We start from the raw sequence: 57,671 nt of genomic DNA, 5'->3' as shown, positions 1-57,671 counted from the left end.
ATTGATCAACGCCCCGCTCAGCTAACTGGTTACGTCCATCACGTAAAATATCTACTACTACATCTAAATCTGCCATTGTTGCTTTCCGGATTTTCATTGTAATCCCTCCTTAAAATCGTTGCTTACAGCTAAACCATAACAAATTAAGCAATTAATAGTATCACACCTCAATATTAAGATGCAATCACTTTCGATTTTTAATTTTTAGGAAACCGATAAACTAATCTTAAATAAGCTATTGACATCGCTTACATACGACAGTATATTATTAGGTGTAACGATAAACTAAAGCGTTTTCAAATTAATAAAGGGAGAATTAGTACAATGAATTATTTTATCGGTGTCGATGTTGGAACTACTTCTACAAAAGCAGTTCTATATGACCAAAATGCAACTGTGTTAGACCAATTTAGCCAAGGTTATTCCCTTTACCGCGATGCTAGTGGAATGGCTGAACAAAACCCAACTGCAATTGTCGAAGCAGTCGAAAAAGTTATTCATGATGCGGCACAAAAAGCAGATTTAACAAACGAAAAATTGTTAGCGGTATCATTTTCCAGTGCTAACCAAAGCGTGATCATGCTCGACAAGAATTTCAATCCTCTTTCACGGGTGATCACTTGGGCTGATACACGTGCGCGCGATGTCGCAAACGAATTAAAGAATAGTCCAGCCGGTCAGCAAATTTATGCTAAAACAGGTACACCTATTCATCCAATGTCCCCATTGACCAAGATTATGTGGCTCAACAAGACACAAGCAGATAAGGTTGCCCAAACTGCATATTTTGGCGACATCAAGTCCTACCTCTTCCACCAGTTTTTCAATACGTTTAAGGTTGATGTTTCCATCGCTTCATGTACCGGAATGATGAATGTCAATACGTGTGACTGGGATGATCAGGCATTGGAACTCGCTAATGTCGATCGTTCCCAATTACCAGAAATCGTGAACGGAACAACCCAAGCGATTGGCTTAACAGCAGCAGCGCAAGCAAAAATGGGCATCCCCGCTGACACGCCATTTGTCTATGGTGCTTTTGACGGTGCTTTATCTAATTTAGGTGTGGAGGCAATTAAGCAAAATACTGTTGCCATTACGATTGGGACTTCAGCTGGTGTGCGGGTTGTAACTGACCATCCAGTAATCGATCCTCAGCAACGACTTTTCTGTTACGCCGTGGATAAAGGTTTATGGGTTATCGGCGGTCCGCTTAATAATGGTGGCGATGTCTATCAGTGGGCTGTTGAGCACTTAGTTGACGCTAGTGCAGTTAAAAACGAAAACATTGATCCTTACACTCTTGCTAACCAGGTTATTGAAGGTGTTCCTGCTGGAGCTCACGGTTTGCTTTTCCACCCATTCCTTGGCGGTGAACGGGCACCATTATGGGATGCAAATGCGCGTGGTAGTTTCTTCGGGCTTTCTCACATTCATACCCGTGCCGATATGTTGCGCTCAGTAATGGAAGGAATTTGTATGAATATTGCAACTGTTTTTCAAGCGGTTCGTGACCTTGTTGGTAATCCCGCAAGCGTAACTGCAACTGGCGGTTTTGCTCGGGCTGAAGTTTGGCGGCAGATGTTAGCAGATGTCTTAAACTGTCCAGTCAATATCCCTAACTCATTTGAATCCGGTTGTCTCGGTGCAATCACCATGGCAATGAAGAGTCTAGGAATGATTGAAAACTATGAAATCATCAAAACACTAATTGGTGATATCAGTTCTTATCAACCAAATCAAGAGGCGGTTAATGTTTATCAAAATTACTTACCACTCTTTCAACAGGTTGAGGGATTATTAACACCAGCCTATTCGACCATCGCTAAATTACAACAACAATCTATTCATTAAGGGGGGGGGGTTATTATTATGCCTTTACTTATTGTTTTAATCGGAGTTATTATCTTAATTTTCATGATTGTTAAACTAAAGATGAACACTTTCGTTGGTTTAGTAATCACATCATTCATCGTTGGTTTGTTACTCGGCTTACCGCTTACAAAGATTCCCCAAACCATTGAAACAGGGATCGGAGGCCAGCTTGGACACTTAGCTATCATCTTCGGTTTCGGTTCAATGCTTGGTAAATTAGTTTCTGATGCTGGTGGTGGCTATCGAATTGCAACAACCCTGATTAATAAGTTTGGTCGGCGCTGGATTCAAGTTGCTGTTATCCTTGCCTCCTTTATCATTGGGTTAGCATTATTCTTTGAAGTTGGGCTTGTCGTTGTTTTACCAATTATCTTTATCATTGCCCGCGAACTCGATATGCCATTGATGTACCTCGGTATTCCAATGGCGGCTACCTTAAACGTTACCCACGCTTTCTTACCACCACACCCCGCTCCAACCGCTATTACAGACATTCTTGGGGCTAACCTTGGACACGTATTGCTGCTCGGTATTTTAGCCGCAATCCCAACAATCATTATTGCTGGTCCAGTTTATAACTGGGTATTACAAAAAGTATATCCGCGTGTCTACCGCAAAAATATTGATATTTCAGTTCTTGGCGAATATAAAGAATTCAAGCTTGAAGAAACGCCTAAATTCGGTATCTCCGTTCTAACTGCAATGATGCCAGTTATTTTAATCGCCGTTGCTACTATTTGTTCATTTATTTTCCCTAAGAACAATCCCGTTAATGAATTCATCCAATTTATTGGTGCTCCTGACCTTGCAATGCTTCTTTCATTAATTTTTGCAATCTTTACGATGGGACTACAACGAAACCAAAAAATGGAAGATATCTCGACCTCCCTTGCCGACTCAATCAAGCAAATCTCAGTTATGCTTTTGATCATCGGTGGTGGTGGTGCCTTCAAGCAAGTTCTAGTTGATGGTGGAATTTCTAAGTACATTTCTGGACTATTTGCTCAAACTAGCATTTCACCAATTCTAGCTGCTTGGTTAATTACTGCTTTATTACGGATGTCACTCGGATCTTCAACGGTTGCTGCGATGACTGCTGCCGGACTTGTGGTTCCAATGGCTCACCAATTTGGTAGTAACTCAATTATGGCAACATTAATGGTTCTTTCCATCGGTGCCGGTTCTGTCTTTTGTGGACACGTTAATGATGCCGGTTTCTGGATGATTAAGGAATACTTTGGCCTTTCATTAAAGGAAACTTTGCTTTCGTGGACAACTCTTACTTCCGTCTTAGCCATTGCTGGTTTAGGAGCCGTCTACGCCATTTCATTATTTGTCTAAGTCAATTTAAGCGTCCTAGCGAATTAGCTAGTGACGCTTTTTGTATGGTTTGGTATTCTTAATAGTAGAACTAATAAGGATGATGAATAAACAAATGACGCAACATACTACTATCGCTGACGTTGCTAAAGCAGCTGGTGTTTCAGCGACTACCGTTTCACGTATTATCAATGGTCGTTATGATAAAATGCGCCCAGCAACGCGGAAACGGGTGGAAAAAGCAATTAAAGACCTTCACTTTGTTCCAACCGCTTCCGCACGTCAACTTCGACAAACTCATAGTCACGTTGTCGGAATCCTCGTTGGAGATATTTCTAACCCCTTTTCATCCTTACTTGCTAAAGGGATCGATGATGTTTTGCAACAGGCAGGCTATGATATCCTCCTCATGAATACGAACAACTCACGGGAAAATGAAAGTCGTGCTCTTCAGCGACTATACCAACAACGAGTTGACGGAATTATTGTCCAGCCTAATTCCCGCCACTTTAGTCAATTCGCCCCTGCTATCCATAACGATATTCCTCTCGTGATTGTCGACCGTGAAGTTGATGACCAGCCTTCTACAGTTGGCAAGGTCACTTCTGCTAATCGCGATGCTTGTTATAACCTCGGTAAAATTTTGTATCAAAATGGTTATCAGAATATTTTAACTGTCAGTGCGCACTTTGCGGAAGCATCTGGTCAAATTCCCCGAATCGCCGGTTTGAAGGTTGCTGCTGCTGATAACGGGCTAAGCTATCACAATATTGAAACCCGAGGACATGATCGGCAGTGGCTTGCTAAAACGTTTCTGCAACAGTTAAATGAGCTTAAAGGCAAAACTGCTGTCGTTTCATTAATGGGACCTATTTTATTTGACCTTTTAGCAATTTTTAAGGAACTAAACCTTTCCTTCCCTGACGATCTTGGCTTAGTTAGCTTTGATGATTGGGAATGGTCGCAATATGTCGCCAATGGCATTTTTCTGTTGAAGCAAGATATGGAGCTAATGGGTAGCTTAGCAGCTAATAAACTTTTAACGCAAATTAACCAACAAAGTACGATCAGTTCCACTACCCTTTTACCAGTTGAAATCATTGCACACCAGTCACTTTAGCATATAATATTACAAAGAGAATTAAATTGAGTTTTAAAGGAGAAACAATAAATGAACTACTTAATTGGTGTTGACGTTGGAACCTCTAGCACAAAGGCCGTTTTATATGATCAAAATGCGCAGGTGATCACACAAGCTAATTATGGCTACGAGTTGCACCGCAATGCCGCGGGAATGGCAGAACAAGAGCCAGAAGAAGTAATCAATGCTGCTGAACAAGCCATCCATGATGTAGCTAGGGCAGCTGACCTTAGTATGGGGAAACTACTAGCAGTTTCAATCTCAAGCGCAAACCAAAGCCTCCTCTTATTAGATAAAGATAAGAAGCCCCTTTCACGGTTAATCACCTGGGCAGATAGTCGTGCACAGCGCGCAGCAGACAACCTTAAGATGATGACTGAAGGACAACAACTATATATGAAGACGGGGGTTCCTGTTCACCCTATGTCAACCTTGACAAAGCTCCTTTGGTTAAAGGAAGACGAACCAGATTTATTTAGCCGCACAGCATATTTTGCTGATATTAAGGCTTACCTTTTCTACCGGTTATTTAATGAATTTAAGGTTGATATGTCAATCGCTTCCTCAACTGGCTTGATGAACCTTAAAACTTGTGATTGGGATGACCAGGCTCTTCGGGTTGCAGGAATAACCAAAGATCAACTGCCTGAAATTGTCGATGGAACAACTCAAGCAATTGGCTTAGTACCCGAAGCCCAAGAAAAACTAGGAGTACCCGCTGATACGCCATTTGTCTATGGTGCTTACGATGGTGCCCTTTCAAATATTGGTGTTGGTGCAATTAAGCAAAATACAGTAGCAATTACAATCGGTACTTCCGCAGCTGTACGAGTCGTAACTGATCATCCTGTTATTGATCCAGAACGCCGCCTCTTCTGCTATGCTATTAATAAAGGATTGTGGGTCGTTGGTGGTCCGCTTAATAACGGTGGCGATGTCTATGAATGGGCAGTAAAACACCTTGTCGATAGTAGCGCAGTTAAAAACGAACAGGTTGATCCTTATACTTTAGCAAATCACGTTATTGAAGGAGTACCAGCAGGCGCGCATGGACTCCTCTTTCATCCTTTCCTGGGCGGTGAACGGGCACCATTGTGGAATGCTAAAGCGCGCGGTAGTTTCTTTGGGCTTTCTCATATCCATACACGGGCTGATATGCTACGAGCAGTTATGGAAGGAATTAGCATGAACATTGCAACAGTCTTCCAAGCAGTACGAGCGTTAGTCGGTGAACCAGCGAGCGTTACTGCAACAGGTGGCTTTGCTCGCTCAAAAGTATGGCGCCAAATGCTTGCTGATATCTTAAACTGTCCAGTTAACGTTCCTGACTCATTTGAATCTGGCTGCCTCGGGTCAGTAGTTATGGCTATGCAAAGTTTGGGAATGATTGATAGTCTTGATACACCACAGAAGTTCATTGGTAAGGTTAGTTCTTACCAACCAGATCCAGCCGCAGTAAAAGTATATCAACGCTATACTCCGCTCTTCCAACAAATTGAAGATATGCTTGCTCCGGCTTATTCTGAAATCGCTAAACTACAAGAACGACAAAACAATTAAAGAATCAAAAAATCGATCTTACAATCATTTTCTGATGTGAGATCGATTTTTTTAATTATGACTATTCTGTTAACAGGTTCTTAATATTACCTTTAGCATTTTCAAAAGCAATGTAAAACGCTTCCAAGCATGTTACTATTAGCTTGTACTAAAAATTATTTATAGAAAGGAAGTGGTACTAATGACCGCATGGAAAAAATGGTGGATTTCATTTGTGATGATGCTTCAGGTAATTATTGGAATCGTTGTCGTATCATTATGGTTTTATCGTGACCAAACTTGGACGATTCCAGTTAACGATTGGCTTCACAGCCCCATCGGTCAAAGTTTCTCAGCCGGAGTCGCAGTATTTTTAATTATCGTTGCTTTAACCGTAATAGCAATTGCCGTTTTTCGCCCAACAACGACTAAACAAATGACAATCGCTAAGGATGGTGCTAATAAAGTTCAAATTGATCAACATGCAGTTGAACATAGCTTAACTACTTCAATTGCTAAATTTGACCTTTACAATCCCGTAATTAAACTCAAGATGCACCGTAACAATCACAACGCAGACGTCACCGTTCATGGAATGCTCTCTAAGAGGACCAATCCAAAACTAATTCATACAGTACTACTCCAGACAATTAAAGAAAACCTTAAACGGGACTTCGACATTGATCTTAATAAATTACACATTAAGCTAAGTCCCTACTCAAACAAAGAATCAGTCAACATTGTCTAAAAAGGAGGTACTATATGAAACTTGCTACAATTGGCGTTATCTTAGGACTGCTTATCAGCATTAGTTGGATTATGTGGGGCTTTTTCCCAATGATTGGCATTCTGTTAGCTGTCACTATCTTAGGCGGAATTGGCTATGTTCTTGATGCAAAAGGCTATTCATTAAATAAACTCGCGATAAAAATGTTAGATAAATTTGCCAACTAATTCAAGGAGGAATTAATATGACAACCACTACAAATAATAAAACAATTAATGAACAATTAACATTTGATGATCAGGTAATTGAAAAAATTGCTGGAATTACCGCTAGCAAAGTCCCTGGGATCCTTTCCCTCGACGGAAATATGTTTAGTGAATTAGCAGATAAAGTAACTTCCGGAAGCAATCCAACAAAGGGAATCGATGCTGATGTTGGTGAAAAGCAAGTCGCATTAAAAATGGAAGCTACCATCGAATATGGTAAAAGTGCTCCAGAAATTTTTAAGGCTGTTTGTTCTGAGGTGCAGCGTGCAATCGATAAGATGACTGGTTTAAATTTAGTTAAGTTTGAGCTACATATCAATGATGTTAAAACAAAAGAAGAAGTAAAAAAAGATACAAAATAAGGGAACGAGCAAAGCATCACGGGCACCTTCGTTTTCAATACGAAGCTCTCATATGCACCATAGGCCTCCAGCATTCGGCTTTACCGGGCGTTGGAGGCCTATTCTGCTTGCTTCTTATTCTTATGGACGTGGCTTTACTTATGTCATATTTACACAATAATCATTTAAAATGACGTCCTAAAATAACTAAATCACGTTTAATCCCATCAAGCTCTGCTACTTGTGGTAAAAGCCCCCATTGCGTAAAACCAAACGATTTAAATAACTTTAGGCTTGGAATATTATGACCAAAGATATAAGCCACGATTGTATCAACTGTTAATTTAGGCAATTGACCGATAATAAATTCCATGGTTTTTGTACCAACCCCTTGTTTCCGGAACCGTTGATCAAGGTAAATGGCAATTTCACTAGTATGATCATAGGCTGGACGACCATAAAAATGCTCAAGGGCAACCCACCCGAGAACCTCATTTTGATATTCAATTACCCAGATGGGATGATTTTCGTCAAACGCTTCAAACCACCCTTTCCGTTCGTCAACCGTGATCGGAGTAAGATCCGCAGTAGCTAACCGTGATGGAATAATTTGATTATAAATTTCAACAATTTTTGGTAAATCTTCAAGTGTCGCTTTTCGGTATCCTAACTCCACTATACTTCCCTCTAAAAAATTTCCTAACTAATTTTTTTGAACCATTCGAACTAACCCAATCATCATACTTAATAAAATTCCGATTGATGCTAATAAGGTGTATCGACGCAATTGTTGATTTTCTTTAGTTAATAATTTTATTTCTCGTCGCATAGCTTTTTTCTTCACTGCAAGCACCGCCTTTATTAATTCTAACAAGACCATCATATCATATTATTTGCAATTGCTTCTTAATATTTTATCTTTATCCCGTTAATGACTATAATGAAAACTATAAGGAAGTGTGTAGAGGGTATGATTTTAAACGATATTATTAGTATTTTATTATTTTGCGTGTTTGCTTATCTTTTTAATTTTCCTAAATTTCAAGAATAAGTTAGCCACTGGACTCAAATAAATAATACTGACCAATTGATTATTGGTTGATGGAGCTGTGATATCTCTTGGTAGAAGGCCTTACGATAGATATCCATTGACGAATGTCCATTAAACATAGCTCGTGGATAGTGATTCATCCAATCATTAGTCGCTATGATCTGAGCACTACTATAGTTATTTATAGCTTCACCTTTGGTAATCTCCTTGCGGAGAAACCGGTTATTGATCTCATTGGATCCACGTTCCCAAGGGGAATACGGATCAGCATAGAAAACATGATCGTGAACTTGTGTTAACTCACTAAATTCTGAACCGTTGTCAGAGGTTATTGTCTTAAAGATGCGATAGTAAGCATCTGTGCCCATTTTCTGGCGTAAATTTATAAAGAACTGATTTACTGCATGCGCAGTTTTACCAGCAATTTTACTCGTGATATTAACTCGTGAAAGGCGATCAGTCATTACTAGTACAACACTGTCATTACCGTTTTTCTGTCCCTGAACTGTATCTAGTTCCCAATGGCCAATTTCGGACCGTTGGTCCGCAGTTTGAGGTCGTTGAGCAATATTAGGCCCTAAGCACCTTTTAGCTTGCGGATGAGTTCGATGATGCTTACGTTTAGGTTTTTCAAAGAGGTCTAAATTGGACGTACGAAGCACACCCTCATTAATCCATTGATATAAAGTTACAACCGACTTTGGGATCAGGGTGCCATCATTCATTAAATCTCGAGCCTTATAAATAACCGCTTGTGGGGAGTAATGGTGGTCGTCAAACTCACCAAGCATTAGCTGATCAGCTAATCGTAAAAATTGCTTTGAAGAATAATATAAGCGACGACGACCAGAATGGCGGTGATGTTCAAGATATGTGGCCTGACCAGCTTCATAACTATAGATGTAGTAAGAATATTCGTAAATCTTACCATTAGATTTTTGACGACGAAGTTGGCGGACCGTACCACGGTTGAGCTCGTTATTAATTGTTTGATGATTAACTCCTAATTGGCGACCAATTGCGCGATTGGAAAGTCCTTGCGACTTTAAAGTCGCAATCATCACACGTTCTTCTTTAGTAAGATGAGCATTCTTTTTATGAGTAGTCAATAAACTAGTAGACATGGTATCATTTAAGTGCGTCATTTGACGGACATCCTTTCATATAGGTTTGGTTCACTTAATATGATACCTGATGTCACGCCGAATGGCGTTTTTTATTTACCACCAACTGGGTGGCTAACTTCATTCTATAATCCACCATCTTTTTAATTTTAACTTTCACCGCGATAACTATGCCTATGCCATTGTGATGTTTATCGGCATGATGGTATTTTATGGCGATTTTTACCATCATCTTCCAATTAACTGGAAATTATATATTTTGCTTATTGCCACTTTTTTATGGGCTTTATTCACAATTTTCATGGGGAGGCAAGCATTAATTAAACCAGCTCAACGTAAACATTTTTCCTATGCAACGTTTATTGGAATTTTTGCAATTATCATAACTTTTATCTTCAGGCTTATTCTTTAAAAGCAATAAGGGAGCATGATCATGAAGTCGTATCTGGCTTCTATCACGCTCCCTTAGTATGTTCCTAGCAATCATGTGCTCGATCAATTTGAGAATTTAAGTCTGTATTACTAAGATCCAGAACTTCAAGATTATCCGTTAAAACGCGTTTTGGACTGACAAGTGGCATTGTAAAGTATCGCGGATTAAACCTTACTTCCATTTCATCATCAAATTGAACTGCTGTATGGTCTTTAATAAAAACATCCCCTAAATTAGAGGTAATTTTTTCATTATAATCTGGGGTATCTAAATCCTCTTTAACAAGGATTAGTCGATAATCACCATCTAAACTGCAACTCCCAACAGCAGAAAATGGGCCAACCCCATCATCAAAGTCTAGGAGCATCTTCTTAGATGATAATTCATAACGCTGTAAACGCTCAAAAGCTTGATCAGTAAATGTGATATTCATTAATATCAACCCCATTTCTTAAAATCAGTACTTATATTTTAACTAATTAAGAATAAGCTTTGAAAGTTAAAGCTCAAAAAAACTGAGAAAAATCGCAAAATCTTTCTCAGTTTTTTAATTAATTTATTAACCTTCGAATGCATCAGTTAAAGGAGGAACAACTTGTTTCTTCCGTGATACAACACCTGGTAAATTCATCCGCTTGTTTTCGTTAAGATTCTTACCAAAGGCTGCTTCAACCTTTTCAGCAGGATCACCAATAACTAATAATTCGGAGTCACTGTTTAAGATGTTAGTAGCGATTAATAAGAATAAATCATAATCGTTATCATCCATCATACTTTGCATTTGGCTTTCAAGATCAGCTTGACGAGCAAAAACATCATCTAAATCAACGGTGTTAACTTGACCAATACGAACCTTCTTGCCGCCAAGTTCAAAGGTCTTAGCATCACCATCGACGATATCAGCATCAGACTTAGCACCAAGGTTAGTACCAGCCTTAAGCATTTCAATGCCGTACTTTTCGTAGTCTTCAACACCAGCGATCTTTGCTAAGTACTTAACAGCTTCACGATCGTGGTCAGTTGTAGTTGGTGACTTCAAAAGCAAGGTATCAGAAATGATAGCAGAAAGCATCATCCCAGCCAAGTTAGCGGGAATATTAATGTGCTTTTCTTGGAACAATTCTGTAATAATTGTACTTACACAGCCGTAAGGACGAACAGTTGCCCAGAGTGGTTGGGCCGTTTCAAAGCCGGCAATTCGGTGGTGGTCAACCAAGTGCGTTACAGTGACCTTGTCGATATCACTAACACTTTGTTGTGGTTCGTTGTGGTCTACAAGCATTACCTTATCTACTTCGTTTGCAGCAGTTTCGATTACGCGTGGTGCTTCCATACCGAAAGTCTTCAATGCAAACTTAGTCTCATCATTTGGTTCACCTAAAGCAACTGCTTCAGTTTCGTATCCCAATTGGTTTTGGAAGTATGAAAATGCCATTGCAGCGGTAATCGCATCTGTATCAGGCTTTTGGTGTCCAAATACTAATTCTTTGCTCATATAAATTCCTCCTGTTTGTTCACTACTTTAATCCTAGTTATTTCTAGTAGGTGAAACAATCTACATTTTCTATTCTATCATGGAAGTTAATAGATTAAAGAACAATTATTAAATATCTTTCTTATTATGGGTAAAATCTTTTAAGATCTGCCACATTTGTTCATGCTGATTGTTAAAAAAGCGCGGCGGTTCTTCATCTAACGAAAAATATTCAGTAGTTGTCGTTTCTGTAATTTTGGGTTGATAATGCTTAGCGCTACTTTCTTCAACTAAGTAAAAAGCATTAACTGGTTGAACGCGGTCACCATTAGGATACGTGTAAAAATTCTGATCAAGAATTGCTAGTCGTTTGACAGGCACAATTTCAATTCCCGCATCTTCTTTAAATTCGCGCTTTACAGTTTGCTCAAAAGATTCGCCAAATTCCATATAGCCGCCTGGAAAGCCCCAATCACCAGTATCTGCGCGTTCTTGAAGCAAGACAGCTCCTTGCTGGTCTAAAAGCGCTCCAGAAGCACTAGTCATGATTAAAGGGCGATGCCCCACCAAATCACGAATTTCTTTAATGTATGCCAAATTTTTCGCCTTCTTCTTAGCTTTGACTAACAGGTTCTTCCGTTAAGATATTAGTTTGTTTCATTCGAAGCTTTACTGGTTCCCCTTGCGTATCGGTATCAATTACAAAAGTCCCGTTTGACTTGATCGAACTTAGATGATGGTCGGTAGCCATTATATCTTGGAATGCCGGCCGGTTAGTAATAGTCTCAAAAGCTCCCTGATAATCAGGGTCATAAGCAAGGAAGTCTGCAATTTCATGAGGATGTGATTTTAACCGTCGAAGGACAAGTTCTCCTCGTCGTGCACGTGCCCCAACCTCAATCTCATTGACGGGCATTTTCTTAAATGCTCCTCGTTGGGTAATTACAGCAATATTTTGACCATCTTTAACTAAGATTTGATCTGCCACTTGGTCATCATCTTTCAGGTTAATGGCCCGTACACCAGCTGTCCGGATCCCTGTTACAGGAACATCTGCGACATCATACCGCACTGCATATCCTTGGCGACTAATCGTCAATAGTGAACAATTCTCATTTGTTGGTTCATAGTAATCAACATTTACAACTTGCGCATTATCCCTGAGCTTAATTGCAACACTTGCATGACTCTTGTAACGAGAACCGGGCTTATAGTCATTAAAGGCCGTTTGCTTTACTTGACCATCGCTGGTTCCCATGATAATCGTTCCCGGTTGATCCAGTTTATCAAAAATCATTGCCTTAATGATCTCTTCATTATCTGCTAAGCCGATTGTTTGTGAGATATGCTCGCCAGTATCCTTCCACCGCGCATCCGCAATTTCATGAATTGGGCGGTAAATAATATGCCCAAGGTTGGTAAACATAAATAAATGCGATAAGGTATTCGTCTGTTGAATCAATAATGGGTAATCATCTTCCCGGAGACCGTTTTCTTCTGCTTCTGAAGCCTTGAAGGAACGAATGCTGCTTCGTTTGATATAGCCCGCATGCGAAACCAAGACCACAACATCTTCATTCGCAACCGTAACTTTAGTATCAATTTCAAGTTTTTCAACATGATTTTCAATCTTAGTCCGTCGCGGATTGCCAAATTTCTTCTTGATGGCCCTAATTTCCTTAGTAAGAACTTTTGCTAGCTCATTTTCGTTAGTTAAGATTAATTGATATTCATTAATCCGCGAGTTTAATTGCTCTTGTTCTTTTTCTAGCTCAGTTACATCCGTATTTGTTAAGCGATAAAGTTGCAAGGTAACAATTGCTTCGGCCTGTTCAGGTGTAAAGTTGTATTCTTTTACTAAGTTTTCCTTTGCGTCCTTACGATTCTTACTTGCGCGGATCGTTTTAATGACCTTATCTAAAATTGAGAGTGCTTTGATTAACCCTTCGACAATATGCAAACGTTGTTGAGCCTTCGTTAGGTTATATTGTGTCCGTCGACGAATAATCTCTTTCTGGAATTCGAGATAGGAAGTCAAAATTCGCTTCAATCCAACACGCATTGGTCGCTGGTCATCAATCGCAACCATATTGAAGTTATAGTTAATCTGTAGATCGGTGTTCTTTAATAAGTAATTAAGAATACCGTTCGCATTAGCGCCACGTTTGAGTTCGATTGCAATTCGTAATCCACTACGATCAGTTTCATCGCGAGCTTCCGCAATTCCCTCAACTTTTTTGGCAAGGCGCAGATCGTTAATTCGCTTAACCAGTTGCGCCTTATTTACTTCATAAGGAATCTCCGTCACATTAATTTGTTGACGACCACCCCGTAAGGTTTCAATCTCCGTTTTTGCTCGCACTACAACCCGACCGCGACCAGTCTGGTATGCCTTACGAATGCCATCAATCCCCTGAATGATTCCACCAGTTGGGAAATCAGGGCCAGGAATAAATTCCATTAACTTATCCAAAGAAGCAGTTGGATGCTTGATAAGATAAATCAATGCATCAAGAACTTCGCTTAAATTATGCGTTGGGATCTCAGTAGCATATCCAGCAGAAATTCCAGTTGCTCCATTAACGAGTAAGTTCGGAATACGCGCTGGTAAAACTGTCGGCTCCTTTTCAGTATCATCGAAGTTTAAGGCCATCTCAACTGTATCTTTGTCGATATCTTGAAGCATTAGGCCTGCTATTTTACTAAGCCGAGCCTCAGTATAACGCATGGCGGCTGGTGGATCACCATCCATCGATCCATTATTACCGTGCATTTCAATTAGGGGTTCACGTAATTTCCAATTCTGACTCAACCGGACTAATGCTTCATAAATCGAACTATCACCGTGGGGGTGGAAGTTACCCATTACGTTTCCAACTGATTTAGCAGACTTACGAAATCCTTTATCATAAGTATTTCCATCTTTATTCATGGCAAATAAAATCCGGCGCTGAACCGGTTTTAATCCGTCACGAATATCAGGTAAAGCTCGTTCTTGAATAATTGATTTGGAATAACGCCCAAAACGATCACCCATGATCTGTTCGAGCGTCATATGTTCAATTTTTCCGTTTCTCACAAAACTTGATTCCCTTCTCTATTTATTCCATGTACTAATTGTAGGTTCTTTAGTTTGAGGTAATTGTCCTTTATTCTCAACTAATTGATCGGATTCTTGATCATCGGCTAACGTGAATTGGACATTTTCTTCAATCCATTCTCGCCGTGGTTCCACCTTATTACCCATCAAAGTAGTTACACGACGCTCAGCTAATTCAGCATCCTCAATACGAACTTGGATCAGCGTCCGGGTATCTGGATTCATTGTTGTTTCCCACAACTGATCGGCATTCATTTCACCAAGCCCTTTGAACCGTTGCAACTGTGCTCCTTTACCCATCTTTTTAGTCAATTTTGTTAATTCTTCATTAGTCCACGCATACGTGATATTAGCCTTAGCTCCACGTCCTCGTTGCAAACGATAAAGTGGTGGAAGAGCAATATAGATCTTTCCAGCTTCGATCATTGGCCGCATATACTTGTAGAAGAAGGTAAGAAGAAGAATCTGAATATGAGCACCATCATCATCGGCATCAGTCATAATAATAATCTTATCGTAGTTTGAATCTTCAACGTTAAATTCAGAACCGGCCCCAGCGCCAACAGTATAGATAATCGTATTCAATTCTTCGTTTTTTAAGACATCATCTAACTTCGCCTTTTCTGTATTTAGCACTTTCCCTCGTAATGGTAAAATTGCTTGGAATTTACGGTCACGCCCCTGCTTGGCTGAACCACCGGCCGAATCCCCTTCGACTAGGAATAATTCATTTTTCTTAGCATTTTTTGATTGGGCAGGAGTCAATTTCCCAGAAAGATTGCGTTCTTTTTTGCCTTTTCGTTTACCACCACGAGCTTGATTACGGGCTTTACGGGCAGCTTCTCGAGCTTCACGCGCCTTTAATGCCTTACGAATTAACATCTGAGCAAAGTCGCCATTTTCCATTAGGGCATAGTTAAGCTGCTCACTGACAATCGCATCAACAATCTTCCGTGCTTCAGGAGTTCCCAGTTTATCCTTTGTCTGACCCTCAAATTGAAGTAGACGTTCTGGAATCCGGACTGAGATCACGGCTGTTAACCCTTCCCGAACATCACTACCTTCCAGATTTTTATCATTAGCCTTTAACAGACCAACCTTTTTTGCGTATTCATTGAAAGTCTTCGTCCAGGCACTCCGGAATCCGGCTTCATGAGTACCACCATCTGGAGTTCGAACATTGTTGACAAATGATAATAAGCTCTCAGAATAACCATCATTGTATTGAGCCGCCACTTCAACTTCGACCCCATCTTGCTTTCCGTCAAAGTAGAGCGTCTTTCCTAAAACATCCTTACCCTCGTTAAGATAAGAAACGAATTCTTGAATTCCATCGGCGAACTGGAATACATCTTGTTTTTCTTGACCAGCTCGCTTATCAGTAAGGGTAATCTTAATCCCCTTCAATAAAAAGGCCGACTCACGAAGCCGATTAGCTAAGGTATTATAGTCATAAACAGTAGTTGAAAAAATCTTCGGGTCCGGCTTGAATGAGACGGTCGTTCCGTTCTCCGCTTTGGTTTTTCCTAATTTTTTCAATGTTCCAACTGGTTGACCGCCATCTTTAAAAATTTCTTGGTAACGGACGTGATCACGGACAATTGTCAGGGTCAAATGTGATGATAAGGCATTTACAACGGAAGCTCCAACACCATGAAGTCCTCCTGAAGTCTTATAACCATCTGACTGACCAAATTTTCCTCCAGCATGAAGAACCGTCATAATAACTTCGGGTGTCGGTTTGCCAGAAGCATGCATTCCCACCGGCATTCCCCGACCATGATCTTGAACTGTAATCGCATTGTCTGCTTCAATGGTGACGTTAATCTCATCACCATAACCGGATAACGCTTCATCAACAGCATTATCCACTATTTCATATACCAGGTGATGCAATCCGCGGGAATCAGTAGATCCAATATACATCCCTGGTCTTTTTCGTACCGCCTCAAGTCCTTTTAATACTTGTATGGATGAGGCATCATATTTTACTTCTTCTTTGGCCACAAAATGACCTCCCATTGCCAATATTATACCTAAACGTATGTTCGAAAAATTATTTTACCATTTACATTTGTTAATTGTAAAGCTAAACTGGCCACAATTTCAATTCATAATTAAAATGATACTGAAAACTTTGGAGAATGGCAAATTGTGCCTTCCTAGTGGTTAAAATTAAATATTCATGCTATGCTTAAAAGCTGTATAAGCTATTATTAAGGAGCTATTTATATGTTTTTTGAAATTATTGGGATGATTATTATCGCTTACCTCTTAGGTTCAATCCCAACTGGTCTCTGGATCGGTAAGTATATTTATCATAAGGATATTCGCAAGTTAGGTAGCGGTAATATCGGAACAACGAATACTTTTCGGACATTGGGGTTTAAGGCGGGCGTTGTTGTTTTGTTTATCGACATTCTAAAGGGAACACTCGCCGCTAGTCAGCCATACTTTTTAGGAATATCTGGAACTGTTAACCCACTATTGATCGGACTCTTTGCCAGTCTTGGTCACACTGTATCAATATTCGATAATTTTCATGGTGGGAAAGCAGTGGCAACTAGCGCGGGGATTCTATTAGCTTATAACCCCCTCCTCTTTGTTGTTGCCTGTTTGATTTTTATCTTTGTCTTGTGCTTGACAAGTATGGTTAGTGCCGCCAGTATGGTAGGGATTAGTGCAATCTTCATTATTGCCCTCTTCATTCATGCTTGGATTTTAGCAATCGTGGCAGGAATATTAACAGGAGTGGTCTTTTACCGTCACCGATCAAACATTCACCGAATTTTATCAGGAAAAGAATCGATGGTAAGTTTTGGCCTTGGCTATTATTTACGAGAAAAGAAGCAAAATAAATAGGAGACTGGAAATAATCATTTTCCCGGTCTCCTATTTTTAGTTAAAATGGCTTAATACTAAAGTGATAATTATCTGTTTCATTTGGTGCAAGACGGTGCATCCCTTGCTTATGAAGGAGGAGCCCATCAGCATTGACATTATCAGCTATTCCCCACCATGGTTCTACACATACAAATGGAGCTGTACTTGGATACTGCGACCAAACTCCCACGTATTCCGTATTAAAGGTATCAACTATGACCCCATGATTAGCAACAGTATCTGTTAATTTGGCTGTAAAATGGCCGCCATCTGTTTTGAAAATAATAGCATCCTTATTAAAAAGATCATGATTAAGTGATAATGAATCCCTCATATCAATCAATTGTGGATGAGTTGAATCGTTATAGGCGCCATCTAAAACGATCCGTGAATATTCTGTTGCCGGTTTAACGCTTAACTCTGTTTGTTCAAAACTCCCGGCACCAGTTAATGGCATATTAAAACCAGGATGTGCTCCAATAGCATAGATTAAGGTTTCATCTCCGCTCGGGTTCTTCACCGCATAGCTGATTTCAACCTTATCAACAACCAATTCGAATTTTACCTGAAGACTAAATGAAAAAGGGAATGCCTTCTTAGTTTCACTATCATCATGCTGTTCCATCACAACCATCGATGGTGTTTGCTCAATAACTTGAAATTTTCGATCACGTGCAAAACCATGTTGTGTTTGATGATAAGTTTGGTTGCCATATTGATATTGATCATCTTTTAAGCGGCCAACAAACGGAAAGAGGATTGGTGCTTGGCGATTCCATGAAGCGGGATCCCCCTGCCATAAGTATTCAATTTCGTTATCCTGCCGTTTAATACTATGTAATTGAGCACCTAATTCATCAATTTGCACAGTTAATTGTTGGTTTTGTAAAGTAATCATTGTTATCGATCCCTTCAATTGATAATCGTTTAACATTAAGTATATAAAAAAGGTTCCAAACGCACAATAGCAGATTTTGGAAACCTTTTCAATAAATATTTAAGTAAAATTCAGTAAAAACAAGCGCGACATTTTTACTTCTGAACTTCTTCTTTGTAGTCTCCATTTGGACAGACAACCTGTTTGCCACCCTTGACTTTCTTTTCAACGAGGAAGTGCCCATCCTTAGGACAATTACGTCCAATTGGTTTATCCCATGAAACAAAGTCACAATCTGGATAACGAGAACAACCATAGAAAGTTCGGTTCTTCTTTGACTTTCGTTCAACAACCGTTCCTTGCCCACACTTTGGACATGTAATTCCGGTATCTTTTACAATCGCCTTGGTGTTCCGACAATTTGGGAAGCGAGAACATGCATAGAACTTACCATAACGACCCATTTTAATAACCATGGGGGCTCCACAAATTTCACAATCTGTGCCAGCAAGCTCATCTTTCATCTCAATCTTATCAACCTCTTCTTCAGCTGCATCAACTTCTTTTGAGAATGGTTGATAGAATTTATCAACAACATTAATCCAGTTTTGCTTCCCTTCCTCAATCTCATCAAGTTTTCCTTCAATATCGGCAGTAAATTGGACATTGACAATATCAGGGAATTGCTTTTCGATAATTCGGTTGACAATTTCACCCAATTCAGTTGGTTCAAAGTGGCGTGATACAAGACGAACATAGTACCGTCGTTGAATCGTATCAAGGGTTGGCGCATAGGTTGATGGCCGACCAACGCCATTTTCTTCCAGAGTTTTAATAAGAGCCGCTTCTGTATAACGAGCAGGCGGTTGGGTAAAGTGCTGCGCTGGATCGTCCTTTATCATTTTTGCTTTGTCACCTTCAGTTAATTCTGGCAACAAGTTATCTTTTTCGGTTCCTCGCTTATATACTTTTGTAAACCCAGGGAACTTAACTTTTGATCCATTTGCACGGAAGTCGACCCCATTTTGCTGAAGGTTAACGCTCATCGTATCAATTACTTCTGCAGTCATTTGACTAGCTACAAACCGCGACCAAATCAAATTATAAAGTTTATATTGGTCAGGAGTTAAATATTGCTTCATTTTAGCTGGTGTCCGATAGACTGAAGTTGGCCGAATAGCTTCGTGGGCATCCTGGGCCCCTTCAGGTAATTTTCCCTTAACCGGCTTTATTGCCGCATATTCCGCGCCATAGTTTTCATGAATATAGTTAGACGCTTCATGCTTAGCAATTGATGCCACCCGAGTTGAGTCTGTCCGCATATAGGTAATCAACCCAACCGGTGCCCCTTCTTTAATGTCAATCCCTTCATATAACATTTGTGCTGCCATCATTGTCTTTCGTGTTCGGAAGTTTAAACGACGGTTAGCATCCTGTTGCATGGTCGAGGTTGTATATGGTGGCTGCGGTTGCCGCCGACGTTCTTTTTTGGTCACCTTGGTAACATCGAAATCTTTCTTTTTATCGATTTTAGAAAGGATTGCCTGAACATCATCATTATTCTTCAAGGAAACCTTCTTACCATTTTCACCGTAAAAACTAGCCTTGAATTCTTCTTTGCCCTTCTTGAAATCAGCATCAATTGTCCAGTATTCCTCTGGTTTAAAGTTTTTAATTTCATTTTCACGTTGAATAATCAGATAAAGGGCAACTGATTGAACACGACCAGCACTTAAGCCCTTTTTGACTTTCTTCCATAAAATTGGGCTAATTGAATATCCAACTAATCGATCTAATACCCGTCGTGCCTGCTGAGCATCCACGAGATCCATATTAATCTCTCGGGGTTCTTTAAAAGCTTCTTTAACAGCATCTTTAGTAATTTCATTAAAGGTAACCCGGTTCTTTTGATCATCGCCAAGCTTTAAAATATTTGAAACGTGCCAGGCAATTGCTTCCCCTTCACGGTCCGGGTCAGATGCAAGATATACGGCTTTCGCATTTTTAGCGTCCTTCCGTAGTTCCTTAATTACATCACCCTTCCCCCGAATTGAAATGTAATCAGGGGTGTAGTCATTTTCAATATCTACCCCCATCCGGCTTTTTGGCAAGTCCCGAATATGGCCTAAACTAGCCACAACCTTATAGGACCGGCCTAAAAATTTACCGATTGTTTTTGCCTTTGATGGTGACTCCACGATCACCAGATTTTTTTTAATTTTTGAACGGCGACGAGTTGTCTTTTTCGCCGTTGATTTGGTTGTTTTGGTTGCCATTCTGGTAGGCTCCTAACATTTTTAATATTTCATTCAATAATATTATTAATCCATTTGACTACCATCTGTCAAATATAATCTCTAACTGAACAAAAAATTTTAATCAACTTCTCACCAGAAATCAAGCCCTTGAATCGTACAGCCGAAACTCATCTAGCAGATCTTGGGCGCTGAGAATTGGTTTCGCGCCAGCTGCGATTAAACTGTTACATCCTACTGATAAGGGAGCATCAATTCTTCCAGGAATAGCGCATACAGACCGATTTTCATCTAAACCGATATTAGCTGTGATTAAACTCCCACTCCTTTTCTTTGCCTCGACAACCAAAACCACTTCGCTTAAACCTGCAATAATTCGATTTCGCTCTGGAAAATGATAAGCCACAGGTGGTTCACCCCGCCCATACTCAGAAATTACTAATCCTTGTCTGGCCACCTCATCTTGAAGGACTTGGTGATTTCGGGGATAAGCTTGATCTAAACCAGTCCCAATCACCCCGATAGTAAGGCCACCATGTTTTAGCGCCAGTTCATGGCTAAAACCATCTACTCCTTGAGCTAAACCACTGATTACTACTATCTGCCGCTTAATTACTGGTGGCAGCAATCCTCGTAAAGCGCTCTGTCCATAATTAGTTATCTGCCTAGTGCCAACAACACCAATTGAAGGCTGATGGAGCAAGCTCAGATTACCACGATAAAACAATACCAAGGGCGGACAGTACGTTTCTTTCAAGGTGATCGGGTATAACGGATCCGCAATCGTAATAAATTTTTCCTGACTGTTTAAGGCCACTGCTTGATCAAGCTCTGGACTGGTCCAATTATTTTTCAATGACGATGCACTTCGTAAGCTAACATTTGCATGGTCAATCAAATAGTCAATATTATTAAAACAGCGTGCCTGTTGAGCACACTCCCATAGACGATACTTTGAAACTAAGCCAATTCCGCGACATAAACTTAACCGTAATAGAAAATCATTTACTTGTAACATAAAAAAGCCTCCTTATATTTATATACGAAAGCTTTTTGAAAATGCATTTTTTAATTTAAATATTTTGGAACGGGATTAAAAGAACGCCGATGAATAGGAGTTGCCCCCATTTTTTCTAGGCCGGCTAAATGTTCTTTAGTCCCATAACCCATATTTTGTGCAAAACCATATCCTGGATAAACATAATCATAGTCTCGCATTAGGTGATCACGGTATTCTTTTGCGACAATACTGGCTGCAGCAACGCTAATACTCTTTTGATCCCCCATGATCAAAGTCGTCTGGGGAATATCAATTGCTAACGGGACAGCATCAACAATCAGATGATCTGGCCGATGGTGAAGGTGATTAATTGCCCGAATCATTGCATCCTGGGTAGCAGCATAAATATTCATTTGATCAATCACTGGCGCATCATTCACCGCGATGCTAACTTCAACCGCCTCATCAACAATCCGTAAATATAAATTTTCCCGTTCATGCCTAGTTAATTGTTTAGAATCAGTTACCCCTACCAGGTCAAAATCTGCATTTAAAATTACTGCACAAGTAACCACTGGTCCAGCCAATGGTCCTCTTCCTACTTCATCCATCCCTGCAATATACTGACATCCATTTTCCCAATAGTACTTTTCGTATTTGAACCGGTTATTGAACGCCTCTTCAGCTTCCTTCTGCCGTGCAAGTCGGCGCTCAAATTGCTGAATTGCCGTTTTAACACCCTTGCGCGAATCATCACGAATAGTTTGCAAGTAAGGATCAGTTGCATCTGTAATAGTTTGTAAACGGGCCTTAATTTGACTAATGGTTTCCTTATTCATTTAGTCCATCCTCATTTAAGTCAGCAGGTACTTCCAAAGTGATTGGTCCTAATTTTCCCTTTCGTAAGTCAAAAATCAACCGTTCACTAGCCCGGTCATAATCATCACGAAAGCCCATTTTAGCAGTAATCGTTAATAGTAAATCCGGATTGGTAACTGATTCGTCCAGATCTGCATCAGTTAAGTGGTAACGTTGCTTTAACACTTCTGGCTGGTGTTGCCGCAAGTAATCAAGGGCAAACAAAGCTACATCATCCTTTGCGTATAAGCTATCTTTAATTGCTCCCGTTAAAGCAAGCATTATTCCTTGCTTAGGAGTAGCAAATTTATGCCAAAGGACACCCGGAGTATCAAGTAATTCCAATTCTGCTGATGACCGTAACCATTGTTGTCCGGTAGTAACTCCTGGACGGTTTCCAGTAGCCGCGACGTTCTTTTTTACCAGGTGATTTAAAAGGGTTGATTTCCCTACATTGGGAACACCAACACACATTGCCCGAATCGGCCTCTTTTTCATTCCCTTGGCTTTTTCTTCTGCCAATTTATCTTTTAATATCTCTTTACTTTTAGCCGTTACAACTTTTGCCACGTTATTTTGCCGTGAATCAAGGGCAAGAACTGGCTGATTATGCTGCTCAAAGTACTTAATCCATTCATTTAATCGTTTCTGGTCTGCCAGGTCCGTCTTTGTCATAATTAAAAGTTTGGGCTTTTCTCCTGCAGCTAGTGCCACTTCTGGATTTTGTGACGAATAGGGGACACGTGCATCTACTAGCTCAAATAAAATATCTACTAGTGGCATTTGTTCACGAATTTGGCGTAATGCTTTTGCCATATGTCCTGGGAACCATTGAATTGTTGCCATTTGACTTTCTCCCTTCTTTTCTAATTCATTGCATCAATATACCGTTGCCAAGCTTCATCAAAAATTGTCATTGATGGCAAATAGTCAGCATTTTCTTCTAAATAATGCGAAATTTCATCAAAATCCTCTGAATGCTTAGGAAAAGTAGTATCCAAAAAAGCGTTGTTTGCAAACTGTTGAACTTCATCTGCACTATTCGGGTTTCGTTGAGTCATTAAAAACTGATAAAAACTCATTCTCATTTTAATTTCCTCCAATATTTATTCATTACTTGTTGGGACCGTGATTAAAAACTTAAACCGTCCTTCTTGCATGTTAATTTCCTGAGCCGAGTACTTAAGAGAACGGTGCTTGCTATAACGATTAAGGTCTAATAAAACTGTCTTCTTTTGTGGATTAATTGTTACCCATTTAGGAATATTATAATTCTTTGCAATATAACCCATCACAAATTTGATCGGGATATTTAACCGTCCAACGGAAAGTCCCCTAGCCCGCAACAAGACATTTCCGTTACTTAATCGTTCAGGAATAAAGTTAATAGCAAATCGCACCTTAGCCCCTAGAAACTTAGTATTTCCTGTCAAGGTAGCATACTGATCGCCAACAATAAAATCATAACGGATCTTTTGCCCTTTTAGAAACTGATTCAGGTAGTTAGCAGCTAAAGCATTCACCTGTTTTTTATTCAATTCAACCGTTACCGACGAATCGCTTGGCTTTACTGCTTTGCTAGTTGTAGTAGCAGGAGTTGGTGCAGTCGCCTTGTTCAATACAACCCCACAGCTAATTACAATCAAGGCTACTAAGCAAAAAAAGGCCCACTTCCACCAATTAATCTTTTTTTCTTCAGAATTTTTCATTTTTACCTCCGTGTGAATTCCCAGCTATCATGTTTTTGCATTACCTTAAATAATTGGTCAGCAATTTTGACGTATCCCGTATGATTAGGATGAAAATTATCTTCTGTTGAAATATATTTATTAAGGTTCTTATCCTTATGATTCATAATTTCAATGACCCGCTTTTGACTGACCTGCCCTTGGTTAGCCTTCTCTTCTTCCTTGATCAGCTGTTGTTGTTGACTCTTAGTCTGATATTGACCATATGACATCAACTTATTAATGTTCACAAAATACATTGACTTATAATTATTCATTGTATCTTGTGTAGTTTGGTTCCATTGATTAATTGACTTGTTGATAATTGTTACATCTGGGAAATAGGTATAGAAGGGATTATAAATGCTCATCACAAAAATAGGGGCCTTAGGATTTTCCTTTCGAACTGCATCAAATAGCTTAATTAATTTTTGTTGATAAGTTTTTTCGCCACTTTCAACACTACTAGTGACTTGCCGTTTAGAGCCCATTACATTTTTTTCCAGGATTTGCATCAGATCATTTCCACCAACAGTCATCGTAATCACATCCGCGCTCCGTAAGTCACTACGTAATTGAGATTGCTGATTTAATCGGTCAAGAATCTGGTCGGATCGGTCCCCTGTTACCCCGTAATTGACTGTTGTCACCTTAGTTTGGTGATAACGGTGTTCAATTTTTTCCTTAATTACCCCAACATACCCACCATTATTAGTTTCATCCCCTTGACCGTGAGTAAGGGAATCGCCTAGTGCAACCAGCTTTACATTTTTCTTTTCAACATACTTTGGTGTAACAACTTTTGAACTATTACTAGTTAAATTTGTAAAGTGGTTAACAGTATACCATCCCCCACCAATAATCATAATAGCCAAAAGCGATAACAATAGCCATTTAGTCCACTTTTTCATCTATTCTATAGTCCTTTATTTTAAGATTTTAAGAAGATAGAGGCTGGGAGAAAACTTTTTGCTTTCTCTCAGCCTCAACCGCTTTTATGAACAATAGTAAGAGAACGTGGAACTAGCTTTGCGTCGCCACAAAGCGGTTATTTTCCACTCTCTCCACTTATTTTTATCAAAGATTATTCTGTATAGTATAGCAAACAACAAGCACCCATTCCAGTGTGAGTTGCAATAATTGGCACTGTCTCTCGAACAGTAACCTCGATTTCTGGATAAAGTTCTTTTAGTTTTGCTAATAAGCGTTCTACTTCTTTGCCAGCATCGACATGAGAAATTCCAATTCGCTTAACTTTTGGTCCCCGTGCCATCTCATCTAAAATCTTATCCCATTCTTTATGCATTGATTTAATACCCCGGCCTTTTGATTCAATATGAATCTGACCATCATACACATGGAGCATAACTTTAATGTTTAATAGGTTAGAAATAGCACCAGCAAATTTACTGATTCGGCCACCAGCAACTAAATTATCAAGGTTATCAATTGCCAAGTAAAGTTCAGATTTACTAAGTACTTCTTTCATCTTAGCAATTGCATCCTCAACGCTGCCACCGTCTTCAATCACTTGGGCTGCTTCAAGTATTTCAAAGCCCATTACTTGGTCGGTTGACTGGGAATCGTAGACTGTAACTTTTGTCTTTGTCATTCCAGCCGCTTGTTCAGCCGCGTGGACGGTCCCACTAATTGATTCCATCATTGTAACGCATAATACTTCACTACCATCTTCACCTAGCTTATCAAACGCATCGACAAACTTTCCAATTGGTGGTTGGGAAGTCTTTGGTAGTGACTTAGCATTCTTCATCATTTCAGGGAACTGTTCGTTTGTAATTGTTTCACGCTCAACGTATACCGTCCCATCAATCATTACACTTAATGGTATAATTGTAATGTCATATTTTTTAATTTCTTCATCAGTTAATCCTGCTGATGAGTCACAAACAATTTTTATCTTTGCCATGAAACTTACCACTCTTCCTGAACAATTTGTGCTATAATTATCTAGTATTGAGAACTAGATAATTTATTTCAAGTACTATTATACTCAATTTTATCTAATTTTGTAGGATCAATTACTATTTATTTAGTATAACAAAAATATTTTAAAAATTCATTGGTCTTTGGAAAGGGGTTTTTTGATGGATACACAAAAAGAGACAAGAGATCGGCGTACTTTGTTAATAGAAATCGGTAATGCAGTTACTCATGGGATCGGGGCAGGACTATCGATCGCTGGCTTGATCTTGTTAATTATCAGAGCTGTTCAGACTGGTAGTCCCATGCGAATTGTTACCTTTACTATTTACGGAAGTGCTTTAATTCTTTTTTACCTTTCGTCAACCTTATTTCATGCCTTGATCTTTACACGAGCCAAACGGGTTTTTCAAATTCTCGACCATTCAATGATCTTTGTGCTTATTGCTGCAACCTATACTCCCTATTGTTTAGTTAGTATCCGTGGCTGTTTAGGCTGGACAATTTTCGGCGTGATTTGGGGCCTATCTGTTATTGGAATCGTGTATAAATGTATTTGGTTAAAACATAAAAGTAAATATTCAACCATTATTTACATTCTAATGGGCTGGCTATGTCTAGTCGCCTTCATGCCTCTCTGGCGTGCGCTTGGTCCAGTTGGCTTCGGCTTGCTCCTACTAGGAGGACTTTCCTTTACTCTTGGGGCCCTCTTTTACAGCCGGCCAACTGCATATACCCATTTGATTTGGCATATCTTTGTCCTCATTGGAACGATATTAATGTATTTCTCAATTCTTTTATACGTTTAGGTTCCATTCTTCAAAACGACAAACTAGCTGGTCATCTTTTTCATAATTATTACGGTTTACTAAATGCCAACGGTCATAATCGATCGTTGGCATTTTTGTATCTCCAACAATTTGCTTATTTATCACCGTTCGTGTTAGCTTTGTCGCCATTGGGAGTAATTGCTGATAGATCGTTGCCCCACCGATTACAAAATATTCGTTTGGATTTGCTTTAAGATATTCTTTAAGGGCGGCTAAAGAATGAACGACTTTCACTCCTTCAGTATCTATGTTCTGACTGGTAAGCACAATATTTTCTCGCTTAGGCAACGGTTTATTGCCAAGAGAAGCAAAAGTTTTTCGCCCCATTATAATTGGGTGACCAGTAGTTTTTGTCTTAAAATGCTTCATATCAGCCGAAACATGCCACGGAATTGTATTATCTTTGCCAATCCAGCCATTTAAATCTTCGGCCCAGATTAAATTCAGCTCACTCATTTTGAACCACTCCTTTTAAACTGCTACGGGCGCCTTGATTGCCGGCTCATGAGTATATCCTTCTAACTTAATATCAGTCATTTCATATTGATCGACCGGTTTTGGTTCAGCAGGTAAAATCAATTTAGGAGCTTCATGAGGTGTTCTTGTCAGCTGTTCTTTAACTTGATCAAGGTGGTTCAGATAAATGTGAGCATCCCCTAAAGTATGAACAAACTCGCCAGGTTCTAGACCGCATTGATGAGCAATCATATGCGTCAATAAGGCATAACTAGCGATATTGAATGGAACCCCTAAAAAGATGTCGGCACTCCGTTGATAGAGCTGACAACTAAGCTTTCCATCATTAACATAAAATTGGAACATGGTGTGACATGGAGGAAGAGCCATGGAAGGAACATCTTCTGGATTCCAAGCTGAAACAATCATCCGCCGTGAATCCGGAGTAGTTTTAATCTGCTGGATAACGTTAGCGATTTGATCAATTGTGTCGCCTTGACTCGTCTTCCATTTTCGCCACTGACTTCCATAAACAAGCCCCAAATCGCCATACTTTTGGGCAAAATCATCATCTTCAAGAATTCGCTGACAAAATGCTTTTTTTTCTTGGAGATAGACCTGCTTAAACTCTGGATCTTTAAGCCAGCGGTGACCAAAGTCTGCCATATCTGGGCCTTGATATTCAGCACTTTCCACCCACTTCTTAAATGCCCATTCATCCCAAATATGATTCTTGTGTTGAAGTAAGAAGCGAATGTTAGTGTCACCTCGTAAAAACCATAGTAATTCACTCTTAATCAAACCAAATGGGACTTTCTTGGTAGTTAAAATAGGAAAACCTTTACTTAGGTCAAACCGCATCTGATATCCGAAAACAGATTTAGTACCTGTTCCTGTCCGATCACCCTTTTGATGTCCATTCGTCAAAACATAACGAATTAAGTCTAAGTATTGCTCTTCATTTACATTTGTTGCCATCCTTATGTTCCCTTTCTTTACTCGTCAACGTATGTGCTTAAATACTCCCAACGAGCTGTCTTTTCATCAATTTTTTCTTGTATTTCATTTAGCTGCTTTTGTAACTTAGCAATTTTCGTATAATCGCTTGCCGCTTCAGCCATTTCATTTTCTAATTGCTGATGCTGTTGATCAAGGGCGTCTAATTCTTCATCAATATGATCCCACTCGAGTTGTTCAGCATAAGTAAGTTTTGTTTTTTCTTTCTTAGCTGGTTCTTGCTTACTTGCCTGCTTTTTGGCAACGGCTTTTTGATCATTTTTAAGCTCTTTACCCTTATCTGCTTCTTCCTTTTTAGCAGTTAAATAATCAGTAAACCGTCCCGTATAACGCTCAATATCTCCATTTCCGTTGAAGACTAGCAAATTGTCAGCCACTTTATCTAAGAAATAGCGATCATGAGAAACTGTAATTACAGTTCCCGCAAAATTATCTAGGTAATCTTCAAGAACTGTTAATGTTCCAATATCAAGGTCGTTAGTTGGCTCATCCAGTAATAAGACATTGGGCTGCTGCATTAAGATCTTTAAGAGGTATAATCGTCGCTTTTCACCCCCAGAAAGCTTGCGGATCAAAGTACCATGCATAAAACGAGGAAATAAGAAACGTTCTAATAATTGGGTAACGCTGAGCTTATTGCCATCTTTATCAGTAACATTATCTGCAATTTCGGACAAGAAACTAATCATCCGCTTATCATTGTCAATTCCTTCTGTTTGCTGGGTATAATATCCTAACTTAACGGTTTCACCAATCTTAAGGACACCACTATCTAGGGGGACACGTTGGGCAATCACGTTTAATAAACTCGTCTTACCTGCCCCGTTTTCACCAGTAATTCCAATTCGATCGCCTGCCTGAACAAGCCAATTGAAGCCATGGAGGATTTGGTGATTATCAAATTTTAAGTTGGCATCCTTAAATTGAATAACATCTTTCCCTAGACGTTGTGATCCAAGATTAATAGCAATATCTTCATCCGTTTTAAGATTACCGATTTTTCCTTCTAATTCGTGGAACCGATTGATTCGCCCCTTTTGTTTTGTGGAACGGGCTTTTGCACCTGTCCGCATCCAGGCTAATTCTTTTTTATATAACTGTTGATTCTTTTTCTCAGTATCTTTAGCTAATTCTACTCGTTCCGCCTTTTTTGCTACAAAGTCCTGATAATTTCCCTCGTAGTGGTAAAGTTTACCAAAAGATAGTTCCCAGATATGATTTGTAATTTGATCAAGGAAGTACCGATCATGGGTAACAACAAGGACGGCACCCTTATAACTACGAAGAAAATCTTGGAGCCAAACTACCGAATCGAGGTCTAAGTGGTTAGTCGGTTCATCCAGTAATAAGAGATCTGGCTGTTGAATTAAAACTTGTGCTAACCCAACCCGTTTCTTTTGTCCTCCAGAAAGTTGAGCAATCTTTTGACTTACATCTTTTATCTTTAACTGGGTCAGAATCGTCTTCACCCGACTATCTGCTTCCCATGCATCTTCTTGGTCCATCCGTGCCTGCATTTTTGTGTAACGATCAATTGCTTGTGGATCTTCTGGATGCTTTGTGAAGCGTTCAAGAGCCAGCTCATATTGACGAATCGTTTCGAAGACTGGTTGTTTACCTTCAAAAACAGCTTCCATGATTGTTTTGTTTTCATCAAGTTCAGGCTGCTGCTTTAAATAACCGATCGTATAATCATTCGGTTTAGTAATCTGACCGCCGCCTTCTGGGTTTACTTCCCCACTAATTACGTTAAGAAGACTGGTCTTTCCACTTCCATTAACACCAATCAGTCCAATTCGATCATTTTCATTGATAATAAACGAAATATTATCAAATAAGGTCTTTTCACCGTATGTGCTGGTTAGACTCTCTGCACGCATTGTTTGCATATTATCCCTCTTTCGTTATCTCTTCTACTTTTTCTAATAAGGCTGTTGCATCGTTAACTATCTCGCCATTTACCACTGCCAGCGTTAATTGCTGAAGAATCTTCCCCATCAAAGGTCCCGGTTTTACCCCCGCTTTAGTAATTAATGCTCGACCATCAATTGCTAATTCTTTAGCGTTTTTAATTGGTAACTTTTGATAAGCTTTTTGCAATTCTTCATCATTAATTGCCCATCCATATAACTTAGCTACTTGGTTAGCATCATGGAGAGCTGTTTCACCGGTATTAAACATTAGTGTTGGTGTAAGCGCACGTTGACGAATTGCTTGGACTGCTGGAACTACCTTTTTGACTTGCGCAATTAAATCATTTGCTGTCTTCCACTTCTTTAAGAATTTACTAATTTCTTTTTGATCAAGCTGGAGTTGTAAGCTTAAAACTGACCACAATTGAGCCTCATTTTCCAAATGCCATTGGTTAAGGATTAATAAAGCCGATAAAGCAGCTTGCGCATTTTCCAAACCTGGACAATATTGGTACAATCCAGTCGCAATAAAATCTTTTAAGCCCGCTACTGGATTTTGACCTAACAATAGTTTTTCTAACTCAACCCGGATTCGTTCAACTGCAATTTTTTCTAATAATGGTGCATTTTCTTTAATCCCTTTTAATGTTGCAGTATCAATGACAAAATCAAGCTTACTTGCAAAACGCACAGCCCGCATCATCCGTAAAGCATCTTCATGAAAACGTTCATTAGGATTGCCAACCGCTTTAATAAGATGTTTTTGCAAGTCTTCTAGTCCGTCAAACAGATCAATAACTTCCCCATCTTCGCGTAAGGCGAGGGCGTTAATTGTGAAGTCTCGACGCTGGAGATCTTCACTTAATGAACGAACAAAAGTCACTTTATCAGGACGGCGGTAGTCTTGGTAACCTGACTCGGTTCTAAAAGTAGTCGTTTCATATCCCGTTCCATGGTCGAGAATCATAACTGTACCATGTTCAATTCCAGTATCAACAGTGTGGTTAAAAATCGCCTTTATTTCACTAGGGTAAGCACTCGTTGCTATATCTATATCATGAATCTCATCATGCAAGATAGTGTCACGGACACAACCGCCAACAAAATATGCTTCGTAGCCAGCCTCCTCTATTTTTTGTAAGACAGGGCGTGCTGGTTCAAATATAGCTGGTAATTGTTTTATTTTCATTTAATCATGTCCTCATTTTGATAATCAAAGTTGATTATAACAAATTAAGTTACTACTAAAAAGAGACAGGAAGCGTAAAGAACGGTTAAAATCGTTAACGTTTCCTGTCTCATTTAAATTAAAAATTATTTGTAATCTTCATATTGGTCATAGAGATCTTGCATTTCAGTGTCTGTTGGGACTAACCGGAGATAGTGTTCTAATTCATCCATTAACTTATCAGTTTCACCAGTTTCGCGGTAGTAATTAATTAGTTCTTTTAAAAATGTTGGATTTTCACTATAAGCCGGCAAAGCAGCTTCATAATATTTTCCGGCTAATTCAAGCTGATCAGTTCGTTGATATGACCGTGCTAGATTCCAATATAATTGTGGATCAGTCTCATCTTCTTTTACCAATGGACTTAAAAGCTTAATATTTGCCTCATCATCGTGTTGGTGAAGCAAGAAATTACTATATTGCAAGGTAATTGTCATATTCTCTGGAGCAAGTTCATGCGCCTTTACCAAGTATTTCTTCATTAACTTTTGATCGCCAAGGTGACTGGTAATTTCAGCTGCGTGTGAATAGAGGTATTCATTGTATTGATCAACACTGAGCCCTTCTTGGACAACCCGTAATGCTTGCTGATACTTGTTTTCTTTTTCATACGCCTTTGCTAGTTCAGGATAAGCAGATGCATATTGGTTATCATCGTTGATAAGATCCTCTAAAGTTTTTATTGCCTTCTCAGTATCTCCTAATTGAAGTTGGGTCAGCCCCTTTTGGAAACGAATATCACTAGTCTGGTATTCCGGTTTAACCTGATTGAAGTACCCTAAAGCCTTCTTAAACTGACCGCTCTGAGCGTAACAAATCCCTAGACGTCCCGCAATATCAACTTTTGCAAAGTCAGTATACCCATTTTTAATTAGTTGGAAGTAATATTGGATTGCTTCAGAATATTGGCCAACCATAAAGTAAAATTCACCGAGTGCAAATTCAACAGCTGGTTCGTCGGGAGCCAATGCATAAGCTTCTTTTAATTTTTCCTCCGTTACTTCAAATTCTTCTTCGGTTTGATATAAGTCCGCTGCAACCAGTAATGATTGAACATAAGCTGGCGAGTCTGGTTTAATCTGGGCTAAGTATGATAAAGCTTCGTCATTATGTCCCTCATCAATTGCAATCGTCGCTAAATTAGTCTTTAATTCGTCTTCATCGGGATAACGATCTAATAATTTTAAGTAAATCGTTCGTGCCTGTTGAAGAAAGCCTAATGCATATAATTCTTCTGCAAGGCTAAATAACATATCATCATCATCATTAATTAGTGCGAGTTTAAATGAGTTTTGGGCTTCTTTTAACTTTCCTGCTTCTAATTGATCAAGCATTTGTTCTGAGTAGGTCATATTATGCCCTCCTTTTACTATCATTTTTAAATATATCACAATCGATGATTTTAAGCATTGAACAGGCCTTTTAAAAAGAAAAGAGACTGGGAAGAGTAAGTTCTTTCCTAGTCTCTTTTTAACATTTAACTGTTAATTACTTAACAGCGTCCTTTAAAGCTTTACCAGGCTTGAATGCTGGTACCTTGCTTGCAGGAATGTTGATTTCTTCTCCAGTTTGTGGGTTGCGGCCCTTACGTGCAGCACGTTGACGTACTTCGAAGTTACCGAAGCCGATCAATTGAACCTTTTCACCCTTAGCTAAAGATGCTTGAATTGAACTGAAAACAGCATCTACAGCTGCAGTAGCATCCTTCTTGGTTAAGCCAGTTGCAGTAGCAACATTGCTTACTAATTCTGCTTTGTTTGCCATGTTGTTTCACCTCCCACGAATAACGAGAGTGTTAAACTCACGTCTGTGAATGTTAATTTTGAGTGGTCCAAAATTAACGAAATAACTACGAGAAGTTCGTATCATTTCATTGTTAAGATTAGCATAGTGAAAGCCTGCTGACAAGCGGTTTTCTCAACTTCTAGCCGCATTTTTAATGTTTTTTCATTTTACAATGAATTCTTTAACTTTTACTGCCGCTGACGCTTGATTAAATGGATCGGTGTACCAGAAAAGTTAAAGGCCTTTCGAATTTGATTTTCCAAATAACGCTCATAGGAGAAGTGCATTAACTCTGGATCATTAACAAAGATAACAAATGTTGGTGGTTCGGTTGCAACCTGTGTCCCATAGTATACTCGCAAACGCCGACCATTTTGTGTTGGAGTCGGATTGGCAGCAATTGCATCCATCAAAACATCATTTAAGACTGCCGATTGGATCCGTTGACGGTGATGCTGATATACTTCTTCGATCAATCCCGGTAATTGATTTAACCGTTGCTTTGTCTTCGCTGAAACGAAAATAATTGGTGCATAACTGAGGTATTGGAATTCTTGTCGAATCAAATTAGTGAAGTCTGTCATCGTTCGGTGATCTTTTTCTTTTAATGTATCCCACTTATTAACGACGATAATAACCCCACATCCTGCTTCGTGGGCATATCCAGCAATATGCTTATCTAATTCGCGAATACCTTCTTCTGCATTTAGGACAACAAGTACAACATCACTATCATCAATTGCCCGCATGGAACGCATTAATGAATAACGCTCAGTGTTCTCATAAATTTTTCCTTTTTTGCGAATTCCAGCAGTATCAACCATCGTAAATTTTTGTCCATCCGCTGTTTCAAATTGAGTATTAATGGCATCACGGGTAGTTCCGGCAACGTTAGATACAATTACCCGATTCTCACCTAAAATTGCGTTAACTAGTGATGATTTCCCGACATTAGGACGACCGATAAAGCTGAAGTGAATGGAGTCGTCCTCATCATTAGCGGCGTTATCAGGAAACTCTTTAATAACCGCATCCAAAAGGTCACCCATTCCAATACCGTGAACGCTTGAAACTGCATATGGCTCCCCTAAACCAAGAGAATAGTAATCATAAATATCACTACGCCGTTCTGGATTATCGACTTTATTAACAGCTAGAACCACTGGTTTATTAGAGCGATATAAAATTCGTGCTACTTGCTCATCAGCATCAGTCACTCCGTTCTCTACATCGGCAACAAAGATTATTACATCTGCTTCATCAATAGCAATTTCTGCTTGTTGACGAATCTGTGTTAATAATGGTTGATCTGATATTTCAATCCCACCAGTATCAATCATGCTAAAATGTTTTCCTAACCATTCAGCATGAGCATAAATACGGTCTCGAGTAACTCCAGGAGTATCTTCAACAATTGAAATCCGTTCTCCTGCAATACGATTGAATAATGTTGATTTTCCAACGTTTGGACGACCAACAACTGCTACGATTGGATTTGCCAATCTTTCCACCTTCTTTCATTTTATTTTAAATGATTAAAGAGGGAGTGGGAAAGAAGTCGCTTGCGACTTCGTCTTCCCACCCCCGCGAGGATGGCTAGGCGTTCCAGCCGTTGATTTATCAACGTTCGGAATCCAGCCAGCTACCGCGCTACTGTATAAATACCTTTAAAAAAGTAAAGAGACTGAGTTAATTCCCAGCCTCCCCTTAAAAGATAATTAATTTAAGAAACTAGTTCCGTAGGTCCTTAAGCTTGTCACCAATTAAGTCACCCATTGAGAAGCCACTTTCTTCTTCTGGAGCATTGTTCATGAAGCTCCGGTTGTTATTGTTACGACGTGAACGACGACGACCACGGTAGTTTTCATCGTTGTTATTGTTGCTTTCGTCTTCCTTTGGACGTTCTTCAAGAGCCTTCATTGATAAGCCAAGACGTTGGTGTTCAGGATCAACATTGATTACCTTAACTTGTACTTCTTGACCTGGCTTAAGAACATCTGCAGGTGTAGCAATATGCTTGTGTGAGATTTGTGAAATGTGAACTAAACCTTCAACACCAGGGAATACTTCAACGAAAGCACCAAAGCTAGTCAAACGCTTAACAGTACCAGTTAATACGCTGTCAACTGGAGCCTTTTCTTCAATATCATCCCATGGTCCTGGTAAAGTTTGCTTAATGGATAATGAAATCCGTTCACGTTCAGGGTCAACGCTTAATACCTTAACCTTAACATCTTGACCAGCAGTCAATACATCAGAAGGCTTGTCAACGTGATCGTATGAAATTTCAGAAACGTGAACTAATCCATCAACGCCGCCAAGGTCAATAAATGCACCGAAGTTAGTCATCCGTGCAACTTTACCTTCAACAACATCACCTGGTTGTAATTCAGCAAATACCTTTTCAGCAGCCTTTTCGTGTTGAGCTTGAATAATTTCCTTGTGTGAAAGAATCAAACGGTTTTCGCTTGGTTCGATTTCAACAATCTTGAATTCAAGTTCTTGGCCTTTAAATTGATTAAGGTCTTCAACATAGTGATCAGTAATCATTGAAGCAGGGACGAAGCCACGAACTCCAGCATCAACGACTAATCCACCCTTAACAGCTTGAGTGACTTTGGCGGTAATGTGTTCACCTTCATCAAATTTCTTTTGAATGTCATCCCATACCTTACGGGCTTCAAGACGACGGTGAGAAAGAAGGTAGCTACCATTTTCCTTATCGTTACCGATCTTAGAAATGACAACTAAGTCTAATTCGTCACCTACTTTTACAGCATCATTGATGTCTTCAACTGGCTTGGTTGATAATTCCTTAGCAGGGACGACACCTTCAACCCCTGCATCTTTAATACCAACGATAGCTTGACGATCGTCATCGATTGCCAAAACTTCACCCTTGACAACATCGCCCACCTTAACTTGTTCAATGCTATCAAGCGCTTCTAACATATCGTTTTTATTTTCGTTGTTTTCAGCCATTAAAAAAAATCCTCCTTGCAACAATCAACTCTAAAAGATATTTTACTAAAATTTGTTTCACATTTCCAGTATTTAGGCTAATTCATCTTGTGTTTTTTTAATTATTTTACTGATTTCACTCACAACTTCATCAATTGTCATATTTGTTGTATCCAATTTGATTGCATCGGGTGCTTGTGTAAGAGGTGAAACTTTTCGCGTTGAGTCTTTTTTATCTCTTAATTCAATTGCTTTTTGTAATTCTTCAAGCGACGTTGTATTAATCCCTTTTGCCTGGTTTTCAGCATATCGCCGTCGTGCCCGTTCATAGGCACTCGCTACCATGAATATCTTTACAGGTGCTTGTGGTAAAACAGTTGTACCAATATCCCGTCCATCCATCACAATTCCACCATTTTCAGCAATTTGCCGCTGTTGCTTAGTCATCTCTTCGCGAACAGCTGGAACTGCCGCTACAGCAGATACATTTGCCGCTACTTTCGGCAACCGGATATCATGAGTCACCTCTTTGCCATCCAAGAAAACTCTTTGTTCAGTTTCACCAGGCTCAAAATCAATTTTTATTTGCCGAGCAATTTCAGCAACCTTTTTATCATCTTTTGGATCAATGCCCTGGTTTAATGCTGCTAATGTAACAGCTCGGTACATTGCGCCGGTATCACAATAGACATAATTAAACTTTTTTGCTACTAATTTGGCGACCGTACTCTTTCCTGCTGAGGCCGGACCATCAATTGCTACTTGCAATCCCTTACACATTATTAGTTATTCACTCCTCTATTTTCAATCCAATACACTACTTTATCAGAAAATTGCTGCTAATACTCTATTTTTAACGATAACGGTTTGTATTTTCTGTATTATTGTAGCGATTATAGGTTTGGTTATTGTTATAACGCTGCTGATAACCACTGTAGCGATTAGGAGCAGTCCGGTTTTGATACCCATTACCGTAACGATAACTACTACTATATCGATAATAGCTACTACTGCTTTGCGGAGCACTATAACTTTGGCTGGTTTGCATCGAACTTGATTCTTCAATACTTGAAGAAGAGGATTCACTACTGCTTACACTAGATTCTTTCTTTGAATGCTCACTAGAGGTACTCGAACTGTGAGATTCTTTTTTTTTACTATTTTCAGAACTAGCAGCTACTTGTTCAGTTCTCACCGGATGATTAAAGGACAGTTTATTATTAATCCAATAAATAAGTGGTGTAGCGGCGAGAACGATAATTAACACGATTAAGATCGTAGTAATCATTGAATTATGTGATCGTTGCTTACGGTGTTCTGTTCGTGACAAATGGCCATCACTATCAAGGTCTTCGTTATCTGTAAACTTTTTATCCCATAATTCATCATTAGCTCGTCGGCTCTCTTTCCGTTCCTCACTCAAAGTAATCATGCCTCCTTATTTTGAGAATTAACATTCTGATTGTATCGCAAACTTTTGATGATTGTCTAGCAACAACACGAAACTTTAATTTTCGGTAATATTTAACAAGGCTTTTAAGCGGTCTTCCCATCCTACTTTATTGTTTTTAGAAAGCGGCTGACTGACTGGCAAAATCAATTTAGTTTCCCAATCCGAAAGCTCATAATCACAACAAAACTCATTCGAACTGGCAAATTGTTCACCAAAGTACGTTAAAAGATATCCTCGTTTACAACCATCCTCTTTGATATAAGCAACCATTTCCTGCAATTCTTTTTCTGTTTGAATTTTACGTCGCTCAAACATCGTAATTATTTGTTGCGGTGTAAAAGAATGTTCAAGATAAAACTCAAATAAAGATGCCTGCTCTCCCAAAACACTTGCTGATAACTTGCCATTCTTAATCTGCTCTAGGACTGTAACTGGTGGGACATCAACGCTTGTTAATTGTCGTTGAATCATTTCATCGCCATTTGCATATAGAAGAACTGCCAAACTCTGCTTGCCATCACGCCCAGCCCGACCGATTTCCTGTAAATAATTTTCTAAATTGCTTGGCAAATGATAATGAATGACGTAACGAATATCATTTTTGTCAATTCCCATCCCAAAGGCACTCGTTGCACAAATTACCTGTAATTCATTATTCATAAATTGATTTTGAATTCGAAATCGTTCAATTGGACCAACGCCAGCATGATAAGCTGCCACATTTAAATCAGTTTGGTTTTCAAGCCATTCTGCCATCTGAGAAGCCAGCTTACGACTTGCAAAGTAAATAATCCCGGGACCAGTGAATTTTTGAACTAGTTTCAGAAGTTCACCATCCTTTTCCTTTTGAGTAGCGATGGACTTAACAGCTAAAAAAATGTTAGGACGGTCAACGGATTTAATTACCTGATAAGCAGTCGCCATCCCCATTTTTTTCAAAATATCCTGTCGAATACGAGGAGTAGCAGTTGCCGTCAATAGCAATGATGTCGGCGATCCTAATTGCTGCCGCACTTCCTTTAGCAATAAATATTCAGGACGAAAATCAGGGCCCCACTGTGAGATACAATGGGCCTCATCAATAACCATTAACGCAATCTTATTTTTCTTAAGTGCAGTTAAAACTTGCTGGTTATCAAGCATTTCTGGAGAAGTAAATATAAATTTAAATGATTTCAAATTGTGGAGAACACTTGCTCGCTCTTTTCCGACAAGCTGGCCGCTTAACATAATGACTCGTTTTTCTCCCTGCCGATGAAGACGGTCAACCTGATCCTGCATTAGTGAAATCAACGGTGAAACAATGAGGATCGTTCCTGGTAATAAATAAGCTGGCAATTGATATAAAAGGGATTTCCCGGCACCAGTGGGAAGAATCGATAAAGTGTCTTTTCCTTCCAGTAAGGCGTTAATTGTCTCTTCTTGGCCTGGACGAAAATCATCAAAGCCAAAATGATTTTGTAAAACATCTAGAATTTCTTGCTTATTTTTCATTTGTTATTCCTTGAAATATTTGATATAGGCGGTATTCATAAAAACTGGCAATTTGCTCGTCAAATTTCCATGCGGTCGGTTCGCCCTTATAGAATCGACTAAGTTTGTCACGCTTACTCTCTGGCAAAAGAATATCCCAATCTAGCTTGTCAGGAATAAGGATTGCCGCTTCTAAGAGATGCTCCCTAATTGTATTTTCTTTCAACCGTCGCTCTTGAGCAATCAGTTCAATTGGCTCTCCCTGGGTATACAAGTCAAACGTTACTTGGGCACTCCGGTTTAGTGGACTCTCATTGATCAGTGGAAGGAGCAATTGTTGCAGTGGGCCAGGAAAATTACGAGCATAAGCGCTAACCGCTAACATCTCGTCATGACGTAAGTACTGGATATCATCGATTTTTATTTTCAATTCTTGAGCTGCTTGATTAATTGTCCATCCTGATCGCTGATAACCAATCATGACATTAAAAAGGTCTGTTGTCATTCGTGGATCTTCACTTTCCAAAGCGCTGCCAAACCGATGGAGGTCAGTATAGAGACTCTTAACCAGGTTGTGATGATAATTTTGTCGAAACCACCGCTTCACAGCAACCATTTCACTATATGAAATCGCCAATGGAACATACTTTCTTTGATGATAAGAGAATTCTGATACGACTTGAATAGCTAAAAAAAGTCGTTGAATTATTCGTTGAGTATTAGTTAACCAGTACCAGTCGTAAAACGATGGAATGTAGAAACTCTCTTCTTCGTTTTTTAAGACTTTCGCGCCCTCTTCTGTAAGAATTGCTTGGGATTGATCATCAATCGCTAATAATTTGTCAGCAACAAGTTGATTAATAAGCTGATCATATTCTTGACGGTTCATTGCACGATCTGCCCCTAACCATTCTAAGATTCTATATTGTCGAGCCCAAAAAAGGGTTGCGACTGTTCGCCGGCTTCGAAGAGTGTTTTCAATTACACGAATTCGCCGTGGCTGGTGATAGCTAAAAAAGCGCAATAATTTATTCACGGATTTCACCTCCTATATATTTATATACGTAATTTATTTAAAAATTTTACCATAAAAAATAAAAGGCCAAGAAAATCTCAGCCTCTTAATTTATCTTTTTAGATCATTCTATGCTGGTCTAGCCATGAACGTAACCGACCCGCAATAATTATATATACAATTGTAACAACCAAACCCTTAATAATGTTAAAAGGCAACACACCAATCGCCACTAGCTGGGATACTGGTAATGTCGACTTCCAGTTCCAAACTGCCATATATAAAGGAGTAAGGATCCACAAATTCAATAAGGACATTAAGACAGTCAAAGTTACCGTTCCCAAAATAATTCCAGTAATCGCTTGTCTTTTCTTACTCCAGTTATGATGACGCCATACCCAGCAGAACGGAAGCAGAATAGCGAGAGATGAAACGAAATCACTAGTAACGCCAATTAATTCAGCTGGAGAAAAGCCGTGAATCATTCCATGAATTAAACATTTAATTGCCGCGATAATAATTCCGCCAACTGGCCCATAGATATAGCCTCCTAGCAAAACAGGGACATCAGAAAAGTCCAGTTTAAGGTAGGGCGCCATCGGCAAAACCGGAAACTCAAAAAACATTAAGATAAATGCTAGGGCACCCAAACATGCTATGCCTACCAATCGTTGAATACGTTGATGCGTTACTGTCATTAATAACAACCTCCATTTGAGATTGTCTCCATTTGGCATCCTGTATTAAAAAAGCGCTACTGACTTACTATTTGTTTGTCAGCAACGCAAATAAACTATTTAAAGATTATTTAATACAGAAATCTTCTTTATACCAGACTATACTGTCGGCTCTGGAATTACACCAGATCAACCATTAATAATGGGTTGCGGGCTGTCACCGCCGGTCGGGAATTTCACCGCGCCTTGAAGACAAACGTTTTATATTTTTACAGGTCTTATTCTAATAGGCTTTTACTGTCATGTCAACGTTTATAGCTTGGCTCTTTTTCCGTAAAATCCCAAGAAGTTTACCCCATAGCTACTCCTCAGATCATTCCACAAATTCAGTTTTACTTCTTTAGTAACTGCACTTCTTCAGGCTTTAATGCGCGAAATTCACCCGGCTGAAGACCATACAAATTTAATGGTCCATATGTTTCACGATGAAGTTTAGTCACCGGATGTCCTATTGCCTTAAACATATTCTTAACTTGGTGGTTTCGTCCTTCATGGATTGTTAATTGAACAAGACTTGTCTTCTTGGCACGATCAACATTCAAGAGCTTCGATTTAGCCGGTTTTGTCTTTCGACTATCGATGACCACTCCTAAACGTAATTGTTTTAACTCATCATTTTTGACGATTCCTTCAACCTTAGCAACATAAGTTTTTTCAACTTCATATTTAGGATGCATCAGTTTATTTGCCAAAGCACCATCATTTGTTAGGAGAAGAATTCCAGTTGTGTCATAGTCTAATCGGCCAACTGGATAAATGCGTTCATCAATATCAGCATCATGAATAATGTCAACGACTGTTCGCCGCCCCTTATCATCATGAGCACTTGAGATAACTCCCCGCGGTTTATTTAGCAAGTAGTAAACGTGTTGTTCATGATGAATTGGAACCCCATTTACTACAATCTCATCATGAACGCCAACTTTGGTCCCAAGTTCAGTCACAATCTTGCCATTAACTGCAACTTTCCCTTGAAGGATAATTTTTTCTGATGCCCGACGAGAAGCCACTCCTGCTTCCGCCATTGCCTTTTGTAATCGTTCCATTAATTATCGTCCTTTCGTTCTTCTCGCGCTTGTAACGCTTCGAGGAAAATATCACCATTAATATTATTCATTTCTAATTCATCTTGATCAGGTAGCGGTGGAAGTTCATCTAAATCGCTTAACCCGAAATAGTTTAAGAAAGCCGGAGTTGTTGAATATAAAAATGGCCGGCCAGGTGCATCCAAGCGTCCATGAGTATCAACTAAACCACGAACCATTAATTTTTGTAATGATCCTGAACTTTGCACTCCCCGAATATCGTCAATTTCTAGTCGCGTAATTGGTTGTCGATAAGCAACAATGGCCAATACTTCTAGTAATGCTTTAGTTAATGGCACCGTTAATGGAACCTCAAAGTAATGTTTAATGACCTCTGCTAATTGGGGTTTGGTTGCTAAACGATAGGTCTGATCACTCTCAAGCAAGATAAAAGCAGACGTGGGATCATCTTCATACTTCTTTTTTAGCTCTTGTAATATTGCTAGAACAGCCGGTTTCATAAAACCAGAAATTTTTGCTAAATCGCCTAGGGTAATCCCTTCATCCCCACTAATAAAAAGTAATCCTTCAATCTGCGCTTGGTTGGTTAGTTTCGTATTCGTCACTCTTAGGTCCCTCCGCTAAAATTATTGGTTCAAACAAGCCACCTTGGTTAATAGTAATTGCTTGATGCTTTGCCAGTTCAAGAATTGCTAAAAAAGTTGTGACTAAGCCATCACGAGTATGTAAATCTTCAAACAAGTCTTCAAATCTAACCGGACCATCATGAATAATTTCAATCACGTGGTTCATTTGTTGACCAACGCTTACTTTTTCAGCTGCAACAGTTTCAACTAATGGAGTAGCTAATTGTTGGCGGCGAAGAACTGCTGCAAAAGCTTGTTGCAAATCCGTCAATTTGATGCCCGGCTCCACATGAGATTTTACCATTTCACGAGGAACCTGCATTGCTGGCCTAGTATACTCCTGTTGACGCAGATTTTCTTTATCTTTTAATCGATCTGCTGCTTTTTTATAACGCTGATATTCTAAAAGCTGTTCCACTAATTCTTGCCGGGGATCAATCTCCTCTACTTCTAGCTCATCATCCAACACTGGCGGCGAAGGTAACAACATCTGACTTTTAATGTCCATCAGAGTCGCAGCCATTACAAAATATTCACCCGCGACTTCCAATTGGTGGCTTTGCATCTGGTGAAGGTAATCAAGGTATTGGCTTGTAATTTGTGAAATCTGAATATCATAAATATCCATTTCAGATTGCTTTATTAAATGAAGTAATAAATCTAGTGGCCCTTCAAAGTCATGAACCTTTATAACTGGTTGAAATGGATTTTGTGGTTGCACTTGCTTATTCATTATTTCTCTCCCACATGCTAATTATTGGTTGGGTTGCTAAGGTTCCCATGAGGCGTTTATGAGGATATTGATCGTGAACGCCATCTAATAAGGAAAAAATATTATGCCCCGTTCGTTCGCTTGGAGTAAATGATAAGCGGCGAACCAGTACGTAACAATCTCCTATTTCTAGAATCACAATTCCAATAAAGTGGCTATCATCCATGTCTTTCCACAAAAAGATTGGCCAATCATTAGCAAGCGCCCAGTCCATCTCCTCCATAAAGCGATTATCTTTTCGAAGGTCTTTTACTAAGGACAATAAACCTAGGGCGATTTTTTGGTAATCTTTTCGATAACGAACTAACATCGTATTTTCCTTTCTATGCGCGCGGATGATATTTCATGTAGTTAGCAGATAACTGTTGCGGCGAGACCTGTAAATATGGTTGGAGAGCCTTCATCGCGTTATAGCCAAGGATCTCTTGGATTAATTGAACATCGGCGCCATTCTCTATTAAATGAACCGCAAAAGAATAGCGCATGGTTTGAGGAGTAACTTCTTTGTTGATTTTAGCCTCACTAACCCATTCCTTCATCTTTTTCCAAATTCCTTGCCGTGTCAAAGGATAACCATGAGCATTTAAGAACACCCGTGTTTCGTGCTCATCTCTGAGTAAACGTGGCCGACCGCGGTCTAGGTAGTCGGTAAGCCACTTAACTGCTGGTTGACTTAAGGGAATCATTCGTTCACGTTCATTCTTTCCTGTTAGTTGTAGAAGCTTAACGTCGAAATGAAGTGCTGACAGATCCAAGGCAATTACTTCACTAACTCTCATTCCCGTTGCATCCATAATCTCTAATAATGCTCGATCACGAAGGCCAATTGGGGTTGAAATATCAGGGACTGCCAGCAGTTGTTCAATTTCTTTTTCAGTTAAAATTACCGGTGCAGGTGGTTGGTTAAAGGTATACTGGTGATCAATCATTTCCATTGGATTAATGGTTAGGTTATGGTGACGGATCATGTATTTATAAAATTGCCGTAAACTTGAAATCACACGGTTAATTGTTGAATTAGCTTTCCCCTGCTGACGAAGACCATTAAGGAGGTCAATTAGCAAATAGTGGTCCACCTGTTGCCAATCAGTAATCCCTCGATCTTCTAAATAAGTTACGGTTTGTTCTAAGTCCCGTTGATAACTCATCAAGGTATTATCGCTTAATTGTCGTTCATCTTTTAAAAAAGCTAAAAACGCAGCCACTTCATTATTCATTAATCTTGATTCTCTTTTACTAGGATTAATTGGCCATTTTCTTGTTTTACTAATTTTTCTTTAAGCAAATGCCCAATAGCACGTTTAAACTGCCCCTTGCTTATGCCAAAGACATCGCGAATGATTGATGGGTCCGTTTTATCAGTGTATGGCAAGCGGTGATTTATATCATGTTCTAACATTGTTAAAATCATTTGTGCATCTTCACCAATAGCTTGGTAGGCACGAGGCTTAAGGGAGAGATTAAGACTACCATGTGATGAAATTCCAATAACCCGCGCTTTAACCCGTTGACCTAATCGTGGTTCTTGATCTCGTTCACTTGGATGGATAAATCCCAAACGATAGTCATCAGTAATCACAAAGGTTCCACTCATCTTGAGGCGGTAAACCGTGGCATAAGTATCATGGTTGAGTAATCGTTTATCTGGAGCTGCTGAAATAGTTTGATAGATTTGATCATCTGCTAATTTACCCCATAGACGGTCCTTATCATCAACCTGAAGGGCCATCAATAAACGATCACCTGGTTGTGGCCATAAGTGTTTCAAACTTGGCAAGTCATCTAAAGAGACAACAATATCCTTATTGGGAAGACCGATATCAACAAAAACTCCTAGATCACGACGAACATTAACCACTGTACCATAATCATAATGGTCAACCTGGATCGTTGGAATGTGCTTACAGGTCATCTGTAGTTGATGGTCCTCATTTTCATAAACAAAGCCGCGCACCTGTCCACCAATATGTAATTCTTGAGGACTTTCGCTTTTCGGTAATCGATACGTTTGCCCATTACGATCTGGTTGAACAAAGTAATCGGTATCATTTTCATCAATCATTACCGCCGTAACAACTTTTCCTAATGCTGAATTCATTTTTATCACTTATCCTTTTTTATTCTATATCGATTTTACACGGTAAAAGCTTATTTTGCTAGTAAGATCAATGATTATCATTGGTATAAAAAAAGACCGGTTACCAATGACCGATCTTTTCGCAGACAATATTATAAAATATTAGTCGATAGTCTTAACACGCATCATGTTAGTTGCACCTGGTACACCCAAAGGAACACCGGCAACGATAATGATCTTGTCGCCCTTCTTAGCAAAGCCAAGTTCAACAGCCTTCTTAGCAGCTAAGTCGAACATTGTATCAGTGTTCTTCATTTCATCAACAACGTATGGTTGAACACCCCAGTTGATCATAAGTCCACGTTCTACACGTTCGTTTGGAGTTAATGCAACAATATCAGCGTTAGGACGGTACTTAGAAATCATCTTAGCAGTGTAGCCTGAAGCAGTGTAAGCAACAATTGTGTGAATGTCTAAGTCTTTAGCTGCGTTAGCAACAGCAGAACCGATAGTTTCAGTTACGTCAGACTTGTCCCAATCGAACTTTTCAGTACCGAATTCCCAAAGGTGGTTTTCAGCTTTGATATCAATGTCGTTCATCATTGCAACAGATTCAACTGGGTAGTCACCGTTAGCACTTTCACCAGAAAGCATAGTAGCATCAGTACCATCAAATACGGCGTTAGCAACGTCTGATACTTCGGCACGGGTTGGACGTGGGTTTTCTTGCATTGAGTCAAGCATTTGGGTAGCAGTAATAACTGGCTTACCTAATTCGTTACAACGCTTGATCATGTGCTTTTGAACAATTGGCACATTTTGGGCAGGAATTTCAACACCCATATCACCACGAGGTACCATTAAACCGTCAGAAACAGCGATGATTTCTTCAAAGTTGTCGATACCTTCTTGAGATTCAATCTTAGGGAAAATTTGAACATCTTCCATGTTCTTTTCCTTAAGTAATTCACGAATGTCAAGAACATCTTGAGCCTTACGAACGAAGGATGCAGCAATGTAGTTGATCTTGTTTTCCAAACCAAAACGAATATCGCTACTGTCCTTTTCAGTAATACCTGGTAAGTTGATTGATACACCAGGGGCGTTAACACCCTTTCGAGAACCAAGAACACCATGGTTTAAGACGTGACATACAAGTTCCTTGTTTGCATCGTCTTTTTCATCAATAACCATGTCAATTAAACCATCATCAAAAAGAACATGGCCACCAACATGAGTATCATCGTATAAGCCTGGGTAGGTAACAGCAATCTTGTCATGAGTACCTTCAATTGAAGGATCCATTGAAATGCGAACCTTGTCGCCAATTTCAAAGTTGATCTTACCTTCTTTTTGAACAGTAGTCCGAATTTCGGCACCCTTAGTATCAAGCATAAGACCAACGTGCTTGCCAGTAATTTCTTCAGCCTTGTGTACGTTTTCGATCCGACCCAAGTGTTCTGGGTGGTCACCGTGTGAGAAGTTGAAACGGAAAATGTTAGCTCCCGCATTGATCAACTTAACGATCGTATCAACATCAGTACTTGCAGGACCAAGTGTACTTACAATCTTGGTTTTCTTCATAAATGAATCTCTCCTTTTGCATCTATAGCATCAATCACGATCTGTAATTGTATGCCTCATTTGCACACTGTTATGATAGCACTTTTCAAATAACGTGTCTTTATTTTTTATGCAAAAGGTTTTAAAAAAGCGCTATCATTCTAAAATTAGTTATTTTTTCTAACTGTTATTTAATTTTAGAGCTTTCAGTGATTACTATTAAGCTGTTGTAAGACAACGTTTTCTTGGCCAAGAATGGCAACAAGCGCCTTTTTTGCTTTCTGAGAATTTTTTAACCATCGTTTTTGATCAAGTAGGATCTTCTTATCGTTTGCTGGATAAAACAACAAGACAGGAATTGAACCATGATACTCATTAAAAATATTATTTAACTCTCGATGCACCATCTCAGTGTCTAATGACGGTAAGATTCGTAAAACCCATCGTTGACTAGGGCGCTCCTGTTGAACTTTTTTAACATCCTGCAATTGGTTAGCAACTAATTGTAGGCCTCGTCCCTCCCGATATTCTACTCGGCCTCTGACAATTAAGATCTTATTTGTTTCTAGTTGCTCTTTGAACTGCTGATATTGTTTAGGAAAGACAGTAATATCAACTGCTCCAGTCTCATCTGTTCCATTAACAAAGGCCATTTCTCGATGCTCACGTTTAGTATAAATAGTCTTAACGTGATTTGTAAGGACAATTATCGTCGCTTCTGAATTCGGGTATAAATCATCAATTTTAGTTGCATGGAGCTGCTGTCCTAATTGGTAATATTGAGTAACCGGGTGGCCGGAAAGATATACTCCTAAGTATTCATTCTCCTTCGTTAAACGGGTCAACAGAGGGAATTCGTTTCGTTGGTCGATTGCCGTTTGGAGAGCTGGATCGTCAAAACTAGCAAAACCGGCAAACAACTCAATCCCGGAAATTAATTTAGGAAGGGCATCAATCATCTCAGCCCGGTTGTAACCCATATTATCAAAGGCCCCACTATAGATTAATGGTTCGATTAATTCTTGCTTTTGCCAACGTTCTGGAATGCGGGTAATAAAATTGCGAAGATCTGTAAACTTGCCATTTTCCTGTCGTTCTTCAAGAATTGCGGCGACAAAATCACGACGTACTCTTTTAATAGCAGAAAAGCCAAAGTAAACTGTCCCATCATGTAATAGAAAACTACTCTCACTTATATTGATTCGCGGGCCACTAATCTTGACGCCAAATTGCTTTGCATCCCCCACGTGACGCTTCAATTTCTCAATATTAGTTTCTGCATTCATTAGGGTAGTAAAAAAAGCTGCAGGGTAATGAACTTTCAAATACGCCATCTCAAACGCCATCATAGAATAAGCAACTGCATGCGAACGATTGAACCCATAATTAGCAAAGCGATCAATATATTCAAATACCTGGTGAGCAACTTGTGCTGAATAGCCGTGTTCTGTTGCGCCGGCAATAAATTTTGTCCGCATATCCTCCATTGTGGCCTTTTTCTTCTTACTCATTGCCCGGCGTAAAAGATCCGCTTCTCCTAAGGTAAAACCAGCCATTACCGAGGCCAGCTGCATTACCTGCTCTTGATAGACCAAAATACCGTAAGTTGGTCCCAGAATTTTTTCAAGTGAAGGAGCAGGATAAGTAATTTTCTCTTTTCCAGCTTTGCGGGCGGTAAAATGAGGAATGTTTTCCATTGGACCTGGACGATAAAGTGCATTCACTGCCACAATATCTTCAAAATTCGTTGGATGAAGATTGACCAATACATTTCTGATCCCACTAGATTCAAATTGAAAAATCCCTTCAGTTTTTCCTTGCTGGAATAGTTGGAGAGTCAACGGATCATTAAAGTTAATTTTTTGTAAATCAAAATTGGGATCTTCTTGCCGAATCATTTGAAGGGTATTATCCATGATTGAAAGGTTCTTCAATCCCAAGAAATCCATTTTTAATAGTCCCAGCGCTTCTACTGTGTCTTTGGCAAACTGCGTCATTAATAAGCCATCACTACCATCCTGCAACGGTACAACTTCATGTAGCGGCTGCTCAGAAAGGACAATTCCTGCCGCGTGAATTGAATAATGCCGCGGCAATCCCTCTAATTGCTGTGCAACTTGAATTAGCAAACGAAATTTAGGATTATCGTCAAGAAGATTTTTTAATTGTTGCGACTCATTTAACGCATCTTTAAGTGTCACGTGAAGGCCATGCGGTAATGTATCGATTAACCTTTGCATATCGTAACGGGGTAAGTTAAAGACCCGACTCACATCACGAACGACCTGTTTAGCAGCCAATGTCCCAAAAGTAATAATTTGGGCTACGCGTTGGTGACCATATTTTTGATGTACATATTGCAAGACTTCATCACGCCGATTATCAGGAATATCTAAATCAATATCAGGCATTTGGGCTCGTTCTGGATTCAGAAAGCGTTCAAATAATAAGTCATATTGCAAAGGATCAACCTCTGTAATTGCTAAGGCATAGGCAACTAATGATCCCGCAGCTGATCCCCGTCCAGGGTCGGTCGTAATCTTTTGCTGGTGAGCAAAATTCATTACATCCCATACAATTAAGAAATAATCATCAAAGCCCATTTCATGAATTACTTTTAATTCCATTGCTAAACGTTCTTGGTACTGTTGAATAGTTTTTCCTGGTGCAACTCGTCTTTTTTTCAATCCTTGAATACATAGAGAACGTAAATATTGTTGCGATGATATCCCTGCTTGATTTTTAAAATGAGGAAGGACTGGGGCCCTAAATTGAAGTTCAACGTTGCACAGTGTTGCCACTTCAACTGTCTTTTGCGCGGCTGCACTAATCCCCCTTGCCTCGTAATCTTGGACAACCTGTTCTTTCGAATGGAGATAATGTTGTCCTCTTCGCCCCGCTTCTATCGTCGGATCCTTTAACTCAACGCCGGCATCAATTGCTTGTAAAACCCGACTAGCAAAAAGATCATTAGCATTTAAATAATCAACTGGAGACGTCCCTACTAATGGTAAAGATAATTGTTTTGATAATTGCTGCAAGGTATCTATTTGAACATCATCTAACCGCGAATTGACTCCTAACAGGACGCTATCATCATCCCCCAGATTAGCAAGCTCAGTTAAAATTGATGTTGGCTGAGCAAGCACACTAAAAACCGTACTTTGTGGGGGAATAATTATAAACAAATCATCCAATAAAGGACTAATTTGCGCAACCGTTAAAGGTACTTTTTTATCTTTTTGTGTTTGCTGAAGCGTCGATAGATCCATCAGATGCTGATACCCTCGTTGATTCTTAGCTAGAAATACTAAATCTAGCTTGGTACCATCTGTCTCATTTAATGCAACCACCAGCCGCAAGCCGAGAATGGGTTTAATTCCTGCTTTTTTTGCTGCATTATAAAATTCGACAGCCCCATATAAAACATTTTCGTCTGTTAACGCTAATGCCTTATACCCTCGTTCCTTAGCCGTTGTAACTAGGTCAGAAATCCGGGTTGGACTTTTTAGCAAACTATAACTACTCTTAACATCTAAGGGCGTAAAATCCACTTCATTTCACCTCTCAATAAAATTATATCAAATCAGACTAAATAGAGAAATTAACCCTACCCTTTCAAAAGCATTAATAAATATGCTAGAATATGGTATGACTTCAAAGGGGATGACCAACATGAACTTTTTATCAAAGAATATCGTGGCTGGTATTTGGGCACTTATTCTGGGTGAGGTCCTAGCTTACATCACAAGTCAACTAGAATCGATGACACCAGACTACACCCTTGTCGGCTGGTGTTCTGTAATTATGGGATTAGTCGTTATCAATTGTGTGGATAAAATTACCGCAGATGCAAATCCTAGCAAAAATGAAGATTAATTAAAAAGGATTGAGTCCAAAATGGCTCGATCCTTTTTAATTTATTTATCTTCTTCGGCAGTCAACCGCACAATCTCAAGCAGGGTGTCCAATGCGCGCTCCATCGTTTGCAGTGATACATATTCAAAGCGTGAGTGCATATTTTCTCCACCAGCAAAAAGATTAGGAGTTGGTAAGCCCTTATAAGAAATTGTTGAACCATCCGTCCCGCCACGAACTGGATAGATATCAGGTTTAATGTCTAGATTTTCCATAGCTTTCTTTGCAATTTCAACAACTTCCATGTGATCTTTAAGCGCATCTTTTAAGTTGTGGTATTGGTCATAAAGATTCATCGTTACTAGATCTGCACCAAGTTCATCATTTAAGCCAGCAACAATCCGTTCAAGTAAATGCTTCCGTTCAATAAATATTTGCTTATCATGATCGCGAATTAAATAAGTCATTGAAGCATGATCAACAGTTCCATCAAACTTGTATAAGTGATAGAATCCTTGCCGTTCATCTGTCCGTTCTGCTCGATCATGGGCTGGCAAACTATTTTGCAAGTCAATTGCAACCTGAATAGCATTGATCATCGTTCCTTTTGCAACCCCAGTGTGAACATCTTTTCCTTGAATCTCAATTTCCGCCTGAGCTGCATTAAATGTTTCATATTCCAATTCGCCAAGTGGGCCACCATCAACCGTATAGGCAAAATTGGCCCCAAAATCCTTAACATCAAAATGATCAGCCCCGGTACCGATTTCCTCATCAGGTCCTAAGCCAATCTTAATTGTTCCGTGCTTGATTTCAGGGTGAGCCATCAGGTAAGCAGCCATTGTAACAATCTCCGCTACTCCTGACTTATCATCAGCCCCAAGTAAAGTAGACCCGTCAGTAGTAATTAAAGTATTGCCCTGATATTTTTTCAATGATGGAAATTCAGTAGTAGTTAAGACATATTGGCCATCTTTATCAAGCTTAATATCTGACTTGCCATCGTAATCTTCGACAATCTGTGGATTAACATTATGAGCATTAAAATCTGCAGTGTCGATATGGGCAATGAAGCCAACCGTTGGCACATCTTTGTCAATATTACTTGGAATTGTGGCGACCAAATATGAACTTTGTGGATTAATATGAACATCACTCAACCCTAAAGATATCAGTTCATCTTTTAATTCATTTAAAAATGCAGTTTCCTTAGGATCAGAAGGATTTGTTTTTGAATCTGGATTTGACCTTGTTTCAGTTTTAACATACTTCAAAAAACGTGGTAATAACCCCTCATACTTTTCCTCACTCATGATTAGCATCTCCTTATCTAAATCCTATTTAGTAATAAAAGTAAACGGCTCTGTATTAACTCTACTCTCTAGCACCTCAAACTGCCAATTATTTTCATTCTTCCACTGGGTGATTAAGTTAGCAAGCTGGTGGGCAGCTACCACTTCAATATGATGTCCAGGATCAATAACAACAAGGTGATTAGCAATCATATCGTGCGCAAAGTGGTAACTTACATCCCCAGTGACATAAGCATCAGCTCCAGCTTCAAGAGCTTGTTGATAAAAGTCTTGACCAGCACCACCAAGTACTGTAACACGTTTAATCTCTTTTTCTCGGTCAAGCGGGTTGACAATTAACCGTAATCCTCGGATGCCAAAAACATCCATACAATATTTTGCAAATTTTTGCGGTGTTAATGGTTCAGCCAGCTTACCAACACGCCCCATGCCAACTGGTTCACCGCTTATTGGATCATTTCCTGCAGGCACTAAAGGCACAGTATTAGTTAGGTGAAGTTGATCTGCTAACCAGTCATTCATTCCGCCATTAGCAGTATCCAAATTAGTATGAGCTGCATAAACAGTAATATTATTCGCCAAAAGTTTAGCGTACATTGCGTTTTGCGGATCTCGCGTATCTAGATCTTTTGCTGGGTGAAACATAATGGGATGATGAGCAAAAATAAAGTCAGCATTTTGCTCAATTGCTTCATCAACCACTTCCGGGCGAACATCAAGAGTTGTCATTAGTCGAGTAATTGGTAGATCTGGATTGCCAATTTGCAGGCCGACATGATCCCATTTTTCTGCTAGTTGCGGATTAGCAAATTTTTCAAAACGAGCAATTAATTGGTTACCGGTTGTCATCGGCGATCGCTTCCTTTACTTGTGATAAAAACTGGTTTATCTCATTAATCTTTTTTACTGGTGGCTGTTGAGCCTTTTGCATCTGATCAATAACATGGGCTTCACGTTGAAGATATTCTTGCCATTTTTTCTTAAAAATAGGGCCTTTGTTTTCCAATAAAAATGGACCAAAATCAAGTTCATACTTACTGTATCTAAACGGGACAACTGATGGCTCCGCAACGATAATTTCATAAATATGATTGTCTTCTTCAATTATTTTTTCGGTCATTATTTGGTAATGATTATTCATTAACCATTCACGCAATTGACTTTCCCCTACATTCGGCTGCAGGACAAGTCGCTTAATTTCCGTTAACTTATCCTTGCCTTTCTCTAAAATAGAAGCAATCAAACTCCCACCCATTCCGGCAATCGTAATTGTATCGACTTTATCTGCCGGTTCAATCGCTGCTAAGCCGTCTGCCAACCGTGGGATAACCTCGCCTTCTAATTGGTGGTCTTTTATTTCATGAACAGCATTTTCATAAGGACCCTTTACTACTTCGCCAGCAATTGCAAAATCAATTTTACCATCTAACACTAATGCTGCTGGTAAATACGCATGGTCAGAACCAATATCAGCCACCCGCGCACCTGCTGGAACAAGGGAAGCAACACATGCTAAACGTGCTGATAAGTGCTTTTCATCCACAAAAATCATTCCTTTATCTATTTAATAAATTAATTATAACAAAAAGAGGAAGCAAGATAGCACCCACTTAGGAGTCCTATTCTTACTTCCTTATAATTTACGCAAGATGGTCTAAAAATTCACCAATCCGTTTAATGGCTTCTGTTAGGTTTTCATCAGAGGAGGCATATGACAGACGAACATAACCATCGCCACCCTTACCAAATGCACTACCTGGTGTTACTCCAACTTTTGCTTCTTTAGCAAGCTGTTTTGCAAAGGCAACGTCGTCAGTTCCGAATTGGGTTGGAATCTTAGCAAAAAGGTAAAAGGCCCCTTCAGGAGTTAACATTTCAAAGCCTAATTTCTTAAGACCGGCAACGAGTAAATCACGGCGATGCTGGTAAATCTTTCGAAATTCCAATGTATCATCCAAACCATTTGTCAGTGCTTCAGCCGCTGCAACTTGAACGTTATTAGTTACTGTTGTGACTAAGAAAGCATGCATCTTTGAAATATTAGCCATGATTTTAGCTGGAGCAGCAACATATCCTAAACGGTAACCAGTCATTGCGTGAGATTTTGAAAGTCCAGAGATGAAAATCGTCCGCTCCGGAATCATGGTAGCAATTGAATAGTGCTCTACCCCATAGACTAATTCGCTATAGATTTCATCAGCAATCGCATATAAATGATGCTTCTTAATTACTTCAGCTAATCCTGCTAGAACTTCCTGAGGATATTCACGACCAGTTGGGTTGCTTGGGTAGTTAAGAATAACGGCTTTGACGCCCTTCCCCTCTTCTTCAAGGACTTCTTCAAGTTTTTCTGGAGTCAAAACAAAATTATCTGCTGAAGTATCAACCTGAACAACCGTTGCTCCTGTCATTTCAATCAATGGGAAATATAGGGAGAAAATCGGGGTAGGAACCACAACTTTATCTCCAGTATTAAGAATTGCAAATAAGGTTGCATCGAGGGCTTCGGTTGCTCCTACAGTCGCAATTATTTCTGTTTGTGGGTCATAGTGCACATCACGAGTATTCTGAATATAATCACTGATTGCTTCAAGTAATTCTGGCTTTCCCATTTGTGGAGCATAATGAGAATCATCTTCCTCAATACTTCTAATGGCTGCTTGCTTAACGTGTTCAGGAGTTGCCATGTCTGGTTCTCCTAATGTTAATTTAATAATCCCCGGAATCTTTGAAACTTCTTTGTTGAATTCACGGATACCTGATGGCTGTAACGCATCTAACTTATGACTAACAGTTCCATATAAATCAGCAGATAGTTCTGGCATTGTTCGATCTCTCCTCAATTTTTATTTATAATAGATTTAAAAAACGCTTTATAAAAATTTTACCCGAACAATTGAATGTTTTCAATATAAAAATAAGATTTCTCTCATTTATTTTAAATAAAATTAAAAAGCAGCTTAAGATAATTAATTAACTCAAGTTGCTTTTTGTGTAAATTCATCTTTTTACGTATATATATATTTTATTCTAAGAAATCTTTTAATTGCTTAGAACGTGATGGGTGGCGTAATTTTCGGAGCGCCTTAGCTTCAATCTGACGAATCCGTTCCCGCGTTACCCCAAAGACTTTTCCGACTTCTTCAAGGGTCCGTGTTCGACCATCATCTAAGCCAAACCGAAGCCGAAGGACGTTCTCTTCACGATCGGTTAATGTATCCAGAACATTTTCAAGCTGCTTTTTCATCATTTCATAAGCAGCATGGTCAGCTGGACTCGTTGCATCCTGGTCTTCAATAAAGTCCCCTAAATGAGAATCATCCTCTTCACCAATAGGCGTTTCAAGTGAAACTGGTTCTTGAGCAATTTTAAGAATATTCCGCACTTTCTCAGTTGGCATATCCATTTCTGCACCAATTTCTTCTGGTAACGGTTCACGACCTAAATCTTGAAGTAATTGCCGTTGAATCCGGATTAATTTGTTAATAGTTTCAACCATATGAACCGGAATCCGAATTGTCCGGGCTTGATCAGCAATCGCCCGCGTAATAGCCTGACGAATCCACCAGGTAGCATAAGTAGAGAACTTAAATCCTCGCCGGTAATCGAATTTTTCAACGGCTTTCATAAGTCCCATGTTACCTTCCTGGATTAAATCAAGAAACTGCATCCCACGACCAACATAACGCTTTGCAATTGAAACAACTAACCGTAAGTTCGCCTCAGCTAGCTCTTGTTTAGCTACTTCATCACCTTTTTCAATCCGTAAAGCAAGCTGGACTTCTTCATCAGCCGTCAAAAGGTTTACACGACCAATTTCTTTCAAATACATCCGTACAGGATCATTAATTTTAACCCCAGTTGGTGCTGATGTATCCTTCATTGCAGATTGTGATAATTTTTCAGTAGCTTTTAAAGCACGAGGATCTGGATCCCCATTTTCATCGACAACACTAATTCCGGCATCTTCAATATTTTGAAGTAAATTATCAATCCCATCAGCGTTCAATTCAAATGGTTTAGCAATTTTAGTAGTTAATTCGTCGTATTCAATCTGCTTTTGCTTCTTGTAATTACGAATTAACTTACCAACTGCGGTGTCACATTCTTGTTGGTCGAAATCGGCGCTGTTAGAAATAACAATGTCTTTTTTCTTGCTTTTTGCCATATTAATTAGTCTCCTCCGTTTTTAAGCGTTGCTGCTGCTTTAATAATTTTACCAGTTCAATCGTTAATTGCGTAGCTAATTCTGTATTATGCAATGAATTAGCTTCTTTTAACTGGGCTTGCTTATCTGCAATTTGCGCAGCTAACGGTGTTTGTTCTGCGATCATATGGATACAATCATCAATTGCCCGCATATCCACTTCTTGGTCAACATTTAAATTTTCAATTTGCCCAAGAGTACCTTGTAGACTACTTTCATCTAAATAATCAAGAAAGTCAGCAGTTGAATACGAGCCGTTTTCAGAAAAATAACTTGCCGCTAATAAATACAAGGTTTGATATTTTTCATGCGCAAAATGAAAATTGTGATCTGATGTTACATGTATCCACACTTCACGATCATATAGCATATACCTTAGTAAGATCTGTTCCGCTAATTCCGTCCTACTAAGTTTAACTTTTCGATGTTCTTCTTCACTAGTTTGTTGAAACTGTTGATGACGCACTAGTGAAGGCTGTTGCTTAATCCATGGCTGATTATGAATTCCTAGTTGCTGTCGCAATTGATCTAACTGCGTCTTTAAGGTTTGCCGATCTAAATTGAACTCACTTGCCAACCGTTGCAAGTACATATCTTCTTCTAAGGGAGCTTGAACCTGAGCAATTACCTTCAGCGCTTGGTTAAGATATTGCATTAGTTCATTCTGATTATCTAAATTTTTCCCATTTCTTAAAAAGCGCAGGTAAAATTCTGTTGTTGTTTCTTCCTTATTCGTAAGATAGGCATTGAATTGCTGTGGACCATACTTTTGAACATATTCATCTGGATCAATCCCAGCCGGCAATTGGACAACCTTTACCTGCAACTGATTAGGTCGATGATCATTAACGAGGCTAATTGCACGGTCAATTGCATTTTGTCCCGGTTGATCTCCATCGTAGCAAATGTCTAATTGTCTAGTTGCTCGACCAATAATCGCTACTTGCTCTTCGGTAAAACTAGTTCCCATTGAAGCAATTCCATTTTCGATCCCTGCAGCAAAGGCCGAGATTACATCCATAAATCCCTCAAATAAGTATAATCGACCATCTTTGCGGGCTGCTTTTCGTGCAACATCAAAATTAAATAATGTTCGCCGTTTATTGAAAATCGGTGTCTCAGGACTATTTAAATATTTGGGTAAATTCGTTTTACTGGTATCAATTAATCGCCCAGAAAAAGCAATTACCTGTCCTTGACCATTTTTTATTGGATACATTATCCGTTCAATAAACCGGTCTCGTAACTCTCCTTGTTGATCTTCACTAAAAAGTCCACTTTTTCTTAGTAGTTGGTAATCAACCTTTTGCTGTTGGAAGAAAGGCTTCAAGATTCGCTGATCAGGAGCATAGCCTAAACCAAATTGTTCAATCAGCTCCTCACTCATTCCCCGTTTTTTTAAATAATTA

55 protein-coding genes and 1 riboswitch (2 of these 56 only partly in view) are annotated in these 57,671 nt (G+C 39.3%); of the genes, 10 read left to right on the top strand and 45 right to left on the bottom strand.

Translation table 11 applies throughout. The features are described from left to right. Nucleotides 1-97: the 5' end (the start) of a GNAT family N-acetyltransferase gene (locus SH603_RS05555; protein WP_169472911.1), read on the bottom strand. 437 nt of this gene lie to the left of the window's left edge; 97 of the gene's 534 nt are visible here — the first part of the coding sequence; its start codon is at nucleotides 95-97; the stop codon falls past the left edge of the window. Between the two features lie 227 nt (nucleotides 98-324). On the opposite strand from SH603_RS05555, the gene SH603_RS05550 reads away from it, so the two are divergent. The 7 genes from SH603_RS05550 to SH603_RS05520 all read left to right on the top strand — a co-directional run bounded on the left by SH603_RS05550 (nucleotide 325) and on the right by SH603_RS05520 (nucleotide 7,230). Then, complete coding sequence (locus tag SH603_RS05550) at nucleotides 325-1,854, top strand: gluconokinase (protein WP_169472912.1); 1,530 nt, start codon at nucleotides 325-327, stop codon at nucleotides 1,852-1,854. A gap of 18 nt (nucleotides 1,855-1,872) precedes the next feature. Then, entirely contained in the window at nucleotides 1,873-3,216 is a 1,344-nt protein-coding gene (locus tag SH603_RS05545) for a gluconate:H+ symporter (RefSeq protein ID WP_016496896.1), read from the top strand. A 79-nt stretch (nucleotides 3,217-3,295) separates the two neighbouring features. Continuing rightward, nucleotides 3,296-4,315, top strand: a complete 1,020-nt coding sequence (locus tag SH603_RS05540) for a LacI family DNA-binding transcriptional regulator (RefSeq protein WP_019252584.1) — start codon at nucleotides 3,296-3,298, stop codon at nucleotides 4,313-4,315. Between the two features lie 51 nt (nucleotides 4,316-4,366). Continuing rightward, the gene (locus tag SH603_RS05535; protein ID WP_321534188.1) at nucleotides 4,367-5,896 is read left to right on the top strand and encodes a gluconokinase; all 1,530 of its coding nucleotides are present in this window, start codon (nucleotides 4,367-4,369) and stop codon (nucleotides 5,894-5,896) included. A 181-nt stretch (nucleotides 5,897-6,077) separates the two neighbouring features. Beyond that, the gene (gene amaP / locus SH603_RS05530; RefSeq protein ID WP_169472914.1) at nucleotides 6,078-6,623 is read left to right on the top strand and encodes an alkaline shock response membrane anchor protein AmaP; all 546 of its coding nucleotides are present in this window, start codon (nucleotides 6,078-6,080) and stop codon (nucleotides 6,621-6,623) included. Nucleotides 6,624-6,637: 14 nt separating this feature from the next. Next, on the top strand, nucleotides 6,638-6,829 hold the full coding sequence (locus SH603_RS05525; RefSeq protein WP_003666092.1) for a hypothetical protein: 192 nt from the start codon (nucleotides 6,638-6,640) through the stop codon (nucleotides 6,827-6,829). 17 nt (nucleotides 6,830-6,846) lie between these two features. Further along, complete coding sequence (locus SH603_RS05520) at nucleotides 6,847-7,230, top strand: Asp23/Gls24 family envelope stress response protein (RefSeq protein WP_321534187.1); 384 nt, start codon at nucleotides 6,847-6,849, stop codon at nucleotides 7,228-7,230. A gap of 160 nt (nucleotides 7,231-7,390) precedes the next feature. Here SH603_RS05520 and SH603_RS05515 read toward each other — a convergent pair whose 3' ends face one another. The 8 genes from SH603_RS05515 to parE form a co-directional block, all read right to left on the bottom strand. Continuing rightward, nucleotides 7,391-7,885, bottom strand: a complete 495-nt coding sequence (locus SH603_RS05515) for a GNAT family N-acetyltransferase (RefSeq protein ID WP_169473801.1) — start codon at nucleotides 7,883-7,885, stop codon at nucleotides 7,391-7,393. Nucleotides 7,886-7,912: 27 nt separating this feature from the next. Next, nucleotides 7,913-8,053 (bottom strand): hypothetical protein, encoded by a 141-nt coding sequence (locus SH603_RS05510; protein ID WP_169473799.1) that lies wholly within the window; start codon nucleotides 8,051-8,053, stop codon nucleotides 7,913-7,915. Between the two features lie 221 nt (nucleotides 8,054-8,274). After that, a complete protein-coding gene (locus SH603_RS05505) occupies nucleotides 8,275-9,405 on the bottom strand; it encodes an IS30 family transposase (RefSeq protein ID WP_013923736.1) in 1,131 nt (376 codons plus the stop codon). Nucleotides 9,406-9,860: 455 nt separating this feature from the next. After that, nucleotides 9,861-10,250 carry an iron-sulfur cluster biosynthesis family protein gene (locus SH603_RS05500; RefSeq protein WP_321534186.1) on the bottom strand — a complete coding sequence of 130 codons (390 nt, stop codon included), beginning with the start codon at nucleotides 10,248-10,250 and terminating at the stop codon, nucleotides 9,861-9,863. A gap of 126 nt (nucleotides 10,251-10,376) precedes the next feature. After that, nucleotides 10,377-11,312, bottom strand: coding sequence for a manganese-dependent inorganic pyrophosphatase (locus SH603_RS05495; protein ID WP_321534185.1), 936 nt, complete (start codon nucleotides 11,310-11,312; stop codon nucleotides 10,377-10,379). 108 nt (nucleotides 11,313-11,420) lie between these two features. Then, nucleotides 11,421-11,888 carry an NUDIX hydrolase gene (locus tag SH603_RS05490; protein ID WP_169471983.1) on the bottom strand — a complete coding sequence of 156 codons (468 nt, stop codon included), beginning with the start codon at nucleotides 11,886-11,888 and terminating at the stop codon, nucleotides 11,421-11,423. A 16-nt stretch (nucleotides 11,889-11,904) separates the two neighbouring features. After that, entirely contained in the window at nucleotides 11,905-14,370 is a 2,466-nt protein-coding gene (parC, locus tag SH603_RS05485; protein ID WP_169473145.1) for a DNA topoisomerase IV subunit A, read from the bottom strand. An 18-nt stretch (nucleotides 14,371-14,388) separates the two neighbouring features. Further along, nucleotides 14,389-16,413 (bottom strand): DNA topoisomerase IV subunit B, encoded by a 2,025-nt coding sequence (parE, locus tag SH603_RS05480; protein WP_191994588.1) that lies wholly within the window; start codon nucleotides 16,411-16,413, stop codon nucleotides 14,389-14,391. 210 nt (nucleotides 16,414-16,623) lie between these two features. On the opposite strand from parE, the gene plsY reads away from it, so the two are divergent. Then, on the top strand, nucleotides 16,624-17,253 hold the full coding sequence (plsY, locus tag SH603_RS05475) for a glycerol-3-phosphate 1-O-acyltransferase PlsY (protein ID WP_003666074.1): 630 nt from the start codon (nucleotides 16,624-16,626) through the stop codon (nucleotides 17,251-17,253). 40 nt (nucleotides 17,254-17,293) lie between these two features. Here plsY and SH603_RS05470 read toward each other — a convergent pair whose 3' ends face one another. From SH603_RS05470 to SH603_RS05430, 9 genes are all read right to left on the bottom strand, one after another. Beyond that, a complete protein-coding gene (locus tag SH603_RS05470) occupies nucleotides 17,294-18,208 on the bottom strand; it encodes an aldose 1-epimerase family protein (protein ID WP_019254029.1) in 915 nt (304 codons plus the stop codon). 98 nt (nucleotides 18,209-18,306) lie between these two features. Further along, nucleotides 18,307-20,427, bottom strand: a complete 2,121-nt coding sequence (topA, locus tag SH603_RS05465) for a type I DNA topoisomerase (RefSeq protein WP_321534184.1) — start codon at nucleotides 20,425-20,427, stop codon at nucleotides 18,307-18,309. A 121-nt stretch (nucleotides 20,428-20,548) separates the two neighbouring features. Next, nucleotides 20,549-21,424: a DNA-processing protein DprA gene (gene dprA / locus SH603_RS05460; RefSeq protein ID WP_321534183.1), complete on the bottom strand. Its 876-nt coding sequence runs from the start codon at nucleotides 21,422-21,424 to the stop codon at nucleotides 20,549-20,551. Between the two features lie 50 nt (nucleotides 21,425-21,474). Then, on the bottom strand, nucleotides 21,475-22,245 hold the full coding sequence (locus tag SH603_RS05455; protein WP_169472517.1) for a ribonuclease HII: 771 nt from the start codon (nucleotides 22,243-22,245) through the stop codon (nucleotides 21,475-21,477). Then, nucleotides 22,238-23,110 carry a ribosome biogenesis GTPase YlqF gene (gene ylqF / locus SH603_RS05450; protein WP_019254033.1) on the bottom strand — a complete coding sequence of 291 codons (873 nt, stop codon included), beginning with the start codon at nucleotides 23,108-23,110 and terminating at the stop codon, nucleotides 22,238-22,240. Before ylqF ends, SH603_RS05455 begins: the two co-directional genes overlap by 8 nt. Before the next feature lie 20 nt (nucleotides 23,111-23,130). Beyond that, nucleotides 23,131-23,352: a YozE family protein gene (locus tag SH603_RS05445; protein WP_003670906.1), complete on the bottom strand. Its 222-nt coding sequence runs from the start codon at nucleotides 23,350-23,352 to the stop codon at nucleotides 23,131-23,133. An 18-nt stretch (nucleotides 23,353-23,370) separates the two neighbouring features. Continuing rightward, nucleotides 23,371-23,973, bottom strand: coding sequence for a YpmS family protein (locus tag SH603_RS05440; RefSeq protein ID WP_065532863.1), 603 nt, complete (start codon nucleotides 23,971-23,973; stop codon nucleotides 23,371-23,373). A gap of 2 nt (nucleotides 23,974-23,975) precedes the next feature. After that, nucleotides 23,976-24,902 (bottom strand): SGNH/GDSL hydrolase family protein, encoded by a 927-nt coding sequence (locus SH603_RS05435; protein ID WP_169471974.1) that lies wholly within the window; start codon nucleotides 24,900-24,902, stop codon nucleotides 23,976-23,978. A 173-nt stretch (nucleotides 24,903-25,075) separates the two neighbouring features. Then, nucleotides 25,076-25,918 (bottom strand): DegV family protein, encoded by an 843-nt coding sequence (locus SH603_RS05430; RefSeq protein WP_153701982.1) that lies wholly within the window; start codon nucleotides 25,916-25,918, stop codon nucleotides 25,076-25,078. 178 nt (nucleotides 25,919-26,096) lie between these two features. Here SH603_RS05430 and trhA point away from each other — a divergent pair, with 178 nt between their 5' ends. Then, nucleotides 26,097-26,741: a PAQR family membrane homeostasis protein TrhA gene (gene trhA, locus SH603_RS05425; RefSeq protein ID WP_321534182.1), complete on the top strand. Its 645-nt coding sequence runs from the start codon at nucleotides 26,097-26,099 to the stop codon at nucleotides 26,739-26,741. On the opposite strand, the gene SH603_RS05420 is transcribed toward trhA, so the two are convergent. The 21 genes from SH603_RS05420 to dnaE all read right to left on the bottom strand — a co-directional run bounded on the left by SH603_RS05420 (nucleotide 26,730) and on the right by dnaE (nucleotide 50,438). Continuing rightward, nucleotides 26,730-27,218 carry a dihydrofolate reductase gene (locus SH603_RS05420; RefSeq protein ID WP_169472520.1) on the bottom strand — a complete coding sequence of 163 codons (489 nt, stop codon included), beginning with the start codon at nucleotides 27,216-27,218 and terminating at the stop codon, nucleotides 26,730-26,732. The two genes, trhA and SH603_RS05420, sit on opposite strands and share 12 nt — an antisense overlap. 15 nt (nucleotides 27,219-27,233) lie before the next feature. Next, entirely contained in the window at nucleotides 27,234-28,196 is a 963-nt protein-coding gene (locus tag SH603_RS05415; protein ID WP_169471971.1) for a thymidylate synthase, read from the bottom strand. Between the two features lie 17 nt (nucleotides 28,197-28,213). Beyond that, on the bottom strand, nucleotides 28,214-30,124 hold the full coding sequence (locus SH603_RS05410) for an ABC-F family ATP-binding cassette domain-containing protein (RefSeq protein WP_169472521.1): 1,911 nt from the start codon (nucleotides 30,122-30,124) through the stop codon (nucleotides 28,214-28,216). Nucleotide 30,125: 1 nt separating this feature from the next. Beyond that, the gene (locus SH603_RS05405) at nucleotides 30,126-31,337 is read right to left on the bottom strand and encodes a CCA tRNA nucleotidyltransferase (RefSeq protein WP_321534181.1); all 1,212 of its coding nucleotides are present in this window, start codon (nucleotides 31,335-31,337) and stop codon (nucleotides 30,126-30,128) included. Nucleotides 31,338-31,462: 125 nt separating this feature from the next. Next, nucleotides 31,463-32,728 (bottom strand): tetratricopeptide repeat protein, encoded by a 1,266-nt coding sequence (locus SH603_RS05400; RefSeq protein WP_321534180.1) that lies wholly within the window; start codon nucleotides 32,726-32,728, stop codon nucleotides 31,463-31,465. 136 nt (nucleotides 32,729-32,864) lie between these two features. Then, complete coding sequence (locus SH603_RS05395; protein WP_003666054.1) at nucleotides 32,865-33,140, bottom strand: HU family DNA-binding protein; 276 nt, start codon at nucleotides 33,138-33,140, stop codon at nucleotides 32,865-32,867. Between the two features lie 209 nt (nucleotides 33,141-33,349). Beyond that, entirely contained in the window at nucleotides 33,350-34,663 is a 1,314-nt protein-coding gene (der, locus tag SH603_RS05390; protein ID WP_321534179.1) for a ribosome biogenesis GTPase Der, read from the bottom strand. A 229-nt stretch (nucleotides 34,664-34,892) separates the two neighbouring features. Next, nucleotides 34,893-36,143, bottom strand: coding sequence for a 30S ribosomal protein S1 (gene rpsA, locus SH603_RS05385; protein WP_321534178.1), 1,251 nt, complete (start codon nucleotides 36,141-36,143; stop codon nucleotides 34,893-34,895). A gap of 72 nt (nucleotides 36,144-36,215) precedes the next feature. Further along, a complete protein-coding gene (gene cmk, locus SH603_RS05380) occupies nucleotides 36,216-36,902 on the bottom strand; it encodes a (d)CMP kinase (RefSeq protein WP_003670893.1) in 687 nt (228 codons plus the stop codon). Nucleotides 36,903-36,975: 73 nt separating this feature from the next. After that, nucleotides 36,976-37,545, bottom strand: coding sequence for a LysM domain-containing protein (locus tag SH603_RS05375; RefSeq protein ID WP_321534177.1), 570 nt, complete (start codon nucleotides 37,543-37,545; stop codon nucleotides 36,976-36,978). A gap of 84 nt (nucleotides 37,546-37,629) precedes the next feature. Further along, entirely contained in the window at nucleotides 37,630-39,069 is a 1,440-nt protein-coding gene (locus SH603_RS05370) for a RecQ family ATP-dependent DNA helicase (protein WP_169471966.1), read from the bottom strand. Then, nucleotides 39,059-40,084: a helix-turn-helix domain-containing protein gene (locus SH603_RS05365; RefSeq protein WP_169471965.1), complete on the bottom strand. Its 1,026-nt coding sequence runs from the start codon at nucleotides 40,082-40,084 to the stop codon at nucleotides 39,059-39,061. Before SH603_RS05365 ends, SH603_RS05370 begins: the two co-directional genes overlap by 11 nt. Nucleotides 40,085-40,182: 98 nt before the next feature. Further along, nucleotides 40,183-40,761: an ECF transporter S component gene (locus tag SH603_RS05360; RefSeq protein ID WP_065532853.1), complete on the bottom strand. Its 579-nt coding sequence runs from the start codon at nucleotides 40,759-40,761 to the stop codon at nucleotides 40,183-40,185. Nucleotides 40,762-40,878: 117 nt separating this feature from the next. Next, nucleotides 40,879-40,998, bottom strand: a riboswitch (FMN riboswitch). A 134-nt stretch (nucleotides 40,999-41,132) separates the two neighbouring features. Further along, entirely contained in the window at nucleotides 41,133-41,846 is a 714-nt protein-coding gene (locus tag SH603_RS05355) for a pseudouridine synthase (RefSeq protein WP_169471963.1), read from the bottom strand. Beyond that, nucleotides 41,846-42,451, bottom strand: coding sequence for an SMC-Scp complex subunit ScpB (gene scpB, locus SH603_RS05350; RefSeq protein ID WP_019253453.1), 606 nt, complete (start codon nucleotides 42,449-42,451; stop codon nucleotides 41,846-41,848). The genes SH603_RS05355 and scpB overlap by 1 nt, the downstream gene beginning before the upstream one ends. Continuing rightward, nucleotides 42,414-43,205 (bottom strand): segregation and condensation protein A, encoded by a 792-nt coding sequence (locus SH603_RS05345; protein ID WP_169471961.1) that lies wholly within the window; start codon nucleotides 43,203-43,205, stop codon nucleotides 42,414-42,416. Before SH603_RS05345 ends, scpB begins: the two co-directional genes overlap by 38 nt. Next, nucleotides 43,198-43,554 (bottom strand): hypothetical protein, encoded by a 357-nt coding sequence (locus tag SH603_RS05340; protein ID WP_003674254.1) that lies wholly within the window; start codon nucleotides 43,552-43,554, stop codon nucleotides 43,198-43,200. Before SH603_RS05340 ends, SH603_RS05345 begins: the two co-directional genes overlap by 8 nt. 13 nt (nucleotides 43,555-43,567) lie before the next feature. Beyond that, nucleotides 43,568-44,461, bottom strand: coding sequence for a tyrosine-type recombinase/integrase (locus tag SH603_RS05335; RefSeq protein ID WP_321534176.1), 894 nt, complete (start codon nucleotides 44,459-44,461; stop codon nucleotides 43,568-43,570). Next, entirely contained in the window at nucleotides 44,461-45,342 is an 882-nt protein-coding gene (locus tag SH603_RS05330) for a S1 RNA-binding domain-containing protein (RefSeq protein ID WP_094511269.1), read from the bottom strand. The genes SH603_RS05335 and SH603_RS05330 overlap by 1 nt, the downstream gene beginning before the upstream one ends. 141 nt (nucleotides 45,343-45,483) lie before the next feature. After that, nucleotides 45,484-46,905: a pyruvate kinase gene (gene pyk, locus SH603_RS05325; protein ID WP_003665875.1), complete on the bottom strand. Its 1,422-nt coding sequence runs from the start codon at nucleotides 46,903-46,905 to the stop codon at nucleotides 45,484-45,486. A gap of 185 nt (nucleotides 46,906-47,090) precedes the next feature. Then, the gene (gene dnaE, locus SH603_RS05320) at nucleotides 47,091-50,438 is read right to left on the bottom strand and encodes a DNA polymerase III subunit alpha (RefSeq protein WP_169477579.1); all 3,348 of its coding nucleotides are present in this window, start codon (nucleotides 50,436-50,438) and stop codon (nucleotides 47,091-47,093) included. A gap of 82 nt (nucleotides 50,439-50,520) precedes the next feature. Here dnaE and SH603_RS05315 point away from each other — a divergent pair, with 82 nt between their 5' ends. Further along, complete coding sequence (locus SH603_RS05315) at nucleotides 50,521-50,763, top strand: YjzD family protein (protein WP_019253448.1); 243 nt, start codon at nucleotides 50,521-50,523, stop codon at nucleotides 50,761-50,763. Between the two features lie 41 nt (nucleotides 50,764-50,804). Here the strand turns inward: SH603_RS05315 and pepT are convergent, their stop codons facing one another. The 6 genes from pepT to dnaG all read right to left on the bottom strand — a co-directional run. Then, the gene (gene pepT, locus SH603_RS05310) at nucleotides 50,805-52,055 is read right to left on the bottom strand and encodes a peptidase T (protein WP_321534175.1); all 1,251 of its coding nucleotides are present in this window, start codon (nucleotides 52,053-52,055) and stop codon (nucleotides 50,805-50,807) included. A 24-nt stretch (nucleotides 52,056-52,079) separates the two neighbouring features. Beyond that, nucleotides 52,080-52,904: a Nif3-like dinuclear metal center hexameric protein gene (locus SH603_RS05305; protein WP_169471955.1), complete on the bottom strand. Its 825-nt coding sequence runs from the start codon at nucleotides 52,902-52,904 to the stop codon at nucleotides 52,080-52,082. Next, nucleotides 52,891-53,598: a tRNA (adenine(22)-N(1))-methyltransferase TrmK gene (locus tag SH603_RS05300; RefSeq protein WP_318635888.1), complete on the bottom strand. Its 708-nt coding sequence runs from the start codon at nucleotides 53,596-53,598 to the stop codon at nucleotides 52,891-52,893. The genes SH603_RS05305 and SH603_RS05300 overlap by 14 nt, the downstream gene beginning before the upstream one ends. A 97-nt stretch (nucleotides 53,599-53,695) precedes the next feature. Continuing rightward, nucleotides 53,696-54,880, bottom strand: coding sequence for an aminotransferase class I/II-fold pyridoxal phosphate-dependent enzyme (locus tag SH603_RS05295; RefSeq protein ID WP_169472530.1), 1,185 nt, complete (start codon nucleotides 54,878-54,880; stop codon nucleotides 53,696-53,698). 200 nt (nucleotides 54,881-55,080) lie between these two features. Then, nucleotides 55,081-56,223, bottom strand: coding sequence for an RNA polymerase sigma factor RpoD (gene rpoD, locus SH603_RS05290; RefSeq protein WP_169472531.1), 1,143 nt, complete (start codon nucleotides 56,221-56,223; stop codon nucleotides 55,081-55,083). A 1-nt stretch (nucleotide 56,224) separates the two neighbouring features. Then, a protein-coding gene (gene dnaG / locus SH603_RS05285) for a DNA primase (protein WP_169472532.1) crosses the window boundary here: on the bottom strand, nucleotides 56,225-57,671 show its 3' portion. It continues 419 nt past the right edge of the window; the window shows 1,447 of its 1,866 coding nt (coding positions 420-1,866); its start codon lies beyond the right edge, outside the window — the gene reads right to left on this strand; the stop codon is at nucleotides 56,225-56,227.

It is taken from the genome of Limosilactobacillus reuteri (genome assembly GCF_034259105.1).
GTDB lineage: Bacteria > Bacillota > Bacilli > Lactobacillales > Lactobacillaceae > Limosilactobacillus > Limosilactobacillus reuteri_G.
The sequence above is the reverse complement of the archived record's forward strand: the minus strand, read 5'-3'. Positions and strand labels throughout refer to the sequence as shown.

Coding starts and splice junctions, on each gene's coding strand:
- SH603_RS05550 (WP_169472912.1), top strand. CDS start 325: ATGAATTATTTTATCGGTGTCGATGTTGGAACTACTTCTACAAAAGCA.
- SH603_RS05545 (WP_016496896.1), top strand. CDS start 1,873: ATGCCTTTACTTATTGTTTTAATCGGAGTTATTATCTTAATTTTCATG.
- SH603_RS05540 (WP_019252584.1), top strand. CDS start 3,296: ATGATGAATAAACAAATGACGCAACATACTACTATCGCTGACGTTGCT.
- SH603_RS05535 (WP_321534188.1), top strand. CDS start 4,367: ATGAACTACTTAATTGGTGTTGACGTTGGAACCTCTAGCACAAAGGCC.
- amaP (WP_169472914.1), top strand. CDS start 6,078: ATGACCGCATGGAAAAAATGGTGGATTTCATTTGTGATGATGCTTCAG.
- SH603_RS05525 (WP_003666092.1), top strand. CDS start 6,638: ATGAAACTTGCTACAATTGGCGTTATCTTAGGACTGCTTATCAGCATT.
- SH603_RS05520 (WP_321534187.1), top strand. CDS start 6,847: ATGACAACCACTACAAATAATAAAACAATTAATGAACAATTAACATTT.
- SH603_RS05505 (WP_013923736.1), bottom strand. CDS start 9,405: ATGACGCACTTAAATGATACCATGTCTACTAGTTTATTGACTACTCAT.
- SH603_RS05500 (WP_321534186.1), bottom strand. CDS start 10,250: ATGAATATCACATTTACTGATCAAGCTTTTGAGCGTTTACAGCGTTAT.
- SH603_RS05495 (WP_321534185.1), bottom strand. CDS start 11,312: ATGAGCAAAGAATTAGTATTTGGACACCAAAAGCCTGATACAGATGCG.
- parE (WP_191994588.1), bottom strand. CDS start 16,413: ATGGGAGGTCATTTTGTGGCCAAAGAAGAAGTAAAATATGATGCCTCA.
- plsY (WP_003666074.1), top strand. CDS start 16,624: ATGTTTTTTGAAATTATTGGGATGATTATTATCGCTTACCTCTTAGGT.
- SH603_RS05470 (WP_019254029.1), bottom strand. CDS start 18,208: ATGTTAAACGATTATCAATTGAAGGGATCGATAACAATGATTACTTTA.
- topA (WP_321534184.1), bottom strand. CDS start 20,427: ATGGCAACCAAAACAACCAAATCAACGGCGAAAAAGACAACTCGTCGC.
- dprA (WP_321534183.1), bottom strand. CDS start 21,424: ATGTTACAAGTAAATGATTTTCTATTACGGTTAAGTTTATGTCGCGGA.
- SH603_RS05455 (WP_169472517.1), bottom strand. CDS start 22,245: ATGAATAAGGAAACCATTAGTCAAATTAAGGCCCGTTTACAAACTATT.
- ylqF (WP_019254033.1), bottom strand. CDS start 23,110: ATGGCAACAATTCAATGGTTCCCAGGACATATGGCAAAAGCATTACGC.
- SH603_RS05445 (WP_003670906.1), bottom strand. CDS start 23,352: ATGAGAATGAGTTTTTATCAGTTTTTAATGACTCAACGAAACCCGAAT.
- SH603_RS05440 (WP_065532863.1), bottom strand. CDS start 23,973: ATGAAAAATTCTGAAGAAAAAAAGATTAATTGGTGGAAGTGGGCCTTT.
- SH603_RS05435 (WP_169471974.1), bottom strand. CDS start 24,902: ATGAAAAAGTGGACTAAATGGCTATTGTTATCGCTTTTGGCTATTATG.
- SH603_RS05430 (WP_153701982.1), bottom strand. CDS start 25,918: ATGGCAAAGATAAAAATTGTTTGTGACTCATCAGCAGGATTAACTGAT.
- trhA (WP_321534182.1), top strand. CDS start 26,097: ATGGATACACAAAAAGAGACAAGAGATCGGCGTACTTTGTTAATAGAA.
- SH603_RS05420 (WP_169472520.1), bottom strand. CDS start 27,218: ATGAGTGAGCTGAATTTAATCTGGGCCGAAGATTTAAATGGCTGGATT.
- SH603_RS05415 (WP_169471971.1), bottom strand. CDS start 28,196: ATGGCAACAAATGTAAATGAAGAGCAATACTTAGACTTAATTCGTTAT.
- SH603_RS05410 (WP_169472521.1), bottom strand. CDS start 30,124: ATGCAAACAATGCGTGCAGAGAGTCTAACCAGCACATACGGTGAAAAG.
- SH603_RS05405 (WP_321534181.1), bottom strand. CDS start 31,337: ATGAAAATAAAACAATTACCAGCTATATTTGAACCAGCACGCCCTGTC.
- SH603_RS05400 (WP_321534180.1), bottom strand. CDS start 32,728: ATGACCTACTCAGAACAAATGCTTGATCAATTAGAAGCAGGAAAGTTA.
- SH603_RS05395 (WP_003666054.1), bottom strand. CDS start 33,140: ATGGCAAACAAAGCAGAATTAGTAAGCAATGTTGCTACTGCAACTGGC.
- rpsA (WP_321534178.1), bottom strand. CDS start 36,143: ATGGCTGAAAACAACGAAAATAAAAACGATATGTTAGAAGCGCTTGAT.
- cmk (WP_003670893.1), bottom strand. CDS start 36,902: ATGTGTAAGGGATTGCAAGTAGCAATTGATGGTCCGGCCTCAGCAGGA.
- SH603_RS05370 (WP_169471966.1), bottom strand. CDS start 39,069: ATGAAAAATAAGCAAGAAATTCTAGATGTTTTACAAAATCATTTTGGC.
- SH603_RS05360 (WP_065532853.1), bottom strand. CDS start 40,761: ATGACAGTAACGCATCAACGTATTCAACGATTGGTAGGCATAGCATGT.
- SH603_RS05355 (WP_169471963.1), bottom strand. CDS start 41,846: ATGGAACGATTACAAAAGGCAATGGCGGAAGCAGGAGTGGCTTCTCGT.
- SH603_RS05345 (WP_169471961.1), bottom strand. CDS start 43,205: ATGAATAAGCAAGTGCAACCACAAAATCCATTTCAACCAGTTATAAAG.
- SH603_RS05340 (WP_003674254.1), bottom strand. CDS start 43,554: ATGTTAGTTCGTTATCGAAAAGATTACCAAAAAATCGCCCTAGGTTTA.
- SH603_RS05335 (WP_321534176.1), bottom strand. CDS start 44,461: ATGAATAATGAAGTGGCTGCGTTTTTAGCTTTTTTAAAAGATGAACGA.
- SH603_RS05330 (WP_094511269.1), bottom strand. CDS start 45,342: ATGAATTCAGCATTAGGAAAAGTTGTTACGGCGGTAATGATTGATGAA.
- pyk (WP_003665875.1), bottom strand. CDS start 46,905: ATGAAGAAAACCAAGATTGTAAGTACACTTGGTCCTGCAAGTACTGAT.
- SH603_RS05315 (WP_019253448.1), top strand. CDS start 50,521: ATGCTAGAATATGGTATGACTTCAAAGGGGATGACCAACATGAACTTT.
- pepT (WP_321534175.1), bottom strand. CDS start 52,055: ATGAGTGAGGAAAAGTATGAGGGGTTATTACCACGTTTTTTGAAGTAT.
- SH603_RS05305 (WP_169471955.1), bottom strand. CDS start 52,904: ATGACAACCGGTAACCAATTAATTGCTCGTTTTGAAAAATTTGCTAAT.
- SH603_RS05295 (WP_169472530.1), bottom strand. CDS start 54,880: ATGCCAGAACTATCTGCTGATTTATATGGAACTGTTAGTCATAAGTTA.
- rpoD (WP_169472531.1), bottom strand. CDS start 56,223: ATGGCAAAAAGCAAGAAAAAAGACATTGTTATTTCTAACAGCGCCGAT.